Here is a 52,684-nt window from a genome sequence, read left to right as displayed (position 1 = left end):
GCGTGGATCGTGCGGGGCGTCCGTGGGGCCTCGACGGGCAAGGTCTATCGCTGCCCGGGCTGCCAGCAGACCCTGAGCGATGCCATCGCGCACGTCGTGGCGTGGCCGGCCGAGGGGCTGCGAGGGCTGCCGGACCGGCGGCACTGGCACACCCCGTGCTGGTCCGCCCGGGACCACCGCCACTAGCCCCCGGCATACGGTCCGTCGACCTTTCGTCCGTCCGTCCCCACCGCCCGCCGTCCCGCGACCGCCCATCGTCCCGACACACCGCCCGCCGCCCAGACACCGCCCCTACCGTCAGAGGAGCCGAACCCCCTTGCCCAGCCACGAGATCCGTGCCAACACCGTCCTCCCATCCCGCAGGGAGGAGATCGAGCTGCACACCGCCGACGGCCTCCGGCTCGTCGGAGAGCTCGCGCTCCCCGTGGACCGCGACCCCGTGGCGACCCTGGTGACGCTGCACCCCCTGCCGACCCACGGCGGCTTCATGGACAGCCACGTCTACAAGAAGGCCGCCAACCGGCTTCCGGCCCTGGCCGACATCGCCGTGCTGCGCTTCAACACCCGCGGTACGAGCTCGCCGCGCGGCACCAGCGAGGGGGAGTTCGAGCACGCCGAGGGGGAGCGCTTCGACGTGGCGGCGGCCATCGAGTACGCCGAGTTCCACGAGACTCCGCCGCTGCCGCACCGCTGGCTCGTCGGCTGGTCCTTCGGCACGGACCTGACCCTGATGTACGGCCTCGACCCGGCCATCGAGGGCGCGATCCTGCTCAGCCCTCCGCTGCGCTGGACCGGGTCCGAGCACCTGCGCGAGTGGGCGGTCGACGGACGGCCCCTCGTGGCGCTGGTGCCGGAGCACGACGACTACCTGCAGCCCGCCGAGGCGCGGGAGAAGTTCTCGGTCGTGCCGCAGGCCGAGGTCGTCGGCGTCGACGGGTGCAAGCACCTGTGGGTGGGGGAGACCTACGTCCGCCGCGCCCTGGACGAGATCGTCGCGCGGGTGCGACCGGGCTTCGGCCCCCTGCCGACGACGTGGGACGGCGAGGTCGTCGAGGACTGAGCGCCTGCGACGTCCCCTCAGTCGCGCTTGGCGTCCACGACGTCGACCAGCGCGCCCACGTCGCTCAGCCCCGACATCTCCGCGTCGGACAGGTGGATCCCGAAGGCGTTCTCCACGCTGAACATCAGGCTCACGTGCGCCAGGGAGTCCCAGCCGTCCACCTGGTCGGCGACGGTCTCGCGCGTCAGTGTGAGGTCGGGATCGGCCAGGACGTCGCGAAAGATCTCCTGGACCTGCTCGAGGGTGGTCGGCTCGGTCATCGATGCTCCTTCAGGGCAGGCAGCGCGACGGCGACATAGGTCGGCGGCTGCGGGAGGGGGCGGGTGAGGTCGAGGCTCCAGGTCTGCGGGGCGTCCGGGTCCTGAGGCCGGGGTGCGGCGTCGGCAGCGTCGGGCCTGACGCCCGCGTCGGCAGCGTCGGCACGACGCTCGTCGCGGGTGAACCCGCTGGACCGGTAGACGTCTCGCGAGGGGGTGTTCTTTGCGGTGGGCACGAAGTCGCCGCGCAGGCGCGCGAACCCGGCGTCGCGGGCGTGCTCGGCCAGTGCGACGAGCAGGCTCTGCTCGACGGTGCGCCCGATCACGCGGCAGGACATCACGAAGGTGTCCACGACCAGGTCGTCCCCGTCCGGCACGGCGACGAGCGCCGCGACCAGGCCGTGGTCGTCGAAGCGGTCCCGCACGCGCATCCCCCACACGACGGCCCGGTCGACGCCGGCGAGACGCTGCACGTCGGCCGCCGAGTGACGTCGGCCGGTGAGGTTGAACTGGTTGGTCTTGCCGATGAGCTGCACGATCCGCTGGGCGTTGACCTCGTCCAACGGCTCGATCGTGGCCGCGAGCTCGAGCCCGGCGAGGAAGTCCTCCCGAGAGCCGGCCTGCGCGGCGAACGCGCCGGCCTGTGCGCGGGCGCGGTACTGCGCGGTGCGGCGGGTGTCCTCGTGCGTCAGGGCGACGGCCTGCAGCCCCGGGAACCGAGCGATGGTGCGGAGGTACTCGGTCGGTGCGGCCGGCAGCTCGACGACACCGACCTGGGGCAGCGCCTGCCGGACGGCCTCCCGCTCGACGGGGTTGTCGTCGACGAAGACCAGGGCGTCGAGCCCGAGGTCCAGGTGTGCGGCCACCCGCTGCACGGCGAGCGGCTTGTCGTCCCAGGACGCCTCGAACGCGACGATGTCGTCCAGGGTCAGCCGCATGTCCGGGTGGCGTTCGAAGGGCTCCCGCGCGTCGTCGGGGTTGTTCTTGCTGACGACCGCGAGCAGCATGCCTCGGCGGGTGAGCTCCTTGAGCCAGGCCTGGAGGTCGACGTAGGCCTCGCCGGCGGCTCCCGATCCGAGCTGGATCCCGCCGACGCCGTCCTCGCCGACGACACCGCCCCACAACGTGTTGTCCAGGTCCAGCACGACGACCTTGCGTCCGAGCCCCAGGGCCGAGGCCGTGACGTCGAGGATCGCGGTGGCGAGGGTGGGGAGCGCCGCCAGGCCGACGGCGTGCTTGGAGTGGTACCAGTAGCGCGGGTCGTGCCACTGCGCCTCGCCGACCCGGGCGGCCACCGTCTCGGCATCCACGAGGTGCACGCCGTCGGGGGCTGCTGCCGCCAGCTCCAGCCCGAGGCGGCGGATCATCGCGACGCGGCCACCCGGCGACGCGAAGGCCAGGCCTGCGTAGGGGTCGTCGGTGGGCGGGACGAAGGTCGTCTGCACGATCCGCGCGCCGGTGCGCTCCTGCAGCACCTGCCACAGGCGCGTCCAGCGGGAGACCTCGGCGGCGACGTCCACCACCGGGTCGTCGCTGATCGGCGGCAGGTGCAGGTCACGGCGGTCGATCACGAGGGCCACCACGTCCGGCCCGAACGCGTAGAGCGCCGACGTCGGATCGTGCACCTGCTCCTCGTAGGCCCGGTAAGGGGTCTCGTGGACCTCCAGCCGGATGCCGTGCGCGAGTGCCGCCACCCGCAGCGCGACCGCGAGCTGGCCGCTCGTGTGGCTGCTCAGGAGGGCGAGGCGCACTGTCCTGCGCAGCCCGGGAGGGGCGTCGTGCCCGTCCGCGCGCTGCCACAGCTGCCCGAGGAGACGGTCGGCGGCGAGCCAGGTGGTCAGGTCGTCCGTCTCGGTGGCCACCCGCCCCAGGGTGGCGAGGCCCTGCGCGAGGTCGTGCTCGGCCAGCTGCCCGCGGGCGCGGGCGATCAGCTCCCCGGCCATCAGCGGACCGTGGGGATGCGCAGGACCCGGGGCTGCTGGTCCACGACGGTGGCGCCCTCGGGGACGTTGGTCATGATCGTGGTGTTGGGTCCGAGGTTGGCCCCGTCGCCGACCCGGACACCCCCGACGATCGCGCAACCCGCGCCGATGGAGACGCCGTTGCCGATGCGCGGCGCCTGCCGACGGAAGGTCTCGGGCTTGCCGCTGCCGGCGCCGAGCGTGACGTTCTGCCGGATGACGCAGTCGTCGCCGATCGTGGCGTGCGGGTGGATGACGATGCCGCTCTGGTGCGCGATCCGCACACGCCGGCCGAGCGCGACCGTGCGGGGGAGCTCGATGCCGTAGACGTTGCGGCACACCAGATATCCGGCCCGGCTGACCAGGTCTGCGGGGACCCGCGCCCACCGGGGCGCCTCGCCGGCGTCCACCCAGGCGCCGATCCGCGCCGACGCCACGGCCTGGAATCCTGGCGTCGTGACGTCGCCGTCGTGAGCCTGGCGGTCCTCGCGCAGCTGGTCCACCACCGAGAGGTGGGTCCGCAGCCACCTGACCCAGGGCCGTCGTGGCACGATCGTCGGCGTTGTCGTCGGCGTAGTCGTGCTCTCCACCGTCATGCGATTCCCCCTCGCGCTCTCGACAACACTCACGTTATGGCAGGGTTGCGTCCGGGGTGCGGCTGGGGCTGGGGGGGCGGCGCAAGGTTCACCGGACCGGGCGCTCACCATCACGAAGCATCACGCTGGGTCAGCAGCAGGTGAGCGGCAGGTCACAGGCGTCGCTGACGCGGGACGAGCACCTCCTCGTAGAGCAGGAGCAGCGCCGCGGCCGTCGGGATCGCCAGCAGCGCACCCAGCATGCCCAGCAGCGTGCCGCCGGCGAGGGCCGCGACCACCGTGACCGCCCCGGGCACCGCCACGGTGCGCTGCATGATCCGCGGCACGATGATGTAGTTCTCGACCTGCTGGTAGATCACGTAGTAGACGAGCAGGATCAGCCCTGTCTGCGGGCTCTGGATCAGGCCGGCGCCGGTCACGAGCGCTCCACCCAGGGCGGCTCCGACCATGGGGATCAGCCCGAGGAACGCGACCGTGACGGCGAGCACCTCGGCATACGAGACTCCCAGGATCCTCATGGCGATCCAGCTGAGCAGGCCGTTGATCGTGGCCACGCCCACCTGGCCGATCGCATAGCTGCCGACCCGCCGCATCATCTCCTCGGAGAGGTAGACGACCCGCGCGCGACGGCTGGCCGGGACGACGGCGTAGGCCGCCTTCTTGGTCGTGGGCAGGCTGGCGAGGAAGTAGAGCGTGAGGATGAGGACCGTGAAGGTCTGGAAGATGCCGCTGCCGAGCGCCTGCCCCGCCCCGATGAGCCCGCCCGCCACCGTGGACAGGAAGGTCTGGTCGCGCAGCCGCTCGGTGAGCTGCTGCTGCACCTGCGCCGTGAGGTTGTAGTCCTTGTCGAGGTTCTGCACCCAGGGCTGGCCGAGGAGCTGGGTGACGTAGTCGGGGGCGTTTTTGATCAGGGCGGAGGACTGCTCGACGACCGGCGGGACGACGAGGCCCGCCAGGAGCGCGAAGACGACGAGCAGGCCGAGGAACACGATCCCGACCGCGGCGCCGCGGCGCAGCCCACCCGTCACGAGCCGCTGGACCAGCGGGTCGAGGGCGAGGGTGAGGAAGAACGCGACGGTCAGCAGGGTCAGCGTGAGGCTGAGCGCGCCGATCATGCTCCACAGCGTCGCGGCGGCGAGCACGCCGATGGCGCCGACGAAGCCGATGGTGAACGGCGACTGATGGATCAGCGGGACCCCCGTCCGCGTGGGGGCCGAAGGTGTCGCGCCGGACGTGGTCGTCGTGGTGGTCGGGTCGCCGGTCCCTGACGCCGTCGGCTCGACCGTCCCGCCGGTCAGCGTGGTGTCCACGCCCCCGCCCACGTCCCCGCCCACACTCTCGCCCGCGTCCCCGCCCACCGGGAGGTCGGCGGCGTCGCGCCTGATCCGGTTGCTCTCGGCCAGGGCCTCGCGCTGGCGGGCGCGATAGGCGTGCCAGCGGCGACGTGCCGCGACCGTCCGGTCGACCAGGGGGATCCTCACGGTCCGAGGGTATGACGCGGGCCCGGCCGCCACGTGGGTCACACGCGGGCGGCCGGGCCCCTCGTCATACGGCTCAGACGTCGCGGAACCGGTCGATCTCGGTCTGGAGCTCGGCCCGCATCTCGGGCCTGGACACCCCGAGGCCCTGCTCGGGGGCGAGGGTGAGGACCCCGACCTTGCCCTGGTGGGCGTTGCGGTGGACGTCGAGCGCCGCCTGACCGACCTCGTCCATCGCGTAGGTCTTGGACAGCGTCGGGTGGATCAGGCCGCGGCGGATGAGGGAGTTGGCCTCCCAGGCCTCGCGGTAGTTGGCGAAGTGCGAGCCGACGATGGACTTGAGGTTCATCCACAGGTAGCGGTTGTCGAACTCGTGCATGTATCCGGACGTCGAGGCGCAGGTCACGATCGTGCCGCCCTTGCGCGTGACGTAGACCGAGGCGCCGAAGGTCTCGCGGCCAGGGTGCTCGAAGACGATGTCCGGGTCGTGGCCGTTGGTCAGCTCACGGATCTTGGCGCCCAGGCGCTTCCACTCCTTGGGGTCCTGGGTCTGCTCGTCCTTCCAGAACCGGTAGCCCTCGGCGTTGCGGTCGATGACCAGGTCGGCGCCCATCTTGCGGCAGATCTCGGCCTTCTCCGGGGAGGAGACGACGCAGATCGGGGTCGCGCCACCGGCCAGGGCCATCTGCGTGGCGTAGGACCCGAGGCCGCCCGAGGCGCCCCAGATGAGCACACGGTCACCGAGCTTCATGCCGGCGCCGTTGCGCGAGATGAGCTGGCGGTAGGCCGTGGAGTTGACCAGACCGGGGGAGGCGGCCTCCTCCCAGGTGAGGTGCTCGGCCTTGGGCATGAGCTGGTTGGCCTTGACGATCGCCAGCTGGGCGAGGCCGCCGAAGTTGGTCTCGAAGCCCCAGATGCGCTGCTCGGGGTCGAGCATCGTGTCGTTGTGCCCGTCGTGGTGCTCCAGCTCGACCGACAGGCAGTGGGCGACGACCTCGGTGCCGGGGGCCCAGATGTGCACGCCCGGTCCGGTGCGCAGCACGATCCCGGACAGGTCCGACCCGACGACGTGGTAGGGCAGGTCGTGGCGCTTGCCCGCGTCGCTCGTGCGGCCGTAGCGCTCGAGGAACCCGAACGTCGGGACCGGCTCGAAGATCGAGGTCCACACGGTGTTGTAGTTGATCGAGCTCGCCATGACGGCCACGAGCGCCTCGCCCGGCGCCAGCTCGGGCAGCGGGACCTCGTCGAGGTGCAGGCTCTCGCGGGGGTCCTTGTCCCGGCTCGCGCGACCCTCGAACATGCCGACCTCGTCCTTGTGCACCGTGACGGCCCGGTAGGACTCGGGGACGGCCAGGCCGGCGTAGGTCTCGGCCGACCGGTCCCCGCTCAGGATGGCGTCGCGGATGGCGGTCATGGCGTCGTTCGTCATGTCTGCTCCTCGGGCATGGGGCACCACTGCGTGCCGCCTCACCAGGGACGCTACTGGCGGGTCACCTCACGGCGATAGGGGTCTGAGACCTCCGACACAGGGGTGACGTCGCTCACGTGGCAGGGGCGTTAGCATGGCCGCACCGCCCGGGCAAGCCGAGCGCGATGGGGCAGACGGTGTCGTTCGTGCCCTGGGGGATGCGGGGGACCATGCGGGTGGGGAGGGCCGGGCTGTCGGGCCTGGGGTCGCTCGTCGTGTCGCGCCGGACGGCGCTGACCGGCGCTGTCCTGTGCGCCGTCTCTGGCGCCGGGCTCGCCGTGACGGACGACGGCCGGCTCGAGCTCGCCCTCGGCCCCACCTCCTCGCCGCAGTCGCGCCGCGCGGACCGCGACTGCGTCAGCTATGTCCGGACCCACCGGCCCGTGCTGTCGCTCACCTTCGACGACGGGCCGGACCCGCGCTACACCCCCGCGGTCCTGGACCTGCTGCGCCGGTATGACGCGCGCGCCACCTTCTTCGTCGTCGGCGCCAACGCCGCGGCCCACCCCGACCTGGTCGCGCGCATGCGGGCGGAGGGCCACGAGGTCGCCAACCACACGCACGACCACGCCCACTTGACGGAGATCTCGAACGCCGAGGTCCGCGACCAGATCGCCCGCGGCCGCCGCGTCATCGGCGACGCGGGGGCGCGGCTGCTGCGCCCGCCCGTGGGCCGCACCAGCACGTCGGTGGCCGAGGTCGCCCGGTCGCTGGGGGAGCGTCAGGCCTTCTGGAGCTCCTGCCTCGAGGCGTGCCTGCACGACGGCGCGCGCGTCGGGGGCACCGGCCTGGGCGAGGCGCTCGACCCCGGCGCGGTGGTCCTGGCGCACGACGGTGGCCGGGTGGAGGGACGCTGGGCCCAGGAGTACCCCCGCGACCAGACGGTGGAGGCGCTGCCGCACCTGCTGGAGGCCCTGGCCGCGCGAGGGCTGAGCTCCGTGCCGGTGGGCGAGCTCGTGCGCTCCGGCCGCATCCGCTGACCCCGCCGACCACGCCCCGGCTCCGCCATCCTCCGTGGTGCCGGCCAGTCCCGGTGGTGTGTTGCAGCACGCCACGGGGGCTGGTGGCGGCCACGGGGGCGGGTGGTTGCCACGGGGCTGGTGGCGGCCGGGGGGCGCCCCGGACGCGCCCCCGCAGAGTCCGGCGGGGTTCTGCGTGGTGGGCTCCGCCATCCCCCGTGGTGCCGGCCAGTCCCGGTGGTGTGTTGCAGCACGCCACGGGGGCGGGCGGCGGCCACGGGGGCGGGTGGTTGCCGCGGGGGCCGGTGGTGCCTCGGCACGGGCGAGCGCCCGACCCCGTGTGGGGCGGGCGCTCCGCCATAGAAGAAGTCAGGCTGCCGCGACCCTCCGGTTCATCCCGTGACGCCGCCGGGCCCGCAGGCGTGCCCCCTCGACCTTCCGGCGCAGCAGCGCGGGGTCGTCGAGCAGCTCGTTGGTGATGCGGACGACCTCCCACCCCTGATCGCGGATGTCGTCCTCGCGCACCTTCTCGCTGGGCAGCACACGGCCTGACACCGGGTCGGCATACTTCCCGCGCCCGTCGTACTCGAAGCAGACCCACTCGCCGTCGATGGCCCCGTCCACGCGGTAGCGCTTCAGACGACCGGTCACCGGGACCTGCGGCGTCGTCGCGTAGCCGAGGTGGTGCAGCGCCAGAGCGGAACGTGACTCCCCGGGTGACTCGCGTCGGCCGTCCGCCAGCCGGTGCACGAGCATCACTCCTGATCCGCCTCGCTCGAACGCGAGCCGCTGAGCCCACACGGCGAGGTCGTTCGCCGTCGTCCGGCCCGTGCGCACCGCCTCGTCGGCCGCCATGAGGGCGGACTCGGGGTCCAGCAGGGCGGTCTCCATGACGGCCCGAGCGACCCTGCACCCGGAGTCGAGCAGCAGGGCTTCGTGGACATAGACGCGTCCGCGACTCTCACGCGGGCACCCCGAGGTCCTCCATCGCATGTGGATCGTGGACAGGTCCGGCTCGTGCACCGGGAGGCCGAGATGGATCAGAGCGCTGTGGTGGCTCGCACGTTGATGTGGGTGGAGGTGCATCTCGATGCGTGTGTCCACCCGGTGGTGGTCCCGTGGCCACGGGAGGTCCTCGGCGGTGTACCAGCCTCGTCGCACCCGGGTGATCGTGCCGGCCTTGACCGCGCTGCGGAGATCGGAGTCGGTGACGCCGGAGGCGAGGGCGTCCTCGCGCGAGAAGAACTCACGGGCGAGCAGGGCTGGGGGGATCGACATGGACTGAGGATGTCTGCGTGGCCCATTCGCGACCAGGGTCCCGGCTGCTCCTGTGGATGGGGCGTTCCGCAACGCGTCGCGCTGTGGACGACGGGCCCTTCTGACGGGTTCCGGCGGGCGTTGGCCGGGGGATCTCACGGATTGTCGTGCTCACGATGTCGCGCAGGTGGCACCTCCCGGTGTCGGAGGTGCCCAGCAGCGTAGGTGGCGAGCCGCAGCACGCCACGGTCGCCGCTCAACGCCACGGTCGCCGCTCAACGCCACGGGGGCTGCTCCCCGCCACGGGCGGGGCGGGTCAGGACAGGGGAGGCAGGACAGGCGGGTCAGGACAGGCGGCTGGGGGCAGGACGCGGGCGCGCCCGACCCCGCGTGGGGTCGGGCGCTCCCGGCATACGGCCGAGGCCTGAGGTCAGTGCATGCCACCCGGCGCGGGCTCGACGAGCTCGACCAGCACGCCACCGGCGTCCTTGGGGTGGATGAAGTTGATCCGCGACCCCGCCGTCCCGCGCTTGGGCTCGGGGTAGAGCAGGCGCAGGCCGCGCTCCTTCAGCGTCGCGCACACGCCGTCGATGGACTCGACGCGATAGGCCATCTGCTGCATGCCGACGCCGGACTTGTCGATGAACTTGGCGATCGTGCTCTGCTCGTTGAGGGGGGCGAGCAGCTGGATGTGGGAGGTCGAGTCGCCGACCGCCATCATCGCCTCGGCGACGCCCTGCTCCTCGTTGACCTCGCGGTGGGCCATCGTCATGCCGTACTTCGTCTCGTAGAACTCGATGGCCTCGTCGAGGTCGCGGACCGCGATGCCGACGTGGTCGATGTGCGTGAACAGTCCCTGCAGCGTGTTGTCAGCCATGCCTCCAGCCTAGGACCGGGGGTCTGCGGCCACTCACCCGGGGGCCGACCGGCGGCGCGGTATGACGAGGCTCACGTCCCCGCACGACGCGACGCCCGTCACCCTCCGCAGGGCGGGGCGCCGGCACCTGGATAAGGTGGGCGGGCACGAGCCTGACCCACCACCGCTGCTGGAGGCCTCTCAATGTCCGCAACTGCCAGTCCGTCCGTCATCGTGGCCGGCGCCCGGACCCCGATGGGCCGGCTCATGGGCTCCCTCAAGGGGTTCTCCGGGGCCGACCTCGGCGCCGTCGCCATCAAGGGTGCGCTCGACAAGTCCGGCGTGGCGCCCGACCAGGTCGAGTACGTCATCATGGGCCAGGTCCTGGGCGCCGGCGTCGGTCAGATCCCCGCCCGCCAGGCCGCCGTCAAGGCCGGCATCCCGATGAGCGTCCCCGCCGTGACGGTCAACAAGGTGTGCCTGTCCGGGCTCGACGCGATCGCCCTGGCCGACCAGCTGATCCGCGCGGGGGAGTTCGACGTGATCGTGGCCGGCGGCCAGGAGTCGATGACCAACGCGCCTCACCTGCTCGCCAAGTCGCGCGACGGCTTCAAGTACGGCGACGCCACCCTGGCCGACTCGATGGTGGTCGACGGCCTGTGGGACGTCTTCACCGAGCAGCCGATGGGCCTGCTGACCGAGGCGGAGAACTCCGGCGACCTGGCGGTGTCCCGCGAGGAGCAGGACGCGTTCGCCGCGCGCTCGCACAAGCTGGCCGCGGCCGCGTGGGAGGCCGGGCGGTATGACGAGGAGGTCGTGCCCGTCACGATCCCGCAGCGCAAGGGCGACCCGATCGAGTTCCGCACCGACGAGGGCGTGCGCGGCGACACGACGACGGAGTCCCTCGGCAAGCTGCGTCCGGCCTTCACCAAGGACGGCACGATCACCGCCGGCACGGCCTCGCAGATCTCCGACGGCGCCGCCGCCGTGGTCGTCATGAGCAAGGCCAAGGCCGAGGAGCTCGGCCTCACCTGGATCGCCGAGATCGGCGCGCACGGCAACGTCGCCGGCCCCGACTCGTCCCTGCAGCAGCAGCCCGCCAACGCGATCGCCGCCGCCTGCCGCAAGGAGGGCATCGCCCCCACCGACCTCGACCTGATCGAGATCAACGAGGCCTTCGCGGCCGTGGGGATCGCCTCGACGCGCGAGCTCGGCGTGGACGCCGACAAGGTCAACGTCGACGGCGGCGCGATCGCGCTCGGCCACCCGCTCGGCATGTCCGGCGCCCGCATCGTGCTGCACCTCGCCCTGGAGCTGGGACGCCGCGGCGGCGGCACCGGCGTGGCCGCGCTGTGCGGTGGCGGCGGCCAGGGTGACGCGCTGATCATCAAGGTCGCCCAGTAGCAGACCCACCGGGGGCAGAGGCATCGACCGGCCTTCGCACCGCAGGCTGATGCCTTCGCCCCCGGTAGGTACGACCACGCCGCTCGCCAGCACGAGCGGCGCACCACGCAGGAGGAGCTGACAACCGTGTCCCGCCAGGTCGACATCCCGTCCCTCGTCGAGCAGGCCCGCGCCGGCCGCCCCCGCGCGGTCGCCCGCCTCATCTCGATGGTGGAGGACGCCCATCCGGCGCTGCGCGAGGTGATGGCGGCGCTCGCGCCCCACACCGGGCACGCCCACGTCATCGGGATCACCGGCTCCCCGGGCGTCGGCAAGTCGACCTCCACCAACGCGCTCGTCACCGCGCTGCGCCAGCGGGACCTGCGCGTCGGGGTCCTCGCCGTGGACCCGTCGTCGCCGTTCTCCGGCGGCGCGCTCCTCGGCGACCGCATCCGCATGGCCGACCACGTGCTCGACCCGCAGGTCTACATCCGCTCGATGGCCTCCCGCGGTCACCTCGGCGGCCTGTCCTGGACCACGCCGCAGGCGTTGCGGGTCCTCGACGCCGCGGGCTGCGACGTGATCCTCGTCGAGACCGTCGGCGTCGGGCAGAGCGAGGTCGAGGTCGTGGGGCTGGCCGACACGACGATCGTCCTGCTGGCGCCGGGGATGGGCGACGGCATCCAGGCCGCCAAGGCCGGGATCCTCGAGATCGGCGACGTCTTCGTGGTCAACAAGGCCGACCGCGACGGCGCCGACAACACGGTGCGCGACATCCGCCACATGATCTCGCTCGGCGACCGCACCGAGGCCGGGCTGTGGCGGCCACCGGTCATCAAGACCGTCGCCCACAAGCACGAGGGCGTCGACGAGGTCGTCGAGGCGCTCGACAAGCACGTCGCGTGGATGACCGACAAGGGCGTCCTGCGCCAGCGACGCCTCAAGCGGGCGACCGACGAGATCGAGTCGATCGTCATCAAGGGCCTGCGCGAGCGCATGGGTGACCTGCGTGGCGACCACGGCATGGAGGCCCTGGCCGCGGCCGTGGTCGACGGCCTGAGCGACCCCTACGCCGCGGCCGACCAAGTCATCGGCGACCTGACGTGACGTGACCTGGCCCGAGCCAATCGGCCACAGCCGACCGGGGTCGGACGGGTTCTCGTCCGAGGTCACCAGCAGTTTCGTTGTGCCGTATGCCGATCCACGGGCCCCCGTCACGATGTCCGATTCGTCACACGATGCCCACCCACGGTTGCGTACAGTGGTGAGGTGCCCTTCACCCTCGCCCACCCCGCTCTGGTGCTCCCGCTGCGCCGCAGTGGCCTGCCGCTGACCGCGCTGGTGGCCGGATCGCTGTCTCCCGACGTGCCGCTCTACGTCCCCGGCGGGTTGCTGGGCAGCCGTGACGAGGGGCACTCGTGGACGCACACCTGGTTCGGTCTCGCGGTGTTCGACCTGCCCGTCGGCATCCTGATGGTCGTCGCCTGGACCTACCTGCTCGCCGAGCCGCTGCGTGACGCCGCCCCTGACGCCCTGCGGGACCGGCTGCGCCGCCGCCGCGCCCTCCCTCGCTCCGCGTGGTGGTCGGTCCCGCTCGCGGTGCTGCTCGCCAACCTGGGTCACCTGGGCTGGGACCAGTTCACGCACGAGCCGAGCTGGACGACGAACCGGGTGCCCTTCCTCGACCAGGTCGTCGCGGGCATCCCGATGAGCCGGTGGCTCATGTACGCCTTCTCCGTCCTCGGCCTAGTCGCGATCGCGTGGGTGATGTGGCGCGAGCTGCGGGACCGGCGGGTGCATCGCACGCCCCGGCTGCGACCCGACCTGGCCCCGTGGATCGTGCGCGCCCCCGTCATCGTCGCGGCGGCGCTCGCGGTCCGCACGATGATCACGGTGGGCCCCTACATGGGGACCCACGCCTTGCTCTACTACATGCTCACGTCAGGCATCGCGGCGGGTGCCGCGGTCCTGCTGGTGCTCTGCGTCGTGTGGCAGCTCGTGGCGCCGGTGGACGGGCCGGACGGGTCGGGCCGGCCCGACGCCATCGTCCCAGCCGACGACCGCAGCATCGACCGCGCCCACGAACGCACCCCCGACCAGGCGCGCTGAGGCCTCGCCCTAGGATCGAGGCATGCTCTTCGCCTTCTCGATCGCTCCCGCCACCGCCGCCGACGAGACCGGCTCGGTCTCCGACGCGGTCGCCGACGTCATCGCGGTGGTCCGCGACTCTGGCCTGCCCCATCGCACGGACGCGATGTTCACCACGATCGAGGGCGAGTGGGACGAGTGCATGGCGGTGATCAAGCGCGCGTGCGACGCCTGTGCCGAGCACAGCCCCCGCGTCAGCCTCGTCCTCAAGGCCGACCTGCGCCCGGGCCGGACGGGCGAGCTCGACGGCAAGCTGGAGCGCCTCGAGGCCAAGCTCGCCGACCGCCCCTCGTGATCGCCGAGCCCGAGCAGCTGGCTGACGCGTTCGTCGAGGCCTGGAACGACCACGACCCCGACGCCCTGGCGGACCTGTTCACCGCCGACGCGGACTTCGTCAACGTCGTGGGGCTGTGGTGGCGCGACCGGGCGGGGATCAGGGGAGCGCACGCCTACGGCTTCGAGCGGATCTTCGGGCAGAGCAGTATGACGCTCCGCCGTCGTCGCGTCCGCCGCCTCGGCGAGGTCGCCGTGGTCGTGGCGCAGTGGTCGTTGACCGGTCAGCTCTCGCCGGCGGGGGAGCCGGCCGGCGAGCGTCGCGGCGTGCTGACCCTCGTCGGACGCCGCGGCCAGGACGGGTGGCGCACCGTCAGCGCCCACAACACCGACACGGTTCCCGGCGTGGAGACCCACGTCGCGCGGGACGGCGGGCTCGACCCCACGGACTACCGCGAGCCGCGCGAGGGCGGGTCTCGATGACCGACATCCTCGTGGTGCTGGCGCTGCTCGTCGGCCTGGCCGTGCTCGCGGCGCTGGTCCTGTCCTGGCGGCGGCACCGCTCCCACCTGCCCGAGGGGCTCGTCGCGGTCGGGGTGCTCTCGATGGTGGCGGGCATGCTCGGCTGGGGAGCCTGGATCACCAGCCACGACGTGGACTCCTCCGTCGTGGCCGTGCAGGGCGGCGACCGGTGCCGCGTGACCTGGGTGGACCCCACGGACGCCACGCTCCGGGAGACGGACGTCGACTGCTCGGCCGACGACGACACGCCGCTGGGCCCCTCGGACGACCTGCGGATCAAGGCCCACACCGGCCTGCTGACGGGCACGGCGGTGTCGCACGAGGGGCCGACGACCTACGGCCTGAGGTTCTGGGTGCCGGGGCTCGGCACGGCGCTCGCCCTCCTCGGCCTCGTCCTCGTGCAGCGCCGCGCGAGGGGCTGACCCCGCCGAACGCCGGGCGCTGCGGCATACGGCCCTCTATCCTGCCCAGGTGACCGCCCCCCTCAACCTGCCGTTCGACCCGATCGCCCGCGCCGAGAGCTCGTGGCGCGAACGCTGGGGCGAGGCCGCGCCGTCCCGCGAGATGGCGACGGCCACGAGCCTGCTGCGGGTGGCGCAGATGCTCACGACGGCCTTCGACCAGGCGTGCGCGCAGCACGGGCTGACCTTCGCGCGCTACGAGGCGCTGGTGCTGCTGACCTTCGGCCGCGACAGCGGGCTGCCGATGAGCGTCATCGGGGAGCGGCTCATGGTCCACCCCACCAGCGCCACGAGCATCGTCCAGCGGCTCGAGGCACAGGGATTCGTGCGGCGGGTGCCCAACCCGGCGGACGGTCGCGGCACGCTCGCCCAGATCACCGACGAGGGGCGCGCGGTGATGGAGGCGGCGACGCAGGACCTGCACGAGCTGGACTTCGGGCTGGACGTGCTGACCACGCACGAGCACGAGCAGCTGTTCGCCCTGCTGCGGCGGGTGCGGGTGGCCGGCGGGGACTTCACCTCGTGAGACCCCGGGCTTCGAGAGGGGCCCGAGGCGCCTGGCGCGATCTACGGCGCCAGCCTGGTGACATTTACTAGGACGTCCTAGTAAATTGGGGTCCATGACCATCCAGGAGACCCAGCGCAGCGCCTCCGCCGCACCCGCCGCCGACTCGCCCGAGCGTCGCCGCGACGGGCGTCGCCGGTGGCAGGAGCGGTACGACGAGGCCGTGGCCAAGGGCCGCATCCGCACCGCCGACTTCACCACCCTGTCCGGCGTCGAGGTCGACCCGGTCTACGGCCCCACCGACGAGCAGGCCGCCGCCGACGAGCGCATGGACCGCATCGGCTGGCCCGGCGAGTTCCCCTACACCCGAGGGCTGCACGCGACGGGCTACCGCGGGCGCAGCTGGACGATCCGCCAGTTCGCCGGGTTCGGCAACGCGGTGCAGACCAATGAGCGCTACAAGATGATCCTGGCGCGCGGCGGCGGTGGCCTCTCGGTCGCCTTCGACATGCCGACCCTCATGGGTCGCGACTCCGACGACCCGATGAGCCTCGGCGAGGTCGGCCACTGCGGCGTCGCCATCGACTCGGCGTCCGACATGGACGTCCTGTTCAGCGACATCCCCATGGGCGACACCACCACCTCGATGACGGTCTCCGGGCCCGCCGTGCCGGTCTTCTGCATGTACCTCGTGGCCGCCGAGCGCCAGGGCGTCGACATCTCGACCCTCAACGGAACGCTGCAGACGGACATCTTCAAGGAGTACATCGCCCAGAAGGAGTGGCTCTTCGCCCCCGAGCCGCACCTGCGCCTCATCGGTGACCTGATGGCCTACTGCGACGAGAACATCAAGGCCTACAAGCCGCTCTCGGTCTCCGGCTACCACATCCGCGAGGCCGGCTCCACGGCAGCGCAGGAGCTCGCGTTCACCCTCGCCGACGGCTTCGGCTACGTCGAGCTGGGCCTGTCGCGAGGCCTGGACATCAACTCGTTCGCGCCGGGCCTGTCCTTCTTCTTCGACTCCCACGTCGACTTCTTCGAGGAGATCGCCAAGTTCCGCGCGGCCCGCCGCATCTGGGCGCGCTGGATGCGCGACGTCTACGGCGCCACCTCCGACAAGGCGATGCAGCTGCGCTTCCACACGCAGACGGCCGGGGTGTCCCTCACCGCCCAGCAGCCCTACAACAACGTCGTGCGCACGGCCGTCGAGGCGCTCGCCGCGGTCTTGGGCGGCACCAACTCGCTGCACACCAACGCGCTCGACGAGACCCTCGCCCTCCCGACCGAGCAGTCCGCGGAGATCGCGCTGCGCACCCAGCAGGTGCTCATGGAGGAGACCGGCATCACCAATGTCGCCGACCCGCTGGGCGGTTCGTGGTACGTCGAGGCCCTGACCGACACGATCGAGGCCGAGGCGGAGGCGATCTTCACCCGCATCCTGTCGATGGGCAAGGTCCCGGTCGAGTCCTCCGACAAGGCCAGGCTGGCCGAGGTCGTCCGCGACAACGTCGGCGTCGCCGAGGGCGGTCTGTGGCCGATGACGTCCGGCATCCTGCGCGGCATCGAGGAGGGCTGGTTCATGTCCGAGATCGGGGACGCGGCCTTCACCCACCAGCTGGCGCTCGAGTCGGGCCAGAAGCGCATCGTCGGCGTCAACTGCCTGACCGAGTCGGTCAGCTCCGAGCTCGACATCCTGCGCGTCTCGCACGAGGTGGAGCGCGAGCAGGTGGCCGCGCTCGGCCAGCGTCGCGCGGGGCGCAACGAGGAGATCGCGGCCGACGCCGTCCGGCGGATGGTCGAGGTGTCCCGCACCTCGGACAACATGATCCCGGCGATGCTCGACGCGGTCCGCGCCGAGGCGACGCTGGGAGAGATCTGCGACGCGCTGCGCGACGAGTGGGGCATCTACCGCGAGCCTGCTCGCTTCTGATCCCGCTCGGGTTAGATCGAGCTCGTCGTCCGGTTACCCGGCAGCGGACCGGGTGCGACACAATGCCCGTATGACGTCGCAGCCGTTCTCCAACGCCGCCGCTCGTGGTGCGGTCGACCTGTCCGGACTCAGCCAGCAGCCCGCCGGCGCCCCCGCCCAGGGTGGGGGCGCCCGCCAGGGCTCCCCGGTCGTGGTGGAGGCCACCGAGGCCACGATCCAGCAGATCATGCAGCAGTCGGTCAGCGTGCCGTCCGTCCTGCTCGTGTGGAGCGCCACCCGGGGCGGCCAGGAGGTCGTCGCCGACTTCGCCGCCGTCGCCGAGGCCAGCGGTGGTCGGTTCGTGCTCGCGACGGTCGACGTCGACAGCAACCCCGGCCTCGCGCAGGCGCTGCAGGTGCAGCAGATCCCCATGGCGGTCGGCCTGCTCCAGGGCCAGCCCGTGCCGCTGTTCGTCGGCAGCCAGCCCAAGGACGTCATCCAGCAGTACGTCGACGAGCTGCTCAAGGTCGCCGTCGCCAACGGCATCACCGGCCGGGTCGACGTGGGGGAGCAGGCCGACCCCGACGCCGAGGTCCCGATGTCGCCGGAGCACGAGGAGGCCTTCACCGCCCTCGAGCGCGGTGACTTCGAGGGCGCCCGGGCGGCATACGACAAGGCCCTGGCCAAGGACCCCCAGGACCGCGACGCCCAGGTGGGCAAGGCCCAGGTCGACCTGCTCGAGCGCACCACCGGTGTCGACCTGCAGGCCGCCCGCCAGGCCGCGGCCGACGACCCGTCCGACGTGGGCGCGCAGCTGCTGGTGGCCGACCTCGACGTCATGGGCGGGCACGTGGAGGATGCCTTCCTGCGGCTCGTCGACCTCGTGCGCACGCTGGCCGGCGACGACCGCGAGACGGTCCGCCTGCACCTGATCACCCTCTTCGACGTCGTGGGCAACGACGACCCGCGCGTCAAGAAGGGCCGCACGTCCCTCATGTCCGCCCTCTTCTGACCTACCTCAGGTAGTCACGTCCGCCGGGGTTGGCACCCCAGGTCGAGGTGACTACCTCAGGTAGATCCGCCCACGACGTCCCCGACACACCCAGGAGCGCCGATGCCCGACCTGCAGCCGGTCTACGACGAGCTCGTCCGTCGACTGTCGGTGCACGAGGACGTGTTCCGCACGACCGACAACGTCACGGAGGCCAACTGCGACGGCGGTCGCAAGGAGGCGCAGGCGCCCGACCCCGGCAGCTACCTGCTGCTCGGCGCGCCCTTCCGCAACTACTCCGACGGGATCTCCTTCGCCGGGGTCCGGCTCGGCAAGCGCTATGTCAGCTATCACCTGATGTGCGCCTACCTGCGGCCCGAGACGGTCGCCGACATGTCGCCGGAGCTGCGCAAGAGGATGCAGGGCAAGTCCTGCTTCACCTTCACCAGGGTGGACCACGCGCTCTTTGACGAGCTCGACGAGATCACCCGCCGGGGTCGGGACCACTTCGCCGCCGAGGGCCTCACCCTCCGCTGATGGGGCAGGACGCGACCGACGAGGAGCGCCGGCGCCTGCGGGCGGTGGCCCACCCGCTGCGCCTGCGGATGCTGTCGCTCCTGACCGGGGCCGAGCTCAGCGCCACCGAGGTGTCGCGCGAGCTCGACATCACCCAGGCCAACGCGAGCTATCACCTGCGGGCGCTCCTGGGGGCGGGGCTGATCGAGGTGGCCTCAGAGGAGCGGGTCCGCGGTTAGCGGGTGGCGTGCCCGCCATCCCACTCCAGCATGGTCTTGCCGCTCGAGTCCCGGGCGCCCAGCGAGCGATAGGTCGCCAGGGCAGCCTCGTTGTCGGTGTCCGTGACCGTCCACAGGGCGCTGCAGCCACGCTCGGTCGCGATCGCCTGCAGCTCGCGGAGCAGGGCGGAGGCGATGCCGCGGCGCTGCTGCGCGGGGTCCACGGCCAGCTCGTAGACGAACATCTCGGTGCCCTTGTCGGGGTGGCCCATCTCGACCCCGCTGACGAACCCGACCGGCCGGTAGCCCTCGATCGCCAGCACGAGGTGGTGCCCGGGCATCTCGAGGAATCGTCGCGCGCCCTCCTCGGTGGGCGGGGTGCCGAACAGGTCGCCGGCGGCCAGCACCAGCAGCGCGTCGCGGTGGCCGAGACGCGTCAGTCGCAGCGAGCTCATCGGGCGGCGGCCTCGCGCTCGTCGCGGGGCAGGCAGGTGATCATCGCCTCGGCCACCTGGTCGACCGCGGTGGGGGAGCCGGCGACGTGCCAGGTGTGTCCCCCGACCGGCACCAGCCGCGTCACGCCGCCGGCGGCCTCCACGAGCGCCTGGCCGGGATACCAGTCCCAGGGGTGGCAGTCCGCTTGGTACCACACGCCCACGCGGCTGTCGGAGGTCCAGGCGAGGTCGACCGACGCCGACCCGAGCATGCGGACCGTCGCGCACAGCCGGGTCGCCTCGGCCCACGGCGCGATCATCTCGGGCCGACCGAACCTCGTCGGGTGCAGGTAGGTCGCCGCGCTGACCAGGTCGAGCGACAGGTCGCGGACGGGGCCGACGGGCACGCCGTTGCACGTCGTGGGGTGGTCGCGGCCCCCCAGCCAGAGCTGGTCGCTCTCGGGGTGGTACACGGCACCGAGGATCGGCCCCTCGTCGTCCACGAGGGCGAGCGCGGAGCACCAGTGCGTCATGCCGTGCAGGAAGTTGTAGGTCCCGTCGACCGGGTCGATGAACCACCTGCGGCCGCTCGTGGCCGGGGCGCTCGTCCCCTCCTCGCCGACGAGGCCGTCGTCGGGGCGCTCGGCCCGCAGCCGCGAACCCACGAGCTCCTCCGCCGCGTGGTCGGCGGCGGTGACGACGTCCGACACCGAGGTCTTGCGGGTCCCCTCAAGGCCCGCGGCGCGCATCTCGAGCGCCAGCGTGCCGGCGGAGCGGACCAGGTCGGCGGCGAGGGCGAGATCGTCGGCAGAGGTCATGGGGGCCAGCCTAGTGGTGCCGCGGGAGGTGCACCCGCCCGCGCTCACGACCTCGCGCGCACCCCGCGGTATGCCGAGAGCCCGGCCGCCTCGTGGGGATCCGCGACGCGGCCGGGCTCCGGCATACGGTCAGGACCGCCGTCGGCCGCCGGTCACTGTCCCAGGGCGGCGGAGACGACCGCCCGCGCCTCCTCCTGGACCTGCGCGAGGTGCTCCGGCCCCTTGAAGGACTCGGCGTAGATCTTGTAGACGTCCTCGGTGCCGGACGGGCGGGCCGCGAACCACGCGGACTCCGTCGTCACCTTGAGGCCGCCGATCGCCGCGCCGTTGCCCGGCGCCTCCGTCAGCTTGGCCGTGATCGGCTCTCCCGCAAGGGACTCCGCGGCGACGTCCGAGGGGGACAGCGCCTTGAGGTTGGCCTTCTGCTCGCGGTTGGCCGGGGCGTCGACGCGGGCGTAGGCCGGGTCGCCGTGGCGGGCCACGAGCTCGGCGTAGTGCTGCGAGGGGGACTTCCCGGTCTTGGCCTGGATCTCGCTCGCGAGGAGCGCCAGGATGATGCCGTCCTTGTCGGTCGACCACACGGACCCGTCGAAGCGCAGGAAGGACGCGCCCGCCGACTCCTCGCCGCCGAACGGCCCGGAGCCGTCGAGCAGCCCGGGCACGAACCACTTGAAGCCCACCGGCACCTCGACGAGCCGCCGCCCGAGGTCGGCCGCGACGCGGTCGATCATCGACGACGAGACCAGCGTCTTGCCGATGAACCCGTCGGCGGGCCAGTCGGGTCGGCCGCCGCCGTAGAGGTACTGGATCGCCACGGCGAGGTAGTGGTTGGGGTTCATCAGGCCGCCGTCCGGCGTGACGACGCCGTGCCGGTCGGAGTCCGCGTCGTTGCCGGTCGCGATGTCATAGTTGTCCTTCTGCGCGATGAGCGAGGCCATCGCGGAGGGGGAGGAGCAGTCCATCCGGATCTTCTCGTCCCAGTCGAGCGTCATGAACCGCCAGGTCGGGTCGACGAGCGGGTTCACCACGGTCAGGTCGAGGCCGTAGTGCTCACCGATGGCGCCCCAGTAGTCGACCGCCGCGCCGCCGAGCGGGTCCGCGCCGATGCGGACGCCCGCCTCCTTGATCGCGGCCAGGTCGATGACGTTGGCGAGGTCCTCGACGTAGATGCGCTTGAACTCGTAGGGCTCGCACGCGGCCCGGGCCTCGGCGAACGGCACGCGCTTGACGCCCTCGAGCCCGGCCTTGATGTAGTGGTTGGCCCGCTTGGCGATCCAGCCCGTCGCGTCGGTGTCGGCGGGCCCGCCGTGCGGCGGGTTGTACTTGAAGCCACCGTCGCTCGGCGGGTTGTGCGAGGGGGTGACGACGATGCCGTCGGCGAGGCCGCTGTCGGCGGGCAGGTCGTCGACGCCCGAGATCTTGCCCTGGTTGGCCCGCAGGATGGCGTGCGAGACCGCCGGGGTCGGGGTGTAGCGGTCCTCCGCGTCCACCATCACGTGCACGTCGTTGGCCACGAGGACCTCCAGCGCCGACGCCCAGGCCGGCTCGGACAGGCCGTGCGTGTCGCGCCCGATGAACAACGGGCCGTCGAAGCCCTGCTCGGTGCGGTAGTCCACGATCGCCTGCGTCGTCGCCAGGATGTGGTCCTTGTTGAACGCGGTCCGCAGGCTGCTCCCGCGGTGCCCCGACGTCCCGAACGCGACCTGCTGGTCGATGTCGTCGGGGTCCGGCTTGCCGGTGTAGTAGGCGGTCACGAGGTGGGCCACGTCCACCAGGTCACGGGGCTCGGCGGGCTGTCCTGCACGGTTGGCGGTCATGGTTCCTATCCTGGCAGGGATGCCGCACCCGGGCATCCGGGCGCGGTGAGAGCCGTATGCCGCCCGCCGCCGTCACGCGGGGTGACGGCGGCGGACGGCATACGGTCAGGTGCTGGTCAGGTGCTGGTCAGGTGCTGGCCCGTCACAGGACCGCGCAGGTGCTGACCTGCGGCAGGCCCCCGAACCTCGCCTCGAAGAACGGGAGGGCGAGCGCCGAGGTGCTGAGGATCCCACCGACGTGCGCCGGGGCGAGCAGCGGGCGGAAGGACACGTTGGCGCCCTTGGCGCACCAGTCCTTGGCCAGCTGCTTGCCGACGGGGTAGGGGATGACGTCGTCGGACACGGAGTGCGTGATCATCACCGGGGCGTTGGGCTTGCGGTTGCCGATCCGGTTGTCCGCCAGGATGCTTCGCAGCGGCTCCTCGCCGAAGGAGGACGTGAACGGCAGCCCGTCCTTGGTGAGGGTCGCGCTCTTGACGAACGCCAGGTCGAACAGCCCGGTGACGCAGTTCTGCTCGACCTTGGGCAGCAGGGCCACGCCCTTGTCGTTGAGGATCGAGGCCGGGTCGACGTGGTAGGCCGCGAACAGGCCGGCCGTCGCGTAGAGCTCGAACGCGGAGTAGAGCGTCCCGTCGATCTTGGCGGGGACCGCGCTGGACAGGTCGGCGGGGGGCGCACCGGCGACGGTGCCCTTGACCGTGAGCTCAGGGGCGTAGGACGCGGCCAGCTCGGCGGCCGCCGCCACGGCGCCGCCGCCCTGGGAGTAGCCGGTGAGGCCGATCGGGGTGGAGGTATCGGTGCCGGGGAAGCCCGCCCGCTGCGCCGCGCGCGCCATGTCGAGCACCGCGTGACCCTGGGCCTCGCGCACCATGTAGGTGTGCGTGCCAGGGGTCCCGAGCCCCTGGTAGTCGGTCAGGGCGACCGTGTAGCCGCGGAAGAGCAAGTCCTTGAAGAACAGCGTCTCGTACTCCGACATCGCCTTGAGCTGGCGGGAGGGGGCGCAGGAGTCGCCCATGCCCTGGGTGCCGGCGGCGTAGCTGATGATGGGCCGTTTGCCCGGACCGATCCAGGGGGTCTTGGGCGAGACCATCACGCCGGTGACGGCGATCGAGCGGCCCTCGCGGTCCTTGGAGGAGTACATGACGCGGCGGGCGTCGAAGGTGAGGGAGGAGGCGTCCAGGGGGTCGAGGACGTTGTCGGCCTTCTCCGTGCGGATGATGGTGCCGGGCGTGCTGGGGATCTGGGCGGGCGGCTCGTAGAACGCGGGACGAGCGGGCTCGGGGGAGTCGCTCAGGGTGCTGGCGCCGGCGGTGCCGGGGATCACGTGCTCGTCCGCCGAGGCGATCGCCGGGGCGATGGCGAGGAGGGTGACGGCGAGGACGGCGGTCGCGGCGGTGCGACGGCGGGGCACGGCAGAGGACAACGGTGTCTCCTGTCGGGAGGGGTGAGGTGCCGTGAGGCTACCCGCCGGTAGACCTCCTTGCCTACACCTTGTTACTCACCAGTTCGCATGACCATGCGCGAGTGCGCGGCCGCCCCTGTCGGCCTTGAGCATGCGGGAGGGGCCCCACCGTGCTGGTGGGGCCCCTCCGGTCGTATGCCGTGCCGGCGCGTTGTCAGACCTGCGTCTCGTCCGGGGTGGCGCCCAGCTCGGGCCGCGAGGCCGCGTCGGCACCGATCTCGGTCGATGTCGAGGCCGAGGCCGAGGCCGAGGTCGAGGTTGAGGCCAAGGTCGAGGCCGACGTCGAGGTCAGCTCGGGGCGCTCCTGCCGCCGCACCGCCGTGGGCTCGGCCGGGACGGGGGTCTCCGCGCTGAACCACACCGTGGCGAGCGGCGGCACCGTGATCTCGGCGGAGTAGGGGAGCCCGTGCCAGGGGATCTCCTCAGCGACGACCTGGCCGAGGTTGCCGACCCCGGAGCCGGCCCACTCGGTCGCGTCGGTGTTGAGCACCTCGCGCCAGACGCCCGGGTGGGGCAGGCCGATGCGGTACTGGTGGTGCGGACCGCCCGAGAAGTTGGACACGCAGGCCACCGCGGGACGGCCCTCGCCCTCGTCCTTGCCGTAGCGCAGGAACGAGAACACGTTGCCCTGGGCGTCGTTGGCGTCGATCCAGCGGAAGCCCTCGCCGGACGTATCGAGCTGCCACAGGGCGGGCGACTCGCGGTAGGTGCCGTTCATCGACTTGACCATCTGGTGCACGGCGAGGTGCCACGGCTGGTCCAGGAGCCACCAGTCCAGGCTCCGCGCGTCGGCCCACTCGGCCTCCTGCGCGAACTCCTGACCCATGAACAGCAGCTTCTTGCCGGGGTGGGCCCACATGAAGCCGAGGTAGGCGCGCAGGTTGGCGAGCTGCTGCCAGCGGTCGCCGGGCATCTTGCGGAGCAGGGAGCCCTTGCCGTAGACGACCTCGTCGTGCGAGATCGGCAGCACGAAGTTCTCGCTGAACGCGTAGACCATGCCGAAGGTCATCTCGCCGTGGTGGTACTGCCGGTAGATGGCCTCGTGCTCGACGTAGTCGAGTGTGTCGTGCATCCAGCCCATGTTCCACTTGAAGCCGAAGCCCAGGCCGCCGATCTCGGTGGGTCGGGTGACGCCCGGCCAGGACGTGGACTCCTCGGCGATGACCATCGCGCCCGGGTGGTGCTTGTAGACCGTCGCGTTGGTCTCCTGGAGCAGCTGCACGGCGTCGAGGTTCTCCCGGCCGCCGTACTGGTTGGGCAGCCACTCGCCCTCGTTGCGCGAGTAGTCGAGGTAGAGCATCGACGCCACCGCGTCGACCCGCAGGCCGTCGATGTGGAACTCCTCGAGCCAGTAGAGCGCGTTGGCGACGAGGAAGTTGCGCACCTGCGGACGACCGAAGTCGAAGACATGGGTGCCCCAGTCGGGCTGGTCGCCGCGGCGGGGGTCCGGGTGCTCGTAGAGCGCCTCGCCGTCGAACTTGGCCAGGGCGAAGGCGTCCTTGGGGAAGTGTGCCGGGACCCAGTCGAGGATCACGCCTACGCCGGCCTGGTGCAGCGCGTCCACGAGGTGGCGGAACTCGTCGGGCGAGCCGAAGCGCGAGGTCGGGGCGTAGTAGCCGGTGACCTGGTAGCCCCAGGACGGGCCGTAGGGGTGCTCGGCGACGGGGAGGAACTCCACGTGGGTGAAGCCGAGGTCCTTGACGTAGGCGACGAGCTGGTCCGCGAGCTCGGTGTAGGACAGCCCCAGCCGCCACGAGCCGAGGTGGACCTCGTAGATGCTCATGGGCTGCTCGTGGCGCTGCGTGGCGTCGCGCTCGGTGATCCAGGCCTCGTCGGACCAGCGGTAGGTCGACTCGTCGACGACCGACGCGGTGGCCGGCGGGATCTCGGTGCGCCGCGCCATCGGGTCGGCCTTGGCGCGCCACTGGCCGTCCTTGCCGAGGATCTCGTACTTGTAGCGGGTGCCGGGCTCCACGCCGGGGATGAAGAGCTCCCACAGGCCCGAGCCGCCGAGCGACCGCATCGGGTGGCCCTGGGAGTCCCAGGTGTTGAAGTCGCCGGCGACGCGGACGGTGCGGGCGTTGGGCGCCCAGACGGCGAAGCTGGTGCCCCGCGTCGTGCCGAGAGGGCCGTCGTAGGACCGGACGTGCGAGCCGAGGACGTCCCACAGCTGCTCGTGGCGTCCCTCGGAGATGAGGTGGATGTCGACCTCGCCGAGGGTCGGCCAGAAGCGGTAGGGGTCGTCGACCGTGTGCTTGAACCCGTCGCCGTAGTCCACCGCGACGCGGTAGTCGGGGACCTGGTCGGCCTCGATCGTGGCGGTCCAGACGCCCTCGTGCTCGTGCTGGAAGGGCACGACCCGGCCGTCGAGGACGAGGTCGACCGTCGCGGCCCGCGGCCTGAACGTGCGCACGGTGACGACACCGTCGCCCTGGTGCGGCCCGAGGACCGAGTGCGGGTCGTGGTGGTGACCGTGGACGAGCCGGTTGATCTCGTCCGTGTGCACCGGCACCGGACGGGGGCCGGTCGGCGTCACGGACCGCGCGGGTGCGGCGGCCTGGGTGGACGTGCTGGTCTCCGTGGACGCGCCGGTCTCCGTGGACGGCCTGGCCTCGGTGGACGCGGTGCTGTCGGTGGACATGGCTGCCGCGGCGCGGGAGCGGACCTCCTGGGCGGCGGAGCCCGCGGCGTTGCGCGCCGCCTCGCCGACCTGCGAGGCCACGGCTGCGCCGACGGCGCCCACGACGCCGGAGACCGCACCGAGCAGCCGCGACGACCGGTCGCCGCCGTCGCTCTCCTGCGTCGGCTTCTCGCGGCGCGTGCTGCCGGAGCCGGTTGGTGCGGCGTCGGCCGAGGGAGCGGCCGTCCGGGGGGTGCTGGGGGTGCTGGGGGTGCTGGGGGTGCTGGTCGCGCTGGCGCTGTCGGCCGACTCGTCGGTGCGGGGTGCGTCGTGGTCCTTCATCGTTGTTCCCTTCGCTGCAGCCACCAGGCGCTCGACGGCGCCGGTGGGGATGGGGAGCCACGAGGGACGGTTGCGTGCCTCGTAGACCACTTCGTACAGGGCCTTGTCGAGCTCCATGGCGCGCAGCACCTCGGGCTCGTGGCGGGGGTCGCGCCCGGTGGCGTCGGCGTAGCCGTCGAGAAAGGCCTCGCGGGCGGCGTGCGCCCAGGCGGCGGCGGTCTCGGAGCGGCTCGCGTCCTCCTGCGCGACCGAGCCGGCCGCGTAGTCGAAGGACCGGAGCATGCCAGCCACGTCGCGGACGGCCAGGTCGGGGACGGTGCGCTCGGCGAGCGGGCGCAGGGGCTCGCCCTCGAAGTCCAGCAGCACCCAGCCGCGCCCGGGCACGTCGAGGACCTGCCCGAGGTGGTAGTCGCCGTGGATGCGCTGCAGCAGCGGCCAGTCGGCGTCGCGGGCGGCGGCGAGGATCGCGTCGACCTCGGCCTCCTGCTCGCGCAGCGGCGGGTGGGCCTCGGCGGCCAGGACCCAGCGGCTGCGCATCGACAGCGCCAGGGTGCGGTGGTCCTCGTCGGTGGCCTCGGCGGTCTCCATCGCCTCGGCGAGCGTGCGGTGCACCTCGCCGGTGGCGACGCCGAGGGCGCGGGCGCGCTCGGTGAAGTCCGTGCCGGTGCTGGCGGCCTCGAGCGCGACGCGCCAGGCGTCGCGGACGTCGGGCAGGAACTCCTGGGCGAACGCGAGGTGGCCGCGGACGTCGTGCCCGTTGTCGGTCCAGCGCCCGCGCAGCGAGCCGAGGGGCCTCGGGACCAGCGTCGAGCCGGCCTCGGCCAGGGCGGTCTGCACCGTGACGTCGGGGTTGTCGCCGGCCGACAGCACGCGGAACACCTTGACGATCAACGGTGCCGGGGCACCGTCCGCGTCGTCCGCGGTGACGATGATCGAGGTGTTGGACTGCTCGCCGGACAGCACCTTGGCGCTGCGTATGGCGACGCGCCCGACCCCGTCGACGGGGCTGCCCTGCGCGCCGGTGTCGACCTTGCCGTGGTCCGGGGTGGCCTCGGTGTCTCCCTCGACGATGGTGCGGACGAGCTCGGCGACGTAGGCGGGGTCGTGCGGCGCGTCGTAGACGTAGCGCGGGCCGAGCACCGAGTGCTCCATCGTGCCGACGAGCGCGTGCTCACCGCCCTCGAGGGGCGTCGCGCGATAGGTGAGGGGCACCTGGTAGAGCACGGGAGGCTCGGCCGCGGTGTCGCGGACCAGCAGCGTCTCGATGCCGACCTCGCCCTCGGGGTCCTGGAAACGGTAGCCACCGACCCGCGCGAGCTGGGGACCGTCCTCGGAGCCCTTGCCGATGAACCACCGCTGCTCGCCGATCCACGCCTGCAGGGCCTCGAGCTTGGTCGGCTCCAGCGTGGCTCCGGCCTCGATCTTGCACGTGCCTGCCATCTCAGTCCTCGTTCCCGGTCTTGCGGACCAGCTTGAGCCAGAAGAAGTCTCGCGAACCCATGGTCACCGTGAAGCGTGCCCGCTCGTCCACGGAGACGAAGCCGCTGCCGCCGAACAGGTCCTGCACCTGGGCTCCGGCATACGCGCTGGGCAGCTGGATCCTGGTGCCCTGGGGGCGCGGCGACAGGTTGTTGACGCACAGGACGGTCTCGGCGGGGGTGTCCTCGTCCGCCTCGGCCTCGGTGACCTCGCGCAGGAAGGCGAGGATCGCGTCGTTGTCGCTCGGCATGACGGTGAAGGTGCCCATGCCCATCACCGGGTGGTGACGGCGCACCTGCAGCATCCCGCGCATCCAGTGCAGCAGCGACGAGCTGGACGCCATCGCCGCCTCGACGTTGACGTTGTTGTGGTGGTAGACGAGCGACTGGATGACCGGCAGGTAGAGCTTGCCGGGGTCGGCGCTGGAGAAGCCCGCGTTGCGGTCCGGCGTCCATTGCATGGGGGTGCGCACCGCGTCGCGGTCGTTGAGCCAGATGTTGTCGCCCATGCCGAGCTCGTCGCCGTAGTACAGGCACGGCGAGCCGGGCAGGGACAGGACCAGCGCGTTGATCAGCTCGATCTCGGCGCGGGAGTTGTCCAGCAGGGGAGCGAGGCGGCGGCGGATGCCGACGTTGGCCTTCATGCGCGGGTCGGGGGCGTACCAGCCGTACATCGCGGCACGCTCCTCGTTGTCCACCATCTCGAGCGTCAGCTCGTCGTGGTTGCGCAGGAAGGTGCCCCACTGCGTGCCCGTCGGGATCTCGGGGGTCTCCTCGAGCACCTTGACGATGGGCGTGGCCTTGCCCTCGCGCAGCGCGTAGTACAGGCGCGGCATCACGGGGAAGTGGAAGCACATCTGGCACTCCGGCGCCTCCTCGGAGCCGAAGTAGTCCACGACCTCGTGGGGCATCTGGTTGGCCTCGGCCAGCAGGATGCGGCCGGGGTACTCCTCGTCCACCATGCGCCGCAGCTGGGCCAGGAACTCGTGCGTCTTGGGGTGGTTCTCGCCGTTGTGCCCGTCCTCCTCGAAGAGGTAGGGGACGGCGTCGAGCCGGAACCCGTCGATGCCCATGTCCATCCAGTAGCGGACGATGTCGAACATCTCCTCCTGGACCTTGGGGTTCTCGAAGTTGAGGTCCGGCTGGTGGGAGAAGAAACGGTGCCAGAAGAACTGCCGGCGCACGGGGTCGAAGGTCCAGTTGGAGACCTCGGTGTCCACGAAGATGATGCGCGCGTCGGAGTACTTGGTGTCGTCGTCGGACCAGACGTAGTAGTCGCCGTAGGGCCCCTCGGGCTCCGAGCGGCTCGCCTGGAACCACGGGTGCTGGTCGCTGGTGTGGTTCATCACGAAGTCGGTGATGATCCGGATGCCGCGGGCGTGGGCCTGCGACACCAGCTCCTTGAACTCCGGCAGCGTCCCGAACTCCGGCAGCACCGCGCGGTAGTCGGCGATGTCGTAGCCGCCGTCGCGCAGCGGCGACGCGTAGAACGGGGGCAGCCACAGGCAGTCGACGCCGAGCCACTGGAGGTAGTCGAGCTTGCCGAGCAGACCGGTGAAGTCACCGGCGCCCGACCCGTTGCTGTCGGCGAAGGCGCGGACGAGCACCTCGTAGAAGACAGCCTTGCGGAACCAGCGCGGGTCGTGCTTGAGCCCGGGCTGGGCGAGGTTGAGGCCGTGCACCTGTCAGAACCTCCGGACGTGGATGATGTGGGCGGGTTCGGCGTCACGGCCGAGCCGGACGAAGTTGTCCGGTCCCCAGTGCCAGGACTGCTGGGTCATCTCGTCGTGCGCCACGAACCCGTCACCGTATCCCAGACCGAGGGCCGGCATGTCCAGGTGGATCCAGGACTCCCGCGTCGAGTGCGGGTCGAGGTTGGCGACGACGATGACGGTGTCGTCGTGACCGTCGGGCGTGCGTGCGGTCTTGGAGAACACGATGATGTTCTCGTCCTCGCAGTGGTGGAACGTGATGTTGCGCAGCAGCCGCAGCGAGGGGTGCCAGTGACGGATCTGGTTGAGCGTGCGCAGGTAGCCGTCGAGCGACTGACCGGCCTTGGGCCCACCAGGCGCGTAGTCCGCCCAGCCGCGGTCCTTGAGCTGGTACTTCTCGTTGTCGATCTGCTCCTCGGCGCCCGGGCGTGCGACGTGCTCCATCAGCTCGTAGCCCGCGTAGATGCCGTAGGTCGGGACGAGGGTGGCAGCGAGCGCAGCCCGGACCTTCCAGGCCGCCGGCCCGCCGTACTGCATGTAGGGCGTGAGGATGTCGTGCGTCGTCGGCCAGAAGGACGGCCGCATGTAGGCCGCGGCGTCGCCGGCGAGCTCGGTGACGTACTCCTCGAGCTCCCACTTCTCGTTGCGCCACGCGTAGTAGGTGTAGGACTGCTGGAAGCCGATCTTGCCCAGCGTGTGCATCATCGCGGGCTTGGTGAACGCCTCGGCCAGCCAGATGATCTCGGGGTGGGTCTTGGCCACGTCGGCGATCAGCCACTGCCAGAACTCGACCGGCTTGGTGTGCGGGTTGTCGACGCGGAACAGCGTGACGCCGTGGTCGATCCACACCTGGATGACGTCGCGGACGGCCTGGTAGATCCCCGCCGGGTCGTTGTCGAAGTTCAGCGGGTAGATGTCCTGGTACTTCTTGGGCGGGTTCTCGGCATACGCGATGGTCCCGTCCGCGCGGGTCGTGAACCACTCCGGGTGCTCGGTGACCCAGGGGTGGTCCGGGGAGCACTGCAGAGCGATGTCGAGGGCGACCTCCAGCCCCAGCTCGCGCGCCCGCGCCACGAAGGCGTCGAAGTCCTCGAACGTGCCGAGGCTCGGCTCGATCGCGTCGTGGCCACCCGCCTCGGAGCCGATGGCGTAGGGCGAGCCCGGGTCCAGCGGTCCCGCGGTCAGGGTGTTGTTGGGGCCCTTGCGGTTGGTCGTCCCGATGGGGTGGATCGGGGTGAGGTAGACGACGTCGAAGCCCATGTCCCGGATCGCCGGCAGCCGCTCGGCGGCGGTGCGCAGCGTCCCGGTGTGCCAGGTCCCGTCGGCGTCCTGGTAGGCGCCCTCGGAGCGGGGGAAGATCTCGTACCACGCCCCCGCCAGCGCCAGCTGACGCTCGACGAGCCAGCTCTGCTCGGGGGAGGGGGACACGTGGTCGCGGAGCGGGCGGGCCGTGATCTCACGCGCGACGGCGTCGCCCGCTCCGGCATACAGCCGGTCGGGCACGGGACGGGAGATGTCGCGCAGGGCGACCACGGCCTCCCGCAGGACCTGCTGCTGCTCGGGGGAGCGCTCGACCTCGGCGAGGGCCCGCTCGAGCACGAGCGCACCCTCCTCGAGCATGAGCTCGACGTCGACGCCGGCCTCGACCTTGATGACGGCGTCGTGGTGCCAGGTGCCGTAGGGGTCGGACCAGCCCTCCACGCGGTAGGACCACAGGCCCTCCCGGTCGGCGGCGATCTGCGCCTCCCACAGGCTCAGGCCGACGTTGGTCGAGCGCATCGGGACGTAGGCCGTGCGCCCGTCCGGATCGGTGATGGCGACGGAGGCGTTCACGGCGTCATGACCCTCGCGGAACACCCGCGCGGTGACGGTGAACGGCTCGTGCACGACGGACTTGGCGGGCAGTCGCCCCTCGTCGACGCGAGGGGTCACGTCGAGCACGGGGATGCGGCCGATGGGGGTCTGGGGGGCGGATGACAGTCGTGGGGCGGTCACTCGCGTCACGGTACCCAAAGAGTGTGTCCGGATCGCACCTGAGAGGTCGTCGTCTCGCCCAGCGGAGCGTTTCCTCGCCGGTTCTCGCAGGTTACGGCGTGGTGCGCCCAAGGCTGGGTCTCCAGGGGGGCCCGTCCACTACAGTTGGCGGCAGTCCCGGACCGCCCCAGGCCGCGCTGCAGCGGACCGTCGGATTCTTCGCGTCCGGGTGAACCACGACACCGGAGGCGACATGACGCAGGACGCAACCCCGCTGGACCCCAGCTCGAGCTGGCTGGCGGACGAGAGGCCCCTGCCCTACGACACCACGACGACCGGACCGTCGCTCGACCCGAGCAACCCGCTGGCCACCGCGCCGGTCGCCCGGCCCCCGCGCACGGTCGACGGGTTCGCCCGGGAGTACCTGCGCGAGCTGAACTTCGGCGAGGGCGTGGCCCTGTCCCGAGCGTCCCAGAACGACCAGTACCTCGCCCTGGCACGCACGATCCGGCACTACCTCATGGCGGACTGGCTCGAGACGGCCCGGCGGCGCCGGGAGAACCCGACCAAGATGGTCGGCTACCTGTCGGCGGAGTACCTCCTCGGCCGGCAGATGGGCAACGCCCTGCTCGCGACCGACCTCGGCGCGATCGCCGACCAGGCCCTCAAGAGCCTCGGCCTGGACCTGCGGACGCTGCGCGCCCAGGAGGTCGAGCCCGGCCTCGGCAACGGCGGCCTGGGGCGCCTCGCCGCCTGCTTCGTCGACTCCCTCGCCACGATGGACGTCCCGTGCATCGGCTACGGCATCCGCTACGAGTACGGCATCTTCCGGCAGACCTTCGAGGGCGGGCGCCAGGTCGAGGTCCCCGACTCCTGGCTCTCGCTCGGCGGGCCGTGGGAGTTCCCGCACCCGGACCGCGCGGTGACCGTGGGCTTCGGCGGCAGCACCGAGACCTACGTCGAGGACGCGGGGGACGGCTCCGGCCGCCAGGTCCAGCGCAGCCGCTGGGTGCCGGCCTGGAACGTCCTCGGCGTGCCCTACCACTACATGGTCCCGGGCTACCAGAACGGCGTGGTCAACACCCTGCGCCTGTGGAGCGCCCGCGCCACGCAGGCCTTCGACCTGCAGATCTTCAACTCCGGCGACTACGCGGCAGCCGTGCGCGCCCAGACCTTCGCCGAGAACATCTCCAAGGTGCTCTACCCCGAGGACTCCACCCCGCAGGGCCGCGAGCTGCGCCTGCAGCAGCAGTACTTCTTCGTCGCCTGCTCGCTCAAGGACTTCATCGACCGCACGCTGGAGAAGGACTTCGACCTCCACCGCCTGCACGAGCGGATCATCTTCCAGCTCAACGACACCCACCCGGTCATCGCGATCCCCGAGATGATGCGCCTGCTGATGGACGAGCACGGCATGGAGTGGGACGAGGCGTGGGCCGTCACGCAGAAGTGCTTCGCGTACACCTGCCACACGCTGCTGCCGGAGGCCCTCGAGGTCTGGCCCGTCGAGCTCGTCGGCCGTCTCCTGCCGCGCCACCTCGAGATCATCTACCGCATCAACGAGGAGTTCCTCGAGACGGTCCGCGAGGCCTTCCCGGGCGACGAGCTGCGGGTGCGTCGTATGTCGATCATCCAGGACCACCCCGAGCGCGCCGTCCGCATGGCCAACCTCGCCACGGTGGCCGGGGTCAAGGTCAACGGCGTGGCCGAGCTGCACTCGCAGCTGCTGCGCGACAAGGTCCTGCCGGACTTCTCCGAGATGTGGCCCGACAAGTTCACCAACGTCACCAACGGCGTGACCCCGCGCCGCTTCATCCGCCTCGCCAACCCCACGCTGTCGCAGCTGATCACCGACACCATCGGCGTCGGCTGGGAGACCAAGCTGGAGCGGCTGGAGAGCCTCGAGCCGTACGCCGAGGACGAGGAGTTCCGCGAGCGCTTCGCCGCGGCCAAGCAGGCCAACAAGAAGCGCCTGCGCGAGCTGCTGGCGGTGCGCGACGGCATCGAGCTGCCCGAGCACGGCATGGTCGACGTGATGGTCAAGCGTCTGCACGAGTACAAGCGCCAGACGCTCAAGCTCCTGCACATCGTCTCGCTCTACGAGCAGATCATCTCGGGGCAGATCGACAAGGACTCGGTCGTGCCGCGCACGTTCGTGTTCGGCGCCAAGGCGGCCCCCGGCTACCACATGGCCAAGGAGATCATCTACCTCATCAACTCGGTCGCCGCGACGATCAACGCGGACGAGCGCGTCAAGGGTGTGCTGACGGTGGCCTTCCCGGCCAACTACAACGTCACGCTCGCCAACAAGCTCATCCCGGCCGCCGACCTGTCCGAGCAGATCTCGCTCGCCGGCAAGGAGGCGTCGGGCACGGGCAACATGAAGTTCGCCCTCAACGGCGCGCTCACCATCGGCACGGACGACGGCGCCAACGTCGAGATCCGCAAGCTCGTGGGTGACGACAACTTCTTCCTGTTCGGCATGGACGAGCCGCAGGTCGCGGCGCTGCAGGCCAAGGGCTACGTGCCCAGCGCGGTCTACGAGGCCAACCCGCAGCTGAAGCGGGCCATCGACCTGGTCGCGTCGGGGCACTTCACCGGCGGCGACCGTGGCCTGGCCGCAACCGTCGTCGACGACCTGCTCTACAACGACCGGTTCATGACGCTGGCGGACTTCCAGTCCTACATCGACGTGCAGGGCGAGGTCGACGAGGCCTACCGCGACCAGGAGCGCTGGACGCGCTCGGCGATCCTCAACGTCGCCCGCAGCGGCTTCTTCTCCTCCGACCGGTCGATGAAGGACTACCTGCGGCGCATCTGGATGCCCACGCACGACTGACCGCCCGCGTCACCCCACCGCACCCCGAAGATCGTCAGTGTTTGGTCCACCTTTCTTGGACCGAACACTCACGATCCCAGTGGGGTGTGGGTGGGATCCAGGCAGCTGCCGTATGACGGGCCAACGGCCTCTCGCCGTCCTCCGCACGCCGGCTCGACTCCGCCTGACGCGGCTGCGGCTGCGCGTTCCCGCCTACGTGGCTCCGGCCAGCTCCCGGGGCGTGCTGCAGCGCGCCGCCGTGACCAGTCGGCGCCACCGTGACCAGCCGGTGCCACCGTGACCAGCCAGCGCCACGGTCCTAAGTCTTGGCTGCCGGTCGCCGTCTTGAGCTGCAGCCCCAGACGGGGATCGGCCGCCCAGACGGGAGACGGTCATAGAGACGGGGGACAGTGCTGAGTGCTGTCCGGTGGTGGGTTCCTGCCTACGTGGCTCCGGCCAGCTCCGGTGGCGTGCTGCAGCGCGCCACCGTGACCAGGCGCCGCCGCCGTGCCCAGTCGGCGCCGCCGGCTGCGCTGCCGGCCTGCGTCTGGATCACCGTCCTGCGTCTGGGCCACTGTCCTAAGTCTTGGCTGCCGGCCGCCGTCTTGAGCTGCAGCCCCAGACGGGGATCGGCCACCTAGACGGGGGACGGCCACCTTGACGGGGATCGGCTACCTAGACGGGGATCGGCTACCTAGACGGGGGACGGCCACCCAGACGGGGTCGGCTACCCAGACGGGGGAGAGGCGATGGTGGGGTCAGCGGACGACGATCGCGTCCCCGACCGGCCGCTCGCCCGTCGCGTCGGACGGGTGGGTCACCAGCCGGCCCCGCACGACCATCGCCGTCGACCCGCCGCCGTCCAGGTTGATCGCGTCGACCATCCCCAGGTCCTTGGCCACCTGGGCCGCCTCGGGGATCGACAGCCCGAGCTCGCCGAGCTGGCGGCCGTCGACCGTCACCAGCATCGTGCGTCCGGCGCGGTCCACGCCGGCGAAGGTGCGGGGGTTGCGCTGCAGCACCCACCCGTAGTCGAAGCTGGGGTTGTCGGGCTGGTGCATCCCGTCGCGCTTCTGCGTGACGTGCAGCGCTCCGTCGCGGACGAGCTCGGGTCCGCCGTTGACCACGGTCGTTCCCTTGCGGTCGAGGCGGCGGCCGTCGTCGGTCAGAGCCTGCTCGACCCCTGCCCGGTCACCGACGCGCAGCCGCGCCAGGGCAGCGGCCGTCTGTCCGGTGGCCTGCACCGAGGTCTGCCCCCGCCCGAGGACCGTCCCCCGAGACGTGTGCACGGCGATGACGCGGCCGCGGTGGAGCACGACCTCGGCGCCCGGGCCCGACGGGGTGCGGGCCCCGAACTCACGGGTGTACGCCACGGCCTCGGCCGAGTCGCGGCAGGTGACGTCGTGCAGCGGCAGGGCCGTGGGCAGATCGGTCAGGTCTCCGCCGCAGTTGCGGATGAGGCCGATCACGCGGTTGATCCCGTCGAGCCGCACGCGACCCTGGGCGTGGACGAGCTCGCCCGTCCAGACCGGATTGACCACGCGGGTGTGCCGCGCCTTGGGGTCCAGAGCGAGCGCGGGCCGTCCGGCGACGGTCTCGGACAGCAGCCGTCCGTCATACACGGCCGCTCCGGCGGGGTCGCCCTCGGCGCCGGCGGTCGGGTCCATGACGAAGAAGCCGGCGTTGATGGCCGCCGTGGCGCGCGTGAACCCGGCCAGCGCGCTGGTCTTCTCGCGGCGCTCCAGGTCGGGGCCGTAGGTCGCGCCGAGCCGACCGCGGAAGGTGCGGGGGTCGATGGTGATCACGTTGACGGTCCACGGGCCCTTGGCCGCGACGTCGCCGTCCCAGCCGGAGTACCACGATCGGGACGCGAACCCGGCCGCCTTGAGACGGGCCACGAGCGCGTCGGCCGCCGCCTTGTCCGCCGTGCGCTCGACGAGCCGCAGGCGGTAGCCGAGGACCCCGGCCGGCACGTCGGCGGCCGCGGGACGACGGACCTCCTCCACGACGGCGGGGAAACCGGCGCCGGCCAGCCGGGCCCGCTGCGCGTCGGCGGCGGCCCGGTCCTGGATGGACCGGGTCGGGGTGTCGGGGTCGTTGCTGCTCCCGAGGGCGGGCATGTTGACCTCCACCACCCAGCGGAGGGCGGGGTCGGCGGTGCCGCGCGTGACGACGGTGCGGGTGACGCCTCGCTGGACCGGGGTCGTGACCCGGGACTCCGGCAACCCCGGCGCGCCGAGGTGCAGAGCGGTCGGGGAGCCCGGTCGTGGGTGGCGGTGCTCGGGGACGGAGGTCGCGGGGACGGAGGTCGCGGACGCGGGGACGGCCGTGGCGGCGGCGACGAGCGCGGCCGGGACGGCGACGGCGGCGAGGACGACCGCGGGGCGGCGGGTGCGAGTCATGCAGGGAGGCTAGGGGCGTGGGGCGTCCGCCGTATGACGGGGCAACGGTCTCTCGCGGTCCTGCGCATGGCCCGCCGGTGAACGCCTCCGCCCCTCCGTCCGGAGGGGATCAGCGGATGGCGCGGAAGATCTGCATCGACGGCCCCGACGTGACGCGTTCCTGGCCCGGGACGAGCCGCTCGCCCGCGGCGTCCGGCCGCTCCCACGCGCTGTCCCACATCAGGCGGTAGGCCTTGACCGCGTCGGCGTGGGGGAGCGTGACCGTGATGTCGTGCGCCGACCCGTGGAAGCACAGCAGGAAGGACTCGTCCTCGACGCAGTCCCCGTCGATGTAGGTGAGCAGCGTCGCGTTGCCCGGGTCGTCCCAGCGGGCGGCGGTCATCGGCTCCCCGTTGAGCGCGTACCACATGAGGTCCGCCGTGCCGTCCGGGTGGGGCGCCCGCCCGCCGAAGAAGTGCCGCTGCCGTAGCGCGGGGTGCTCGCGCCGCATCCGGGCCAGCCAGCTCGTCGTCTCGACCAGGTCCTCCTGCCACGGCTGCAGCGACCAGTCGACCCACGAGGCGCCGTTGTCCTGGCAGTAGGCGTTGTTGTTGCCGCGCTGGGAGCGGCCGAGCTCGTCGCCCGCGCAGAGCATCGGGACGCCGGCCGCGACGAACAACGTGCCGAGCAGGTTGCGCATCGAGCGGCGCCGCCGCGCCTGGGTCCCGGGGTCGGCGGGCCCCTCGGCGCCGTGGTTCCAGGACCGGTTGTTGTCGGTGCCGTCGCGGTTGTTCTCGCCGTTGGCGCCGTTGTGCTTGACGTCGTATGCCGTGAGGTCGGCCAGCGTGAAGCCGTCGTGCGCCGCGACGAAGTTGACCGAGGCGACGGGGCTGCGGTCGTGGTGGCGGAAGAGGTCCTCCGACCCGACGAGCCGGGTGGCGAGGTGCGAGACGCCGTGGCCGGACTGGCCGTGCGCGCTGCGCGCCTGGTCGACGAGCCAGAAGGTCCGCACGTCGTCGCGGAAGCGGTCGTTCCACTCGGCGAAGGGCGGGGGGAACTGGCCGGTGCGCCAGCCATTGAAGCCGATGTCCCAGGGCTCGGCGACGAGCTTGGTGCGCGAGAGCACCGGGTCCGAGCGCAGCGCCATGAGGAAGGGGTGGTCGGGGTCGTAGCCGTCGTCCTTGCCCCGCCCGAGCGCCACCGCGAGGTCGAACCGGAAGCCGTCGACGTGGCACTCGGTCACCCAGTAGCGCAGCGAGTCCAGGACCAGGCGCATGGGGACGATGTGGCGGGTGTCGAGCGTGTTGCCGCAGCCCGTGACGTCGACGTCCCGGCCGCGCCCGTCGAGGCGGTAGTAGGTCGCCGCGTCCAGCCCGCGCAGCGACAGGGTGGCCCCGTCGACGCTCTGCTCGCAGGTGTGGTTGTAGACCACGTCGAGGATGACCTCGATGCCCGCGCGGTGCAGGGCCCTGACCATCCCCTTGAACTCGGCGAGCACGCCCTGGGGGTTGGTCGCGGCGGCATACGGCGCGTGCGGGGCGAAGAAGCCGAGCGTGTTGTAGCCCCAGTAGTTGGCCAGGCCGCGCTGCACGAGCTGCGGCTCGGACTCGAAGGCGTGGACGGGCAGCAGCTCCAGGGCCGTGATCCCGATGCGCGTGAGGTGGGCGATGGTGGCGGGGTGCGCGATCCCGGCATACGTCCCGCGCAGGTGCTCGGGCACGCCGGGCAGGCGGGCCGTGAGGCTGCGGACGTGGGCCTCGTAGAGGACGGTCGAGGAGATGGGGTTGCGCGGGTGGGCGTCCCCCTCCCACTCGAACCGGCCGTCGACGACGACGCCGCGGGGGACGAAGGGCGCGCTGTCGCGGGGGTCGATCACGTCGATGTCGCCGTGCAGCGAGGCGTCGACCGAGTGGCCGTAGACCTCGGGCCGCCAGGTCACGGCGCCCTCCACGGCGCGGGCGTAGGGGTCGAGGAGCAGCTTGGCGGGGTTGTGCCGGTGGCCCTCCCACGGGCGCCACGGCCCGTGCACCCGGTAGCCGTAGCGCTGCCCCGCGCGCACTCCGGGAACGGTGTCGAACCACGTGCCGAAGGCCCTGTGCCGCAACGGGATCCGCCGCTCCGAGGCGCCCGTCCGGTCCTCGGGGTCGAAGAGGCACAGCTCGACGGCGTCGGCGTGCCCGGCGTGGACCGCGACGTCCGCCACGTCCACCCCCGAGACGGGATCCACCCGGAGCGTGACGCCGAGGGCAGGGGTGTGGTCGGTCGTGGTCGGGGCCATGGCGCCGAGTGTAGGGCGGGCCGCGCGCCGGACGGCGCGGACGCTCGGGGGGCGAGGATGGCTCGGGCCAGTCCGTGACGTTACGGTGGAGCCATGACGGATCCCACCTCCCTCCCCAACTTCCCGCCGCCTGCCGACGAGCACCCGCTGCGCGGCCAGGTCCTCTCCGCCCTCCACGACGACGGGCTCATGGCGGACCTCGACGCCGACGGCGACGTCGCCTACAAGGTGCAGGGCCAGCAGCTGTTCGTCCGGTGCATCGAGGGCGACGTCACCATCATGCGCGTCTTCGGGCAGTGGCAGATCGGCGAGGACGTCCCCGCCGACGAGCTGGCCCAGCTGCGTGCCTGCAACGAGCTGTCCTTGCGCATGAGCGTCGTCAAGGCCGGCCTCGCCGGCGGCACCCTCGTCGTGACCGCCGAGCACGTCATGCTCCCGGGCACCGACCTCAAGGTCCTACTGCCCATGACGACCTCCGTCGTCCTCGCGGCCGTCCAGACCTGGCACCAGATCGCCACCGGTCAGGTCCAGCTCGACGAGGAGGGCGACGGCCAGGGCGACCTCGGCCAGGGCGGGCTCCAGCAGTCCTGAGCCCCTCCGGCCGTATGCCGTCGCGCCCCTGCCCTCCCTCGGGAGGGGCGCGCCCGTTCCCCCGAACGTCCGCAGGTGAAGTTACCAGCGGGTAATGTAGGGGGAGGCCCGGGCGTGACGTCCGCCGGTGTGGTGACCACCACTGCGCCGGCGCGTCCCGTCAGGGCACAATGCCAACCGTGCGGCGTCGCCGTCCTGGCGCACGCCGCGAGCACCGAGAGAAGAGGACCCGCACGCATGGACATCGTTGTCTGCGTCAAGCACGTGCCGGACGCCCAGGGCGACCGCGGCTTCGACGACACCGACTGGACCACCGACCGCCAGGCCGTCGACGGCCTCATGTCCGAGCTCGACGAGTACCCCGTCGAGGAGGCGCTGCGGATCATCGAGGCGGGCGAGGGCACCCTGACCGTCATCACGATGGGCCCGGACGCCGCCGCCGACGCCGTCAAGAAGGCCCTGCAGATGGGCGCGGACAAGAGCGTCCACGTCAACGACGAGGCGCTGCACGGCAGCGACTCGGTCGCCACCTCCCTCGTCCTCGCCGAGGCCATCAAGAAGGTCGGCCAGCCCGACCTCGTGATGTTCGGGATGGCGTCGACCGACGGCGCCATGAGCGTCGTCCCGGCCATGGTCGCCGAGCGTCTGGGGCTGCCCCAGGTGACGCTGGCGTCCGAGCTCACCGTCGAGGGCTCCTCGGTGACGATCCGCCGCGACGGCGACACCGCCACCGAGCGCATCGAGGCATCCCTGCCCGCCGTCGTCTCGGTCACCGACCAGACCGGCAACGAGCCGCGCTACCCCTCCTTCAAGGGGATCATGGCCGCCAAGAAGAAGCCCGTGGAGACCTGGTCGCTCGCCGACCTCGGCATCGAGCCCGCCCAGGTGGGCCTCGAGGCCGCGTCGACCAAGGTCGAGCAGGCCACGCCGCGCCCACCGCGCGAGCAGGGCACGATCGTCAAGGACGAGGGCGAGGGCGGCACGCAGCTCGCCGAGTTCCTCGCGTCCAAGAAGTTCATCTGAGCCGGCCACGGCGACAAAGGAGTTCACTGACATGGCTGAAGTTCTCGTACTGGTCGACCACACCGACGGCAAGCTCAAGAAGACGTCCGCCGAGCTGCTGACGCTCGCGCGCCGCATCGGCGAGCCGAGCGCCGTCTTCCTCGGCAAGGGCGTCGAGACCGCCCTGCCCGTCCTCGCCAAGTACGGCGCGGAGAAGGTCTACGTCAACGACGACGAGCAGATCGCGCAGTACCTCGTCGGCCCGACGGTCGACGCCTTGGCCGCGGTCGTCGCGCAGGCGTCGCCGGTGGCGGTGCTGATGACCACCGGCACCAACGCCAAGGAGGTCGCGGGTCGCCTCGCGGTCCGCTGCGACGGTGGCGTCCTCACCGACGCGATCGACGTGGAGTCCGGCGGCAACGGCGTCCTCACGACGCAGTCCGTCTTCGCCGGCAACTGGACCGTCCGGGCCACCGGCACCAAGGGCCCGACCTTCGTGACGGTCAAGCCCGGCTCGGTCGCCCCCGAGGCGTCCCAGGGTGCGGCCGCGCAGGAGTCCGTCGCGGCGGAGATCTCCGACGCGTCCAAGGGCGCCCGCATCGTCGACAGCCAGCCCAAGCAGTCGACGGGCCGTCCGGACCTGTCCACCGCGCAGATCGTCGTCTCCGGCGGTCGTGGCACGGGCGGCGACTTCGCCAAGGTCGAGGAGTTCGCCGACTCGATGAAGGCCGCCGTCGGCGCCTCGCGCGCGGCCGTCGACGCCGGGTGGTACCCGCACTCCTCGCAGGTCGGCCAGACCGGCAAGCAGGTGTCGCCGCAGCTCTACGTCGCGTGCGGCATCTCCGGCGCGATCCAGCACCGGGCGGGCATGCAGACGTCCAAGACGATCGTCGCCGTCAACAAGGACGAGGAGGCGCCGATCTTCGAGCTCGTCGACTTCGGCGTCGTGGGCGACCTGTTCAGCGTCCTGCCCCAGGCCACCGAGGCCGTCAAGAAGCGCTGACCTCCCCCAGGTCGATCCGGGGCCGCCGCCACGCGCACGCGTGAAGGCGGCCCCGATCTTCGTCATACGGCCTCTAGGGTGGGAACCGCCCGGCGGGGCCACGACGTCCACCAGAGGACGTCAGCAGCAGTGCAGCGGTGCGGAGGGGGATTCACATGACCACGCGACGGTCCCAGGTCGTGGTGCTTGGGATGACGGCCGTCCTGGCGGGTGCGATCACCGGCTGCTCGTCGGGCACCCGCCCCACGTCGGCCGGGGTCTGCGTCGACCCCGACACCAACACCCGCGTCGAGGACCGCTACTGCGACCAGTGCCTCGACCCACGCACGGGCAAGCCGCTGCGCAAGCCCAACGGCCAGCCCTACACCGAGGCGGAGTGCGAGGCCCAGCACAGGCGGGGTGGCGGCGGGGTCCTGCTGCTCGGCGGCCTTCGCGGCCCGGGCTACTACTACTACAACAACGGTGCGCGGGTCCCGCGGGTTGGGGGCGCCGTCAGCGGCGGCAGCTTCAGCGCACCGTCCAACCACTCCTACGTCCGCGGCGGTGTCGACCGCAACGGCACGACCCTCGACGCGTCGAAGGTCAAGGGCGGCAAGACCACGACCATCTCGCGGGGCGGCTTCGGCGGGTCCGGCAGCAAGGGCAGCAGCTGATGCGGCGCGTCCCCTCGGAGCCGCGGACCGGCTGGCGGGAGACGGTCGAGTCTCAGGGGCTGGTCTATCCCGTCACCGTCCGGCCCGACGGCACCGAGCGCCCCTACTGGTACGAAGAGGCCTACTACGCCCTCACCGCCGCCGAGGTCGACCAGCTCGAGGCCGCCACCGGGCAGCTGCACGGCATGTGCCTCGAGGCCGCCCGCCACCTCGCCACCGGAGCGATGGGCGACCTCGGGCTCCCCGAGGGGTCGCTGCGGCTCGCGCAGGCCTCGCTCGACGCCGCCACCCCGTCCCTCTACGGCCGGTTCGACCTGCGCCACGACGGCGAGGGACCGCCCAAGCTGCTGGAGTACAACGCCGACACCCCCACCGGGCTGCTCGAGTCCTCGGTGATCCAGTGGTTCTGGCTCGAGGACACCCACCCCGACCGCGACCAGTGGAACTCCGTGCACGAGAGGCTGATCGCCGCGTGGCAGGACCTGGCGCCGCGCATCACCCAGCCGGTCTGGTTCGCCCACCACGAGGGCGAGACCACCGGCGAGGAGTGGATGACCGTGACCTACCTGCGCGACACGGCCGAGCAGGCCGGGCTCGCGACGCAGGGCATCACGATGGGGCAGATCGGCTACAACGAGGCGGCCGAGTACTTCGTCGGGCACGAGGCGCGGATGCTCCGCACCTGCTTCAAGCTCTACCCGTGGGAGGACATGCTCCGCGAGCCGTTCGGCCGCTGGGTCGAGCCGCGCCCCAACCCGATGTACGGCACCACGTGGATCGAGCCGCCGTGGAAGGTGCTGCTGTCCAACAAGGCGCTGCTGGCCGCCCTGTGGCACCTCTACCCGGGGCACGAGCTGCTGCTGCCGGCCTACCTCGACGAGCCGCGTGAGCTGACCGAGTGGGTCGCCAAACCGCTGCACGGGCGCGAGGGTGACAACATCCGCATCCACGCCGAGGGGATCGAGCACGAGCAGCCCGGCGGCTACGGCGCCGAGGGCTGGTGCTACCAGCAGTGGTGCCCGCTGCCCGAGCTCGACGGCAACAAGGTCGTGCTCGGCAGCTGGGTCGTCGACGGGCGCGCCGCGGGCGTCGGCATCCGCGAGAGCGACGGCTGGATCACCGACTACGACGCGCGCTTCGTGCCGCACCTGATCGACACCGCACCACCCAGCGAGGCCCAGCGCACGGCATGGGTCGACGACGACCGGAGGGGATCCCGACGATGACCGACATGCTCGAGTCTCTGCTGTATGCCGCTGTCTACTGCCTGGCCGGGATCGCCCTGCTGGCAGGGGGATTCGTCACGATGGACCTCCTCACGCCGGGGCGGCTCGGCGAGCGCATCTACACCGAGCGGTCGATCAACGCGGCCCTCATCGTGGGTGCGGAGTTCCTCGGGCTCGGGGCGATCGCCTTCACGACGATCTGGACCAACGGCAGCGCCGGCTTCGGCGCGGCGCTGGCCTGGACGCTGGCCTTCGGGATCCTCGGGATCGCCCTGCAGGCCGTGAGCTTCCTGGTGCTCGACGCCATCACGCCGGGGTCGCTGCGCGCGATCGCGGTCGAGCAGGGCCTGCACCCGGGGGCCATCGTCGCCGCGTCCGCGATGCTCGCGGTGAGCGCCATCGTGTGCGCGTCGATAGCCTGACGGCGTGACCGACGACCGCACCCGCACCTGGCAGCCCCTGCCCACCGACCGTCCCGTCCGGGTCGCCCTGCTCGGCCACGGCCTCGCCGGCAGCGTCTTCCACGGCCCCCTGCTGGCCGCCGACCCCCGGTATGCCGTCACCGTCGTCATGACCTCGTCGCCCGAGCGCGCGGAGGCGGCCCGCAGCGCCCATCCCGGTGTCGAGATCGTCCCGGACGCCGACGCCGTGTGGGAGCGGGCCGGCGACCTGGACCTCGCGGTCGTGGCCACACCGGGCGAGACCCACGCGCGGTTCGGCATACAGGCTCTCGAGCACGGTCTGGCCTGCGTCCTCGACAAGCCGGCCTGCACGACCGCCGCGGAGGGCGCCGAGCTCCTGGCCACCCAGGCGCGGACCGGGGTGCCGCTCACCGTCTTTCACAACCGCCGGTTCGACGGCGACTTCCTCACGGCCCGACGGCTGGTGCGCGAGGGCCGGCTCGGCGAGCTCGTGCGGATCGAGTCGTCGTTCGAGGTCTGGAAGCCCACGGTCACCAAGGCGTGGAAGGCCGGCGCCAGCCCCGCCGAGGGCGGCGGCGTGCTCTACGACCTCGGACCGCACCTGATCGACCAGGCCGTGCAGCTCGCCGGTCCGGTCGAGGACTCGTATGCCGTCCTGCGCGCGCTTCGCGCGGGTGCGCTCGCGGACGACGACGCGGTCGTGGTGCTGCGGCACGAGTCCGGCGTCGTCAGCCACCTCACCGCCAGCACCCGGGCTCGCCGGCCCGGACCGCGGATGCGGGCGCTCGGCACCGAGGGCGCCTGGACCTGCCACGGCCTCGACGGCCAGGAGAAGGCCCTCGGGGCAGGTGCCTCGCCGAGCGACGGCGACTTCGGGATCGCCGGGTCCGAGCGGGGGAGCGTGCTCACCACCGACGCCGGCGACGAGGCCGTGCCGCTGGAGCGGGGGGACTACCCGCGCTTCTACGCCGAGCTGGCCGACGCCCTGCAGGGGAGGGGTGAGGTGCCGGTCGACCCGGCCGACGCCGTGGGCGTGGTGGGCCTCATCGCCGACCTGCACCGTCGCCACCCGGTCCGACCGCGCCCGTAGACTCGAGGGCGTGCTGCAGGACTACGCCTATCTCGACCACGCCGCCACGACCGCCGTCCACCCGGAGGTGATCGAGGCCGTCGCGGCCCGTCGCGCCGTCGTCGGCAACCCGTCCAGCCTGCACACCGCCGGCCGTGCAGCCCGCCGCGTCGTCGAGGAGTGCCGCGAGCAGATCGCCGAGGCGGTCGGGGCCCGCCCCTCGGAGGTGGTCTTCACCTCCGGCGGGACCGAGGCCGACAACCTGGCGGTCATCGGCGGCTATCGCGCGCGTCGGGCCGCCGACCCCGCCCGCCGCCGCGTCCTGACCAGCACCGTCGAGCACCCCGCCGTCCTGGACGCCGTGGAGCACCTCGCCACGCACGAGGACGCCGAGGTGACCTGGCTCGAGGTCGACGAGACCGGTCGGGTGCGCCTCGACCAGGCCCGCGCCGCCATCGAGGACGACCCCGGCTCGGTCGCCCTCGTCTCGCTGATGTGGGCCAACAACGAGGTCGGCACGATCCAGCCTGTCGCCGAGGTGGCCTCGATCGCCGCCGCGCACGGCATACCCGTGCACACCGACGCCGTCCAGGCGGTGGGGCACGTGCCGGTGGGCTTCGCGGAGTCGGGCGCCACCCTGCTCTCCCTGACGGCGCACAAGCTCGGCGGACCCGTCGGCACCGGGGCGTTGCTGGTGCGCCGCGACGCCGCCGTGTCGCCGCTCACCCACGGCGGGGGCCAGGAGCGCCAGATCCGGTCGGGCACCCTCGACACCGCGGGCATCGTCGGCCTGGCCACGGCGCTCGAGATCGCCAGCCGGTCGAGGGAGTCCGAGACGGAGCGGCTCGTGGCGCTGCGCGACCGGCTCCTGCACGGGGCGCTCGACCTGGGGCTCGGCATCCGCGTCGGCGGGGACTGGGAGCCGGGCGACGCGAGCCGCCGGCTGCCCGGCAACGCCCACCTGCTCGTCCCCGGCTGCGAGGGCGACTCGTTGCTCTATCTCATGGACGCGGCCGGCGTGCTCTGCTCCACGGGCTCGGCCTGCCACGCCGGCGTGCCGCAGCCCTCGCACGTGCTGCTCGCCATGGGGCTCAGCGAGACCGAGGCGCGAGGAGCCCTGCGCCTCACCCTGGGGCACACCTCGACCGAGGCCGACGTCGAGCGCGCCCTCGCCGCCCTGCCCGGCGCGGTGGAGCGGGCGCGGCGCGCCGGGTCGCTGTCGGGGGAGGGGCCGCGCGAGACCTCTGCGTCTGAGAGGGCCGAGCCTGCCGAGACCGCCGAGACCGCCGAGACCGCCGCGACCTCGACCGAGACCGCCCAGGCCCCGCGGGTCGACCTGTCCGACGCGGAGGTCGCGAGCTGATGCGCGTCGTCGCCGCCATGAGCGGGGGCGTCGACTCGGCCGTCGCCGCGTCGCGCATGCTCGAGGCCGGGCACGACGTCGTGGGCGTCCACCTCGCGCTGTCCACGTCCGCCGCCACGCTGCGCGAGTCTGCCCGCGGCTGCTGCACGCTCGAGGACGCGGGCGACGCCCGCCGGGTGGCCGACCGGCTCGGGATCCCGTTCTACGTCTGGGACATGGCCGCGCGGTTCAAGGCCGACGTCGTCGACGACTTCGTCCAGGAGTATGCCGCCGGCCGGACCCCCAACCCCTGCCTGCGCTGCAACGAGCGCATCAAGTTCGCGGCGCTGCTCGACAAGGCGCTGGCGCTGGGCTTCGACGGCGTCGCGACGGGGCACTACGCCCAGGTCGTGGAGACCACCGGTGCCGACGGGACGAGGCGGCGCGAGCTGCACCGCGCCGTGGACCAGGCCAAGGACCAGAGCTATGTCCTCGGGGTGCTCGACGCCGACCAGCTCGCGCGGTCGTTCTTCCCCCTCGGCGACTCCACCAAGCCGCAGATCCGCGAGGAGGCGGCGGCCCGTGGCTTCGCCGTGGCCAAGAAGCCCGACTCGCACGACATCTGCTTCATCGCCGACGGCGACACGCGCGGCTGGCTGGCGCAGCGGCTGGGGGAGCAGCCCGGCGAGATCGTCGACGAGACGGGCTCGGTCGTCGGCAGCCACCAGGGCGCCTACGCCTACACGGTCGGGCAGCGCCGCGGCCTGCGCCTCGGCCGGCCCGCCGCGGACGGGGCGCCGCGCTACGTCGTCGACGTGGACGTGCCCCGCAACCAGGTCGTGATCGGCCCCGCCGACCTGCTCGGCATCGACGCGATCCGCGGCGACCACGCCCGCTGGTGCGGCGCGCCGCCCGCCGGCGAGGTCGAGGTGGGGGCCCAGCTGCGGGCGCACGGCGAGGAGCTCCCGGCCCGGGCCTGGGTGGACGGGGACTGCGTGCAGGTCCGGCTGCTCGAGCGCACGCGTGGCGTCGCGCCCGGCCAGTCGGTCGTGCTCTACGACGGGACCCGCGTGGTCGGGTCCGCCACCATCGCCGAGACCTGGCGCGATGGCGGTGCCCGGCATGAGGGTCGCCGGGACCGGGTATGCGGCATACCTCACCAGCGGACGGCACCCAAGGCCGCCCGCACGACCGGCAAGGAGATGACCATGACGGACATCGACCCCCAGGGAACCGAGCTGCGCAACCACGAGCTGGCCGACGAGGACTCGCGCCAGCACACCGAGACGGCGGTCGAGGGCGACGCCGAGGGCCAGCAGGACGCCGAGCGCGTCCACTCCGAGGACCCCGCCGAGGGCTGAGCCGCCGTTCGAGAGGCGACAGACGGGGGTGATGCGCGACGGATGACCCCCGTCTGTCGCCTTCCGACGTGTACGAGCCGGATGCCGGAGCGCGCTACCGTCGAGGTGTGACGAGAGCGACAGGCATGGGTTCGTGGCCGGGCACCGACGTGCGCGAGACGCAGCGCGGGGTGCGGTCGCTGCTCGCCGAGGACGGGTTGCCCTACCTGCCCGAGCTGCCCGACCGCGGGCCCGGGGCCGACATGGTCGGGCGCGCCGCGGCGCTGCTCGTGGACCTGCACGTCGACCTGCAGCCGATGGGCTGGCGGTTCGTCGACCGACCCGGACGCGACGCCGACCGCGCACGCTCGTGGTGGGGGCAGGACCTGGACGAGCTGGCCGAGACCTTCGACGGCTACCAGGGCGAGCTCAAGGTGCAGGTCGCCGGGCCGTGGACCCTCGCGTCGTCGGTCTGGCTGCACCGGGGCGAGCGCAGCGTCGTCGACCCGGGGGCCGTCCGCGACCTGGCGGGCTCGCTCGCCGAGGGCATCAAGGGTCACGTCGCCGAGGTGGAGCGCCTCGTCCCTGGGTCGCGCGTCGTGCTGCAGCTCGACGAGCCGTCGCTCCCCGGCATGCTCGCCGGTCGCCTGCCCACCGCCAGCGGCTTCGGTCGGATCCCCGCCGTCGACTCGTATGTCGCCGCCAACCTCGTGGGGGAGGTGCTGCAGGCGGCGGGGGACCGGCATACGGTCGTCCACTGCTGCGCCAAGGGCACGCCGCTCGCCCTGCTGCGCACCACGGGCGCCTCGGCGCTCGCCGTCGACGCCACCGTCCTGGGTCCCAAGGGCTGGGAGTCGCTCGCCACCACCCTCGAGGCGGGCACCGACGTCTGGCTCGGCAGCTATGCCTCGGCGTCGCCGCTGCCCACCGTCGCCGCCGTCCACGACGGACTCGTGCGCCGCTGGCACGAGCTTGGGCTCGCGGCCAGCGACCTCGCGGAGGTGACGATCTCGCCGGCGTGCGGCCTGGTCGGGCTGTCGCCCGCCGACGCCGTCGCCGCGCAGCGCCTGGCGGTGCAGGTGGCCGAGGCGGTCACCGAGACGGCCCTGGGGTGAGCGCCACGCGCGTCCCCTGGCAGGTCAAGTGGATCGGGCTCGTCCTGATCTGGGGCTCGAGCTTCCTGCTCATGAAGGTCGGGCTCGACGCCCTCGCACCACTGCAGATCTCGACGCTGCGCGTGGTGTCCGGCGCGGTGGTCGTCGTGACCCTGCTGCACCTCGGCCGGGGTCGGCTGCCGAGCGAGCGGCGCGCGTGGCTCCACCTGCAGGTCGTCGGATTCTTCTTGTGCACGGCGCCGTTCACGTTGTTCGCGCTCGGCGAGACGCGGGTCAGCTCGGCGCTCGCCGGCATCGGCAATGCCGTCACGCCCATCGCCACCGTCGTGCTGACCATGCTGTTCGTGCGGGACGAGCACTACTCGCTGCCTCGCCTGGCGGGCGTGGTGCTGGGGTTCCTCGGCGTCGTCGTGATCATGCAGCCGTGGGCGGTGCACGAGCGGCCGGACCTGCTGGGCTTCGCGATGACGCTGGCCGCGGGCACGTGCTACGGCATCGGCTGGACCTGGCACCGGCTGCACCTCAAGCGCTACGACCCGGGCGGGCTGAGCGTGCCGGCCGGCCAGCTCGTCAGCGCCTCGGGCCAGCTCGTGCTGCTGCTCACGGCGTGGTGGGCGCTCGGCGGGTCCGGCCTCGCGGCGCCGTGGTCCACACACCTGGCCCGCCCCGGCGGCTCGGTCCTGTGGCCGCTGCTGGCCGTGCTCGTGCTCGGGACGGTCGGCACGGGGTGGGCGTTCACCGCGCAGTTCGACGTGGTGCGGGCCGCCGGGGCGACGGTGGGGACCTCGGTCACCTATCTCATCCCGGTCGTGTCGGTGCTCCTCGGCGTGCTCGTGCTGGACGAGCACGTGACGGCCTGGACGCTGGTGGGCTTCGCGTTCGTCCTGTCGGGGGCCGTGCTCATCGGCCTCGGCAACCGCTGGGCGACGTCGCACGCAGCCCGGCGCGCTGCGCGAATCCACTGACCCCGTTCGGCAACCACGTGGCATCGTCCCCAAGGCGTCATCACTCGCCGGAGGTCACTTGGCAGGGAGGGAGCGCGCGAAGTCCAGCCCCACCTCGAGCCAGGCGCGCAGCCCCTCGTGCGTCGCCAGCGTGCGCTCGTCGACGACCAGCCAGTTCTGCATCTCCCGGCCCTTCATCACCATCCGGCTCGCCCCGTCCTCGGCCACCAGCCGGTCCGCCTCCTCCGGGTCGCAGCGCAGCATCAGCCCGCCGGCGCTGACGGCGGCCACGGCCATGTTGCCCGACGCGAGGAAGGCCAGCCCGCCGAACATCTTCTTCTCCGTCACGTCCAGGTCGTCTTGCACGTACGCCCGGATGCGGGCGGCCAGGTTCTCGTCATACGCCATGCCCACGATGATGGCGCACGCGGTCGCTCAGGGGGTCTGTCCGACCCGTCTGGCACGATGCACGTATGGCGAGGAGCACGTCCCCGGCTCGCGGGGTCACCGACGACGAGGCCGACATCCCGACGACCGAGACCGAGGTGGCCGACGCCTCGGTCGAGGCCCGCCACGAGTGGACCGACGTGGCGCAGCGGGTGGTCGAGGCGCAGGAGGCCTACTACGGCCGGGACGCGCCGACGCTGTCGGACGCGGACTACGACCAGCTGATGCGCCGCCTGCAGGAGCTCGAGGAGGAGTTCCCCGACCTGCGCACGCCCGACAGCCCGACCCAGCGCGTCGGGACTTTCCACCAGGCCACCGACTTCGCTCCGGTGGAGCACCGCGAGCGGATGCTCAGCCTGGACAACGTGTTCTCCGCCGACGAGCTGGCCGAGTGGCTGGCCCGGGTGGAGCGAGACCTCGAGGGGGCGCCGCACTACCTGTGCGAGCTCAAGATCGACGGGCTCGCCATCAACCTGCTCTACGAGGGCGGCCGGCTGACGACGGCCGCCACGCGCGGCGACGGGCGCGTGGGGGAGGACGTGACCCCCAACGTCCGCACGATCGAGGGCATCCCGCACCGGATCACCGGCGACGACGTGCCGGACCTGCTCGAGGTGCGCGGCGAGATCTTCTTCCCCATCGAGGCCTTCGGCGACCTCAACGCGAGCCTGGTCGAGCAGGGCAAGGCGCCCTTCGCCAACCCGCGCAACGCGGCGGCAGGGTCGTTGCGGCAGAAGGACTCTCGCATCACCGCGACCAGGCCCCTGCACATGCTGGTCCACGGCGTCGGCGCCCGGACGGGCTTCGCCATCACGCGCCAGAGCCAGGCCTACGAGCTGCTGACGGCCTGGGGCTTCCCGACGTCCTCGCACTACCGCGTGCTCGCGAGCCCGCAGGAGGTGCTGGACTTCGTCGCCTACTACGGCGAGCACCGGCACGACGTCGAGCACGAGATCGACGGCATCGTCATCAAGGTCGACGAGATCTCCCTCCAGGGCCGGCTGGGGACGACCTCGCGGGCGCCCCGCTGGGCGATCGCCTACAAGTACCCGCCCGAGGAGGTCAACACCACGCTGCTGGACATCCGGGTCAACGTCGGCCGCACCGGGAGGGTCACGCCCTACGGCGTGATGGAGCCGGTCAAGGTCGCCGGCTCGACCGTCGAGATGGCCACGCTGCACAACGCCTTCGAGGTGGTGCGCAAGGGCGTGCTCATCGGCGACACCGTGGTGCTGCGCAAGGCCGGTGACGTGATCCCCGAGATCCTCGGCCCGGTCGTCGACCTGCGCGACGGCACCGAGCGGGAGTTCGTGATGCCGACGCACTGCCCGGCGTGCGGCACCGAGCTCGCCTACGAGAAGGAGGGCGACAAGGACATCCGCTGCCCCAACGCCCGCTCCTGCCCGAGCCAGCTGCGCGAGCGGGTCTTCGGCCTGGCATCGCGCGGCGGGTTCGACATCGAGGCGCTCGGCTGGGAGGGCGCGATCGCGCTCCTGGACTCCGGCGTGATCGCCGACGAGTCCACGTTGTTCGACCTGAGCGCCGAGGACGTGGCCCGGGTGCCGCTCTACACGCGGGCCGCCACCAAGAAGGAGCTGGCCGACCCGGACTCCGTGCCCGAGCCGGGGATCGTGGACGGGCACGTCCTGTCCGCCAACGGCCGCAAGCTCGTCGACAACCTCGACAAGGCCAAGGAGCAGCCCCTGTGGCGCGTCCTCGTGGCGCTGTCGATCCGTCACGTCGGGCCGACCGCGGCGCGGGCGCTCGCCACGCACTTCGCCTCGATGGACGCCATCCGCGCCGCGTCGGTCGAGGAGCTGGCAGACGTCGAGGGGGTCGGCGGCGTCATCGCCGAGTCGGTCGTGCAGTGGTTTGACGTCGACTGGCACCGCGAGATCGTCGAGCGCTGGGCGGCCTCCGGGGTGCGTATGGCGGACGAGCGGGACGCCTCGATCGAGCGCACGCTCGAGGGTCTCACCGTGGTCGTCACGGGCTCGCTCGAGAGCTTCACGCGCGACTCGGCCAAGGAGGCGATCATCGCCCGCGGCGGCAAGGCGGCCGGCTCGGTCTCCAAGAAGACCGACTTCGTCGTCATCGGCGACAACGCCGGCACCAAGGCCGCCAAGGCCGAGGAGCTCGGTCGCCCGATCCTGGACGAGGCCGGCTTCGTGCGCCTGCTCGAGGGCGGCCCGGACGCCGTCTCCTGACGCGCCTGCACGGCCGTTCCCGCCGGGCCACTCGCGCCCGTCACAGATCTTCGGGTTCTATCCCGAAGATCTGCTTCTATTGCGAAGGCGCGGCGGAGGCGAATGGCAGAGCTGCCAGGGGTGCGTCGGGTGGCTTGGCGCCGGGTCGAGAGACTGTGCGCGGGTACTCCTGGCGACTGGTGGTGACGGTCGGTGAGGGCCTCGGCGGATGGGTGTTTCCGCTGGTCAAGGGTGGTTTCCGGTCATATTTTTCGCTATCATGTTCGTATGACGACGGCGCCGCTCCGCGAGGCTCACCAGCCCGACGCGGGTCCGGCACGCCGCCACCTGACCCCCCTGTCCGAGGCCGCGACTGGGACGCTGTCGGCGGG

At 72.1% G+C, this 52,684-nt stretch carries 42 protein-coding genes and 2 pseudogenes; 27 read left to right on the top strand and 17 right to left on the bottom strand.

Going from position 1 to position 52,684, the window contains the following annotated elements; all coding sequences use genetic code 11:
• Positions 1-186 (top strand): annotated as a pseudogene (locus tag B2P18_RS16535) (hypothetical protein); the annotation flags it as partial.
• A gap of 130 nt (positions 187-316) precedes the next feature.
• The gene (locus tag B2P18_RS16530) at positions 317-1,060 is read left to right on the top strand and encodes an alpha/beta hydrolase (protein ID WP_286961643.1); all 744 of its coding nucleotides are present in this window, start codon (positions 317-319) and stop codon (positions 1,058-1,060) included.
• Between the two features lie 17 nt (positions 1,061-1,077).
• Here B2P18_RS16530 and B2P18_RS16525 read toward each other — a convergent pair whose 3' ends face one another.
• From B2P18_RS16525 to ccrA, 5 genes are all read right to left on the bottom strand, one after another.
• Positions 1,078-1,320, bottom strand: a complete 243-nt coding sequence (locus B2P18_RS16525; RefSeq protein WP_286958991.1) for an acyl carrier protein — start codon at positions 1,318-1,320, stop codon at positions 1,078-1,080.
• Positions 1,317-3,260: an HAD-IIIC family phosphatase gene (locus B2P18_RS16520; protein WP_286961642.1), complete on the bottom strand. Its 1,944-nt coding sequence runs from the start codon at positions 3,258-3,260 to the stop codon at positions 1,317-1,319. The genes B2P18_RS16525 and B2P18_RS16520 overlap by 4 nt, the downstream gene beginning before the upstream one ends.
• Positions 3,260-3,874 (bottom strand): serine acetyltransferase, encoded by a 615-nt coding sequence (locus tag B2P18_RS16515; RefSeq protein WP_286961641.1) that lies wholly within the window; start codon positions 3,872-3,874, stop codon positions 3,260-3,262. The genes B2P18_RS16520 and B2P18_RS16515 overlap by 1 nt, the downstream gene beginning before the upstream one ends.
• A gap of 152 nt (positions 3,875-4,026) precedes the next feature.
• Entirely contained in the window at positions 4,027-5,355 is a 1,329-nt protein-coding gene (locus B2P18_RS16510; protein ID WP_286961640.1) for an AI-2E family transporter, read from the bottom strand.
• Between the two features lie 73 nt (positions 5,356-5,428).
• Entirely contained in the window at positions 5,429-6,766 is a 1,338-nt protein-coding gene (ccrA, locus tag B2P18_RS16505; RefSeq protein ID WP_286961644.1) for a crotonyl-CoA carboxylase/reductase, read from the bottom strand.
• A gap of 191 nt (positions 6,767-6,957) precedes the next feature.
• On the opposite strand from ccrA, the gene B2P18_RS16500 reads away from it, so the two are divergent.
• The gene (locus B2P18_RS16500; protein ID WP_286961639.1) at positions 6,958-7,800 is read left to right on the top strand and encodes a polysaccharide deacetylase family protein; all 843 of its coding nucleotides are present in this window, start codon (positions 6,958-6,960) and stop codon (positions 7,798-7,800) included.
• 348 nt (positions 7,801-8,148) lie between these two features.
• Here B2P18_RS16500 and B2P18_RS16495 read toward each other — a convergent pair whose 3' ends face one another.
• A complete protein-coding gene (locus B2P18_RS16495) occupies positions 8,149-9,057 on the bottom strand; it encodes a type IV toxin-antitoxin system AbiEi family antitoxin domain-containing protein (RefSeq protein ID WP_019285632.1) in 909 nt (302 codons plus the stop codon).
• Between the two features lie 409 nt (positions 9,058-9,466).
• A complete protein-coding gene (mce, locus tag B2P18_RS16490) occupies positions 9,467-9,913 on the bottom strand; it encodes a methylmalonyl-CoA epimerase (RefSeq protein WP_286961638.1) in 447 nt (148 codons plus the stop codon).
• A gap of 183 nt (positions 9,914-10,096) precedes the next feature.
• Between mce and B2P18_RS16485 the strand changes: the two genes are divergently transcribed.
• From B2P18_RS16485 to B2P18_RS16435, 11 genes are all read left to right on the top strand, one after another.
• Entirely contained in the window at positions 10,097-11,296 is a 1,200-nt protein-coding gene (locus B2P18_RS16485; protein ID WP_286961637.1) for an acetyl-CoA C-acetyltransferase, read from the top strand.
• A gap of 126 nt (positions 11,297-11,422) precedes the next feature.
• A complete protein-coding gene (meaB, locus tag B2P18_RS16480; protein WP_029212238.1) occupies positions 11,423-12,382 on the top strand; it encodes a methylmalonyl Co-A mutase-associated GTPase MeaB in 960 nt (319 codons plus the stop codon).
• Between the two features lie 162 nt (positions 12,383-12,544).
• Entirely contained in the window at positions 12,545-13,384 is an 840-nt protein-coding gene (locus tag B2P18_RS16475; RefSeq protein ID WP_286961636.1) for a DUF4184 family protein, read from the top strand.
• Positions 13,385-13,406: 22 nt separating this feature from the next.
• Complete coding sequence (locus B2P18_RS16470; RefSeq protein WP_286958985.1) at positions 13,407-13,718, top strand: thiamine-binding protein; 312 nt, start codon at positions 13,407-13,409, stop codon at positions 13,716-13,718.
• The gene (locus B2P18_RS16465; RefSeq protein WP_286961635.1) at positions 13,715-14,179 is read left to right on the top strand and encodes a YybH family protein; all 465 of its coding nucleotides are present in this window, start codon (positions 13,715-13,717) and stop codon (positions 14,177-14,179) included. The genes B2P18_RS16470 and B2P18_RS16465 overlap by 4 nt, the downstream gene beginning before the upstream one ends.
• On the top strand, positions 14,176-14,640 hold the full coding sequence (locus B2P18_RS16460; protein ID WP_286961634.1) for a hypothetical protein: 465 nt from the start codon (positions 14,176-14,178) through the stop codon (positions 14,638-14,640). Before B2P18_RS16465 ends, B2P18_RS16460 begins: the two co-directional genes overlap by 4 nt.
• Positions 14,641-14,689: 49 nt before the next feature.
• Positions 14,690-15,205, top strand: coding sequence for a MarR family winged helix-turn-helix transcriptional regulator (locus B2P18_RS16455; RefSeq protein WP_286961630.1), 516 nt, complete (start codon positions 14,690-14,692; stop codon positions 15,203-15,205).
• A gap of 94 nt (positions 15,206-15,299) precedes the next feature.
• Positions 15,300-17,114, top strand: a complete 1,815-nt coding sequence (locus tag B2P18_RS16450) for an acyl-CoA mutase large subunit family protein (RefSeq protein ID WP_029212244.1) — start codon at positions 15,300-15,302, stop codon at positions 17,112-17,114.
• A 70-nt stretch (positions 17,115-17,184) separates the two neighbouring features.
• Positions 17,185-18,105: a tetratricopeptide repeat protein gene (locus tag B2P18_RS16445; RefSeq protein ID WP_286958984.1), complete on the top strand. Its 921-nt coding sequence runs from the start codon at positions 17,185-17,187 to the stop codon at positions 18,103-18,105.
• A 102-nt stretch (positions 18,106-18,207) separates the two neighbouring features.
• Positions 18,208-18,621: a hypothetical protein gene (locus tag B2P18_RS16440; RefSeq protein ID WP_286961627.1), complete on the top strand. Its 414-nt coding sequence runs from the start codon at positions 18,208-18,210 to the stop codon at positions 18,619-18,621.
• Positions 18,621-18,839, top strand: coding sequence for a winged helix-turn-helix domain-containing protein (locus B2P18_RS16435; protein WP_019285621.1), 219 nt, complete (start codon positions 18,621-18,623; stop codon positions 18,837-18,839). Before B2P18_RS16440 ends, B2P18_RS16435 begins: the two co-directional genes overlap by 1 nt.
• On the opposite strand, the gene B2P18_RS16430 is transcribed toward B2P18_RS16435, so the two are convergent.
• From B2P18_RS16430 to B2P18_RS16400, 7 genes are all read right to left on the bottom strand, one after another.
• A complete protein-coding gene (locus B2P18_RS16430) occupies positions 18,836-19,273 on the bottom strand; it encodes a GNAT family N-acetyltransferase (protein WP_019285620.1) in 438 nt (145 codons plus the stop codon). The two genes, B2P18_RS16435 and B2P18_RS16430, sit on opposite strands and share 4 nt — an antisense overlap.
• Positions 19,270-20,070 carry an inositol monophosphatase family protein gene (locus B2P18_RS16425; RefSeq protein WP_286958981.1) on the bottom strand — a complete coding sequence of 267 codons (801 nt, stop codon included), beginning with the start codon at positions 20,068-20,070 and terminating at the stop codon, positions 19,270-19,272. The genes B2P18_RS16430 and B2P18_RS16425 overlap by 4 nt, the downstream gene beginning before the upstream one ends.
• A 152-nt stretch (positions 20,071-20,222) precedes the next feature.
• Entirely contained in the window at positions 20,223-21,887 is a 1,665-nt protein-coding gene (gene pgm / locus B2P18_RS16420) for a phosphoglucomutase (alpha-D-glucose-1,6-bisphosphate-dependent) (protein ID WP_286961624.1), read from the bottom strand.
• Positions 21,888-22,029: 142 nt separating this feature from the next.
• Complete coding sequence (locus B2P18_RS16415; RefSeq protein ID WP_286961622.1) at positions 22,030-23,310, bottom strand: lipase family protein; 1,281 nt, start codon at positions 23,308-23,310, stop codon at positions 22,030-22,032.
• 193 nt (positions 23,311-23,503) lie between these two features.
• The gene (gene glgB / locus B2P18_RS16410) at positions 23,504-27,751 is read right to left on the bottom strand and encodes a 1,4-alpha-glucan branching protein GlgB (protein WP_286961620.1); all 4,248 of its coding nucleotides are present in this window, start codon (positions 27,749-27,751) and stop codon (positions 23,504-23,506) included.
• 1 nt (position 27,752) lies between these two features.
• Positions 27,753-29,471 (bottom strand): maltose alpha-D-glucosyltransferase, encoded by a 1,719-nt coding sequence (gene treS, locus B2P18_RS16405; protein ID WP_286961619.1) that lies wholly within the window; start codon positions 29,469-29,471, stop codon positions 27,753-27,755.
• A 3-nt stretch (positions 29,472-29,474) separates the two neighbouring features.
• Positions 29,475-31,496, bottom strand: coding sequence for an alpha-1,4-glucan--maltose-1-phosphate maltosyltransferase (locus B2P18_RS16400; RefSeq protein ID WP_286961618.1), 2,022 nt, complete (start codon positions 31,494-31,496; stop codon positions 29,475-29,477).
• A gap of 232 nt (positions 31,497-31,728) precedes the next feature.
• Here B2P18_RS16400 and B2P18_RS16395 point away from each other — a divergent pair, with 232 nt between their 5' ends.
• Positions 31,729-34,314 carry a glycogen/starch/alpha-glucan phosphorylase gene (locus B2P18_RS16395; protein WP_286961616.1) on the top strand — a complete coding sequence of 862 codons (2,586 nt, stop codon included), beginning with the start codon at positions 31,729-31,731 and terminating at the stop codon, positions 34,312-34,314.
• Between the two features lie 737 nt (positions 34,315-35,051).
• Here the strand turns inward: B2P18_RS16395 and B2P18_RS16390 are convergent.
• Together B2P18_RS16390 and glgX are read right to left on the bottom strand one after the other, a co-directional pair.
• Entirely contained in the window at positions 35,052-36,695 is a 1,644-nt protein-coding gene (locus tag B2P18_RS16390) for a phosphodiester glycosidase family protein (protein WP_286961615.1), read from the bottom strand.
• A 109-nt stretch (positions 36,696-36,804) separates the two neighbouring features.
• Positions 36,805-38,952: a glycogen debranching protein GlgX gene (gene glgX / locus B2P18_RS16385; RefSeq protein ID WP_286961614.1), complete on the bottom strand. Its 2,148-nt coding sequence runs from the start codon at positions 38,950-38,952 to the stop codon at positions 36,805-36,807.
• A gap of 93 nt (positions 38,953-39,045) precedes the next feature.
• On the opposite strand from glgX, the gene B2P18_RS16380 reads away from it, so the two are divergent.
• From B2P18_RS16380 to B2P18_RS16330, 11 genes and pseudogenes are all read left to right on the top strand, one after another.
• On the top strand, positions 39,046-39,543 hold the full coding sequence (locus B2P18_RS16380) for a T3SS (YopN, CesT) and YbjN peptide-binding chaperone 1 (RefSeq protein WP_286958925.1): 498 nt from the start codon (positions 39,046-39,048) through the stop codon (positions 39,541-39,543).
• A 237-nt stretch (positions 39,544-39,780) separates the two neighbouring features.
• Positions 39,781-40,566, top strand: a complete 786-nt coding sequence (locus B2P18_RS16375; RefSeq protein WP_286961610.1) for an electron transfer flavoprotein subunit beta/FixA family protein — start codon at positions 39,781-39,783, stop codon at positions 40,564-40,566.
• Between the two features lie 31 nt (positions 40,567-40,597).
• Positions 40,598-41,548, top strand: coding sequence for an electron transfer flavoprotein subunit alpha/FixB family protein (locus B2P18_RS16370; protein ID WP_019285603.1), 951 nt, complete (start codon positions 40,598-40,600; stop codon positions 41,546-41,548).
• A 155-nt stretch (positions 41,549-41,703) separates the two neighbouring features.
• A complete protein-coding gene (locus tag B2P18_RS16365) occupies positions 41,704-42,201 on the top strand; it encodes a hypothetical protein (protein ID WP_019285602.1) in 498 nt (165 codons plus the stop codon).
• On the top strand, positions 42,201-43,427 hold the full coding sequence (locus B2P18_RS16360; RefSeq protein WP_286961608.1) for a glutathionylspermidine synthase family protein: 1,227 nt from the start codon (positions 42,201-42,203) through the stop codon (positions 43,425-43,427). Before B2P18_RS16365 ends, B2P18_RS16360 begins: the two co-directional genes overlap by 1 nt.
• Positions 43,424-43,849, top strand: coding sequence for a DUF350 domain-containing protein (locus B2P18_RS16355; RefSeq protein ID WP_019285600.1), 426 nt, complete (start codon positions 43,424-43,426; stop codon positions 43,847-43,849). Before B2P18_RS16360 ends, B2P18_RS16355 begins: the two co-directional genes overlap by 4 nt.
• A 4-nt stretch (positions 43,850-43,853) precedes the next feature.
• The gene (locus tag B2P18_RS16350; protein ID WP_286961605.1) at positions 43,854-44,939 is read left to right on the top strand and encodes a Gfo/Idh/MocA family protein; all 1,086 of its coding nucleotides are present in this window, start codon (positions 43,854-43,856) and stop codon (positions 44,937-44,939) included.
• A gap of 10 nt (positions 44,940-44,949) precedes the next feature.
• Positions 44,950-46,281 carry a cysteine desulfurase family protein gene (locus B2P18_RS16345; RefSeq protein WP_286961603.1) on the top strand — a complete coding sequence of 444 codons (1,332 nt, stop codon included), beginning with the start codon at positions 44,950-44,952 and terminating at the stop codon, positions 46,279-46,281.
• Positions 46,281-47,366, top strand: a pseudogene (gene mnmA, locus B2P18_RS16340) (tRNA 2-thiouridine(34) synthase MnmA); the annotation flags it as partial. The gene B2P18_RS16345 and the pseudogene mnmA, both read left to right, overlap by 1 nt.
• Positions 47,367-47,728: 362 nt before the next feature.
• Positions 47,729-48,715, top strand: a complete 987-nt coding sequence (locus tag B2P18_RS16335; RefSeq protein ID WP_286961601.1) for a methionine synthase — start codon at positions 47,729-47,731, stop codon at positions 48,713-48,715.
• On the top strand, positions 48,712-49,680 hold the full coding sequence (locus tag B2P18_RS16330) for a DMT family transporter (protein WP_286958919.1): 969 nt from the start codon (positions 48,712-48,714) through the stop codon (positions 49,678-49,680). The genes B2P18_RS16335 and B2P18_RS16330 overlap by 4 nt, the downstream gene beginning before the upstream one ends.
• Before the next feature lie 54 nt (positions 49,681-49,734).
• Here B2P18_RS16330 and B2P18_RS16325 read toward each other — a convergent pair whose 3' ends face one another.
• Positions 49,735-50,067 (bottom strand): TfoX/Sxy family protein, encoded by a 333-nt coding sequence (locus B2P18_RS16325; protein ID WP_019285595.1) that lies wholly within the window; start codon positions 50,065-50,067, stop codon positions 49,735-49,737.
• Positions 50,068-50,132: 65 nt separating this feature from the next.
• Here B2P18_RS16325 and ligA point away from each other — a divergent pair, with 65 nt between their 5' ends.
• Complete coding sequence (gene ligA, locus B2P18_RS16320) at positions 50,133-52,313, top strand: NAD-dependent DNA ligase LigA (protein ID WP_286958917.1); 2,181 nt, start codon at positions 50,133-50,135, stop codon at positions 52,311-52,313.
• Positions 52,314-52,684: the final 371 nt, after the last annotated feature.

It is taken from the genome of Arsenicicoccus sp. UBA2120 (assembly GCF_002330965.1).
GTDB classification, from domain to species: domain Bacteria; phylum Actinomycetota; class Actinomycetes; order Actinomycetales; family Dermatophilaceae; genus Arsenicicoccus; species Arsenicicoccus bolidensis.
The sequence above is the reverse complement of the archived record's forward strand: the minus strand, read 5'-3'. Positions and strand labels throughout refer to the sequence as shown.

Excerpts from the sequence above, each read along its gene's own strand:
- B2P18_RS16495 (WP_019285632.1), bottom strand. The coding sequence starts at position 9,057 with ATGTCGATCCCCCCAGCCCTGCTCGCCCGTGAGTTCTTCTCGCGCGAG.
- ccrA (WP_286961644.1), bottom strand. The coding sequence starts at position 6,766 with ATGACCGCCATCCGCGACGCCATCCTGAGCGGGGACCGGTCGGCCGAG.
- glgB (WP_286961620.1), bottom strand. The coding sequence starts at position 27,751 with ATGGCAGGCACGTGCAAGATCGAGGCCGGAGCCACGCTGGAGCCGACC.
- B2P18_RS16525 (WP_286958991.1), bottom strand. The coding sequence starts at position 1,320 with ATGACCGAGCCGACCACCCTCGAGCAGGTCCAGGAGATCTTTCGCGAC.
- B2P18_RS16325 (WP_019285595.1), bottom strand. The coding sequence starts at position 50,067 with ATGGCGTATGACGAGAACCTGGCCGCCCGCATCCGGGCGTACGTGCAA.
- B2P18_RS16395 (WP_286961616.1), top strand. The coding sequence starts at position 31,729 with ATGACGCAGGACGCAACCCCGCTGGACCCCAGCTCGAGCTGGCTGGCG.
- B2P18_RS16470 (WP_286958985.1), top strand. The coding sequence starts at position 13,407 with ATGCTCTTCGCCTTCTCGATCGCTCCCGCCACCGCCGCCGACGAGACC.
- B2P18_RS16435 (WP_019285621.1), top strand. The coding sequence starts at position 18,621 with ATGGGGCAGGACGCGACCGACGAGGAGCGCCGGCGCCTGCGGGCGGTG.
- B2P18_RS16390 (WP_286961615.1), bottom strand. The coding sequence starts at position 36,695 with ATGACTCGCACCCGCCGCCCCGCGGTCGTCCTCGCCGCCGTCGCCGTC.
- B2P18_RS16365 (WP_019285602.1), top strand. The coding sequence starts at position 41,704 with ATGACCACGCGACGGTCCCAGGTCGTGGTGCTTGGGATGACGGCCGTC.
- B2P18_RS16450 (WP_029212244.1), top strand. The coding sequence starts at position 15,300 with ATGACCATCCAGGAGACCCAGCGCAGCGCCTCCGCCGCACCCGCCGCC.
- B2P18_RS16380 (WP_286958925.1), top strand. The coding sequence starts at position 39,046 with ATGACGGATCCCACCTCCCTCCCCAACTTCCCGCCGCCTGCCGACGAG.
- ligA (WP_286958917.1), top strand. The coding sequence starts at position 50,133 with ATGGCGAGGAGCACGTCCCCGGCTCGCGGGGTCACCGACGACGAGGCC.
- B2P18_RS16460 (WP_286961634.1), top strand. The coding sequence starts at position 14,176 with ATGACCGACATCCTCGTGGTGCTGGCGCTGCTCGTCGGCCTGGCCGTG.
- B2P18_RS16355 (WP_019285600.1), top strand. The coding sequence starts at position 43,424 with ATGACCGACATGCTCGAGTCTCTGCTGTATGCCGCTGTCTACTGCCTG.
- pgm (WP_286961624.1), bottom strand. The coding sequence starts at position 21,887 with ATGACCGCCAACCGTGCAGGACAGCCCGCCGAGCCCCGTGACCTGGTG.
- B2P18_RS16440 (WP_286961627.1), top strand. The coding sequence starts at position 18,208 with ATGCCCGACCTGCAGCCGGTCTACGACGAGCTCGTCCGTCGACTGTCG.
- B2P18_RS16360 (WP_286961608.1), top strand. The coding sequence starts at position 42,201 with ATGCGGCGCGTCCCCTCGGAGCCGCGGACCGGCTGGCGGGAGACGGTC.
- B2P18_RS16375 (WP_286961610.1), top strand. The coding sequence starts at position 39,781 with ATGGACATCGTTGTCTGCGTCAAGCACGTGCCGGACGCCCAGGGCGAC.
- B2P18_RS16445 (WP_286958984.1), top strand. The coding sequence starts at position 17,185 with ATGACGTCGCAGCCGTTCTCCAACGCCGCCGCTCGTGGTGCGGTCGAC.
- B2P18_RS16425 (WP_286958981.1), bottom strand. The coding sequence starts at position 20,070 with ATGACCTCTGCCGACGATCTCGCCCTCGCCGCCGACCTGGTCCGCTCC.
- B2P18_RS16370 (WP_019285603.1), top strand. The coding sequence starts at position 40,598 with ATGGCTGAAGTTCTCGTACTGGTCGACCACACCGACGGCAAGCTCAAG.
- B2P18_RS16430 (WP_019285620.1), bottom strand. The coding sequence starts at position 19,273 with ATGAGCTCGCTGCGACTGACGCGTCTCGGCCACCGCGACGCGCTGCTG.
- mce (WP_286961638.1), bottom strand. The coding sequence starts at position 9,913 with ATGGCTGACAACACGCTGCAGGGACTGTTCACGCACATCGACCACGTC.
- glgX (WP_286961614.1), bottom strand. The coding sequence starts at position 38,952 with ATGGCCCCGACCACGACCGACCACACCCCTGCCCTCGGCGTCACGCTC.
- B2P18_RS16520 (WP_286961642.1), bottom strand. The coding sequence starts at position 3,260 with ATGGCCGGGGAGCTGATCGCCCGCGCCCGCGGGCAGCTGGCCGAGCAC.
- B2P18_RS16515 (WP_286961641.1), bottom strand. The coding sequence starts at position 3,874 with ATGACGGTGGAGAGCACGACTACGCCGACGACAACGCCGACGATCGTG.
- B2P18_RS16485 (WP_286961637.1), top strand. The coding sequence starts at position 10,097 with ATGTCCGCAACTGCCAGTCCGTCCGTCATCGTGGCCGGCGCCCGGACC.